Below are 43,871 nucleotides of genomic sequence, written 5' to 3' on the forward strand. Positions count from 1 at the left end.
CGCGAGGCCCTCGCCCGCGACTGGCCGATCCTTTCCTTCGATCACCCGGTGCGGCTCAAGCAGCGGGTGCCCCTGTCCATGCCCTCACGCCCGGCGCTGGTCGCGGCCGCCGCGGTCGGCGCCGCCGCCGCGACCGCCGGCCTGGTCTGGTTCGCCAGCCGACGCCGTGAGCCGGCCGCCCGCATTGCCCGCTTTTGAAGCCAAACGCAAAGAACTGCGGCTCAGCCTTCCACTTCGACTGACACAGGAGTAGAAAGGAATCAACGGCCCGCGAGACCAGGGACATCCGGGAGGATGCCCATCACGCACCAAGGCCCACGGACCGCGCATGAACGCCGGGCACCCACGCGACGCCGACCCGTCGATTACGGGCCAGCCGCACCAGGGACGGGCGAAGTCCCCGGCCTGATGGGCAAACATCGTGCACGCATGGTAACCCGGCGAACATGCCAGCGGCGGTACCGGAATTGACCGGTACCGCCGCAACCCTGTGGGGGCCCTCTTCGTCCGCGGGCCGGGCCCAGCCCGGCCCGAAGCGAGCGGCGTCAGGCGGCTCCGCGCTGGAGCGCCTCGCACACGGCGGTGCTCTCGCGCACCCCCAGCTCCACCGCGCGGGCGCAGTGCGCGATCCACGCCGCGACCCCTTCCGGCGTTCCGGACGTGTATCCCTCCAGCGCCGCCGCGTAGGCCACCCGGCCGAGCTCGGCATGGCCGACCTCGGCGGGACAGATCGACTTCGGGTCGAGCCCGCTGCCGATCAGGACGATTCGCTCGGCGGCCCGGGCGACCAGGCCGTTGCACGAGCCGAAGGGACGCAGCGCGAGCAGCTCGCCGTGCACGACGGCCGCCGTCACCAGCGCCGGCGCCTCGCTGCCCGCGATGAGGAGATCGGCCAGCCCTTCGAGCCGCCCGGCCACCTCCGCCGCGCCGGGCAACGGCAGCTCGATCAGCGGCTCGTCCACGGGCTCGCCCGCCAGCCGCGGCCGCCCCACCGTCTCGTCCGGGCGGATCCCGCTCGCGGCGACCAGATGCAGTCTGGCCAGCACCCGCAGCGGCGACTGCCGCCACACGCTCAGCAGCTGCCCCGCCTCGGCGGTCAGCCGCAGCGCAGCTCCGACCGTCTGCGGCTCGCCGCCGACGGTGAAGTCGGTGCGGCGGCGCACCTCTTCGAGCGCCCAGTCGGCGCCGGACAGCGCCGCCGAGCCGCGTGCGCCACGCAGCGCGGCCTCGGAGGTGATCTCGTTGCTCCGGCGGCGCATCACCCGGTGGCCGTAGACCCGGTCCACCGCCTTGCGCACGGAGTCCACGGAGTCGGCGACGCCGGGCAGGGAGCCCAGGGCGGCGAGCGGATCGGCTGTCGTACTCATGGGTAAGACAGTACGCACTTCGGGTTCACACCCCTCGAAGGAGTGGTCTTCCTCACGCCGAGCTCTCGCTTTCCGCAGTCGCCACCCTACGCTTGGTGAACATGAAGATCGCTTTCGTAGGCAAAGGCGGCAGCGGTAAGACGACGCTGTCCTCCCTGTTCATCCGCCATCTCGCCGCGGACCGCGTCCCCGTCGTCGCCGTGGACGCCGATATCAATCAGCACCTCGGCGCGGCGCTGGGGCTGGACGACGAGGAGGCCGCCGCGCTGCCCGCGATGGGAGCGCAGCTCCCCTTGATCAAGGACTACCTGCGCGGCTCCAACCCCCGCATCGCCTCCTCGGCGACCATGATCAAGACAACGCCACCGGGCGAGGGTTCCCAGCTGCTGCGGGTCGATGAGGACAACCCGGTCTACGCGGCGTGCGCCCGGACCGTCCCACTGGACGACGGCGACACGGTCCGCCTCATGGCGACCGGGCCTTTCACCGATTCCGATCTCGGGGTCGCCTGCTACCACTCCAAGGTCGGCGCGGTCGAGCTGTGCCTCAATCACCTTGTCGACGGGCCGGGCGAGTATGTGGTGGTCGACATGACGGCGGGCAGCGACTCCTTCGCGTCCGGGATGTTCACCCGCTTCGACATGACGTTCCTGGTCGCCGAGCCCACACGCAAGGGCGTCTCCGTCTACCGCCAGTACAAGGAGTACGCACGGGACTTCGGCGTCAGCCTGAAGGTCGTCGGCAACAAGGTGCAGGGTCCGGACGACCTGGACTTCCTGCGGGACGAGGTCGGGGACGACCTGCTGGTGACGGTCGGCCACTCCGACTGGGTGCGGGCCATGGAGAAGGGGCGGCCGCCGCGCTTCGGGCTGCTGGAGGAGTCCAACCGCGCGGCGCTGCGCACACTGCGGCAGGCGGCGGACCGCGCGTACGAGCGACGGGACTGGCAGCGCTACACCCGCCAGATGGTGCACTTCCACCTCAAGAACGCGGAGAGCTGGGGCAACGCCAAGACGGGCGCCGACCTCGCCGCCCAGGTGGACCCGGCCTTCGTCCTGGGCGAGGGGCTCGTCTCCGCGCCGCAGCCGGCCTGATCACGTGGGCGGTGGGGAAACGTTCCCTGCCGCCCTCGGCTTTCGTACCTTGCGGCCACGTCCGTACGGACTTCACCCACTTCGGAGGCCCTCCCGGGAAAGGGTGAAACCCGAGACGATAAGAATACGAATTCACCCATTCGAAGGAACCGCGCTTCCATTCGACCAGGCACCCTCCCATGGCCCTTTACTCTCCATTACGATTCATTTACCGAGAGTTGAGAAACCCGCCATCGCAGCCGCTCCCGCCGCTGCACGCCGTGACCCCGGCCGCCCCCTCCGCGGCCGCGCCGCCCCGACGAAGACGGGAACGACCATGCAGCCTCAGCCGTCGCCGACGCGTCCCTTCGCACAGCCGCCCCCGACCTTGCGCCGGGATCTTTCCGCATCCCTCGTCATCTTCCTGATCGCCATCCCGCTCTCGCTGGGCATCGCCCTGGCCACCGGCGCACCGCTCCAGGCCGGTCTCGTGGCGGCGGCGGTGGGAGGCATCGTCGCGGGCCTGCTGGGCGGTGCGCCTCTCCAGGTCAGCGGTGCCGCGACAGGGCTCGTCGTCGTGACGGCCGAGCTGGTCCAGCGCTACGGCTGGCGGGCCACGTGCGCGATCACGGCGTTCGCCGGACTGGTGCAAGTCGCGCTCGGCGCGGCACGCGTGGCCCGTGTCGCGCTCGCCGTCAGCCCGGCCATCGTGCACGGGATGCTCGCCGGCATCGGCGCCACGATCGCGCTGGGGCAGTTGCATGTCGTCCTGGGCGACAGCCCCAACAGGTCCGCATTGGCGAACCTCGCCGCTCTTCCCTCGGAGCTGGTGGACCTCCACCCGCCGGCCCTGCTGGTGGGCGCCGTCACGGTGGCCGTCCTGGCGGCCTGGCCGCGGCTGCCCGGACGCCCGGGGCGCTGGGCGCGGGCGGTGCCTGCGCCGCTGGCGGCCGTGGGCACCGCCACCGCGGCGAGCAGCGGATTGGCCGTGCCCCGTGTCTCCTTGCCCCACTGGGAGTTGCAGGCACTGCCGGCCCTTCCGGACGGACCGGTGCTCGGGGTGTGCGCGGCGGTCCTGACGGTCACGCTCGTGGCGAGCATGGAGTCGCTGTTGTCCGCCGTCGCGGTGGACCGGCTGCGGGCCGAGCGGCCGGACGGCCGGGGCGGCCCGGCCGAGCTGGACCGCGAGCTCGCCGGGCAGGGCGCGGCCAACCTGCTCTCCGGGCTGCTCGGCGGACTGCCGATCGCCGGCGGGGCGATCCGCGGCGCGGCGAACGTCGCGGCGGGCGCCGCCACCCGCACATCCACTGTCCTGCACGGCGTATGGGTGCTGATCTGCGCGGGGCTCCTCGCGGGGGTCCTGGAGCTGATCCCGCTGGCCGCGCTGGCCGCCCTGGTCATGGTGGCCGGGGTGAAGATGGTCAGTTTCGCGCATATCAAGCATGTGCAGCGGCATCGCGAGTTCCCGATGTACGCGGCCACCCTGGGTGCCGTGGTGCTCTTCGGTGTGCTGGAAGGGCTGGCCGTCGGCATCGTGGTCACCGCCTTCCTCTCCTTGAGGCGGCTCACCCGCACCCGCATCACCACCGAGGCGCGGCAGGACTCCCATCTGGTCCGCGTCAGCGGCCAGTTGACGTTCCTGGCGGTGCCCCGGCTGAGCCGGGCGCTCACGCAGGTCCCCGAGGCGGCGACCGTCGTGGTCGAGCTGGGAGGGTCGTTCATGGACCACGCCGCGTACGACGCCCTGCAGTCGTGGACCGACGCGCATCGGGCGCGGGGTGGCTGGGTGACGGTCAGGGGGCGTGCCGGGCAGCCGATCGCCGAGCCGGCCAGCACGCACGCCTGCCGACCCTGGACGCCTTGGCGCAATCATCACTGCACCCGGCACACCGCGGCCGACGGCAGCCCGGGCGGCGAACAGCTCCTCGGTGGCGTCAGCGCGTTCCAGCGCAACACCGCCCCGCTCGTGCGGGAGGAGCTGGCTCGGCTCGCCCAGGAGGGCCAGCGCCCCACCCAGCTCTTCCTGACCTGCGCGGACTCCCGGCTGGTCACCAGCATGATCACCTCCAGCGGCCCGGGCGATCTGTTCACTGTGCGCAATGTCGGCAATCTGATGCCGCCGCCCGACAGCGACGCATCCTGTGACTCGGTCGCCGCCGCTGTGGAATACGCGGTGGAGGTGCTCAAGGTCGGCAGCATCACCGTGTGCGGCCATTCCGGGTGCGGGGCGATGCAGGCCCTGCTGAGCTCCCTGGACCAGGCGCCCGGCGCCCAGCAGACGCCGCTCACCCGCTGGCTGCGGCACGGCCGCCCGAGCCTGGCCCGCATGCACCGGATCGGCCGGCTCGGCCGCGGCGAGGTCGCGCTCACCGACCGGCCCGTCGCGGACGACATCGAACGGCTCGCCCTCGTCAATGTGATGCAGCAGCTCGACCACCTCATGGCACACCCCTGTGTGGCGCGCCGGGTGGCCGAGGGAACGCTTCAGCTCCAGGGGATGTACTTCCACGTGGCCGAGGCCCAGGCGTATGTGCTCGACAGACGTGCGCGTACCTTCACGGCCGTGCGCCCGGAAGTCCTCGACGCCGTCTGACCGGCTCGCCACCGGCACCCCGTCCCACCTCGCACAACGCTTCCCGTTACAGGTCTAAACCAATTTTTTCCGATAACCCTTGTCAGGGTGTGCCCCGGGCTGATGAGCTATGGCCCGGGACACAACGGGCACCCTGGGAAAGGGAGATGTCGTGAGCAACGAAAGCCTGGCCAACCTCTTGAAGGAGGAGCGCCGCTTCGCACCGCCTGCCGACCTGGCCGCGAACGCCAATGTCACGGCGGAGGCGTACGAGCAGGCGAAGGCTGATCGGCTGGGCTTCTGGGCCGCGCAGGCCCGCCGCCTGAGCTGGGAGACCGAGCCGACCGAAACGCTCGACTGGTCGAATCCGCCGTTCGCCAAATGGTTCGCCGACGGCCGGCTCAACGTGGCGTACAACTGCGTGGACCGGCATGTGGAGAACGGCCTGGGCGACCGGGTGGCCCTCCACTTCGAGGGCGAGCCCGGCGACACCCGGTCGATCACCTACGCCGAGCTCCAGCGCGAGGTGTCCAAGGCCGCCAACGCCCTGACCGAGCTGGGTGTCCAGGCGGGCGACCGGGTCGCGATCTACCTGCCGATGATCCCCGAGGCCGTCGTCTCGATGCTGGCCTGCGCCCGGATCGGCGCCCCGCACTCGCTCGTCTTCGGCGGCTTCTCCGCGGACGCGCTCGCCACCCGCATCAACGACGCCGACGCCCGCGTCGTCATCACCTCCGACGGCGGCTTCCGGCGCGGCAAGCCCTCCGCGCTCAAGCCGGCCGTCGACGAGGCCCTGACCCGCCCCGGCACCGAGAACGTCCGCAGCGTCCTCGTCGTGCGCCGCACGGGCCAGGAGGACATCGCCTGGACCGAGGGCCGCGACGTGTGGTGGCACGACCTGGTGGAGAGCCAGTCCGACCAGCACACGCCCCAGGCGTTCGACGCCGAGCACCCGCTGTTCATCCTCTACACCTCGGGCACCACCGGTAAGCCGAAGGGCATCCTGCACACCACCGGTGGCTACCTCACCCAGGTCTCGTACACCCACCACGCCGTCTTCGACCTCAAGCCGGAGTCGGACGTCTTCTGGTGCACGGCCGACGTCGGCTGGGTGACCGGCCACTCGTACATCGTCTACGGCCCGCTGAGCAACGGCGCCACCGAGGTGCTCTACGAGGGCACCCCCGACAGCCCGCACCAGGGTCGCTGGTGGGAGATCGTCCAGAAGTACGGCGTCACCATCCTCTACACCGCACCGACCGCGATCCGTGCCGCGATGAAGTGGGGCGACGACATCCCGGCCAAGTTCGATCTGAGCAGCCTGCGCGTCCTGGGATCGGTCGGCGAACCGATCAACCCCGAGGCGTGGATCTGGTACCGCAAGCACATCGGCGGCGACCGGACGCCCGTCGTTGACACGTGGTGGCAGACCGAGACCGGCGGCATCATGATCAGCCCGCTGCCCGGGGTGACGGAGGCCAAACCCGGTTCGGCCCAGGTGCCGCTGCCCGGCATCGCCGCGACGGTCGTCGACGACGACGCCCGCGAGGTGCCCGACGGCTCCGGCGGCTATCTCGTGCTCACCGAGCCGTGGCCGTCCATGCTCCGCACGATCTGGGGCGACGACCAGCGCTACCTCGACACCTACTGGTCGCGCTTCGAGAACAAGTACTTCGCGGGCGACGGTGCCAAGAAGGACGAGGACGGCGACATCTGGCTGCTCGGCCGGGTGGACGACGTCATGCTCGTCTCCGGACACAACATCTCCACCACCGAGGTCGAGTCCGCCCTCGTCTCCCACCCGAAGGTCGCCGAGGCGGCCGTCGTCGGCGCGAACGACCCGCAGACGACCCAGGCGATCTGCGCCTTCGTCATCCTGCGCGGCAATGCCGACGCCCAGGAGGAAGGTCTGGTCGAGGAGCTGCGCGCCCACGTGGGCAAGCAGCTCGGCCCGATCGCCAAGCCCAAGCGGATCCTGCCGGTGGCCGAGCTGCCCAAGACCCGCTCGGGGAAGATCATGCGCCGGCTGCTGCGCGACGTGGCCGAGAACCGCACCCTCGGCGATGTGACCACGCTGACCGACTCCTCGGTCATGGACCTCATCCAGTCCCAGCTCCCGGCCGCGCCCAGCGAGGACTGACCCGCCAATAGCCCAGCTCGCAGCCTGTACGAACGAGAGGCACCCGGCGCCACGCCGGGTGCCTCTCACTCTTTCCGGCTAAGGTAAGTACTTGTCGCGTAAAGATCGCGACAAGAATCAAAGGCGCGCCGGGAAGTCTGGTCGGCACACACCACACGTGTATCCAGTCGACCCCAGGAGGTCCTCCGCCGTGGCCGCGCCCAAGAACCGCCGCTCCGTCTTCCTCGGCCGGTTGCCGCTGCCCGAGCGGAACTACCTCGCCGACGCCCTGCGGACCGAGACCGTGGGCGGCGTGCTGCTGCTCGTAGCCGCCGTCGCCGCGGTGATCTGGGCGAACACCCCGATCCGCGAGAGCTACGAATCGGTCCGTTCCTTCCACTTCGGTCCCGGCGCGCTCGGCCTGGACCTGTCCGTCCAGCACTGGGCGGCCGACGGCCTGCTCGCCGTCTTCTTCTTCGTCGCCGGCATCGAGCTCAAACGCGAGCTGGTCGCGGGCGAGCTGCGCGACCCCAAGGCCGCCGTGCTGCCCGTCGTCGCCGCCGTCTGCGGCATGGCCGCGCCCGCCCTCGTCTACTTCACGGTCGTCACCGCGGGGAACGGTTCGACGGCCGGCTGGGCGGTCCCCACCGCCACCGACATCGCCTTCGCGCTCGCCGTCCTGGCGGTCATCGGCACGTCCCTGCCCTCGGCCCTGCGGGCGTTCCTGCTGACGCTCGCCGTCGTCGACGACCTCTTCGCGATCCTGATCATTGCGATCTTCTTCACCCAGAAGCTCGACTTCACCGCTCTCGGCTTCGCCGTCGCGGGCCTGGCCGTCTTCTGGCTGCTGCTCCGCAAGGGCGTGCGCGGCTGGTACGTCTACGTACCGCTGGGCATCGTCAACTGGGCGCTGATGTACAACAGCGGCGTTCACGCCACCATCGCCGGCGTGGCCATGGGCCTGATGCTGCGCTGCACCCGCCACGAGGGCGAGCGGCACTCCCCCGGCGAGCACATCGAACACCTCGTGCGCCCTCTTTCGGCGGGCCTGGCCGTGCCGTTGTTCGCGCTCTTCTCGGCGGGTGTCGCGATCTCCGGCGGTGCCCTGTCGGACGTGTTCCGCAGGCCCGAGACGCTGGGTGTCGTACTCGGCCTGGTCATCGGCAAGGCGATCGGCGTGTTCGGCGGGACCTGGCTGGCGGCGCGGTTCACCAGGGCGGAGCTCAACCCCGACCTGAAGTGGCCGGACGTGCTGGCCGTCGCCTCGCTCGCGGGCATCGGCTTCACCGTGTCGCTGCTGATCGGTGAACTCGCCTTCGACGGGGACCCGCTGCTCACCGACGAGATCAAGGCCGCCGTGCTGGTCGGCTCGCTGATAGCGGCCGTGCTCGCGAGCGTGCTGCTCAAGCTGCGCGACAACAAGTACAAGCAGCTGTGGGCGGACGAGGAGCGCGACGATGACCAGGACGGCATCCCGGACATCTACGAGCAGGACAATCCGGAATACCACCTTCGGATGGCGGCAATCCTTGAGGCCAAGGCCGCCGAGCACCGCCGCTTGGCGGAAGTCGCCGCCGGACGACCCACCGGCGACGATGGTCCGGCATGATCTGAGAGTCTTTACATCCGCTGAAAACCCGCGGACGACGAAGCTGACGAGGATGAGGGAGCAGCGATGAGCGCAGCCGACGACGGTGCGGCGAACGGTGCGGCGGCCGGTGCGAGTGGCTCGGAGCGCAGCCTCGGCCAGCTGATGGCGACGGCCACCACCGAGCTGTCCGCGCTGGTGCACGACGAGATCGCGCTGGCCAAGGCGGAGCTGCGGCAGGACGCGAAGCGGGTCGGCATCGGTGGTGGCGCGATCGCCGCGGCCGGCACGCTGGCGCTGTTCTCGCTGCCGGTGCTGAGCTTCGCGGCGGCGTACGGGATCCACAACCTCGGCCTGGGCCTGGCTTGGTCGTTCCTGATCGTCGGTGGCGCGTTCCTGGTGGTCGCGGCGCTGCTGGGGCTCCTGGCGGTGGGCCGGTTCAAGAAGGTCAGCAAGCCCGAGAAGAGCATTGCCTCCGCGAAGCAGACCGCTGCGGTGCTGGGCACCGTCAAGCCGCACCCCCGGCCGTTGACGGGCACGGGCCGTGGCGACGCATCTGTGACACGCTCGACCGTATGACGGTGCCCGATACTCCCGCAGCGCCCGCGTCCGAGCCCGACCCCACCACTCCGCCCGGCCGGGAGGGCCCTCCGGTGACGGCCGGACCGCCGTCGCACACGCCGCCGTCGGCACCATCCGGCACGTCGGTCGTGCGCGCCGAGGGTCCCTGGACACACCGGGACGTCGCGGCGAACGGCGCGCGGTTCCACATCGCCGAGATGGGCGAGGGGCCTCTGGTGCTGCTGTTGCACGGCTTCCCGCAGTTCTGGTGGACGTGGCGGCACCAGCTCCCGGCGCTCGCGGAGGCCGGTTTCCGGGCTGTGGCGATGGATCTGCGCGGAGTGGGCGGCAGCGACCGTACGCCGCGCGGCTACGACCCGGCGAACCTCGCCCTCGACATCACCGGCGTGATCCGCTCCCTCGGCGAGCCGGACGCCGCCCTGGTCGGTCACGACCTGGGCGGCTATCTGGCGTGGACGGCGGCCGTGATGCGGCCGAAGCTGGTGCGCAGGCTCGCGGTCTCCTCGATGCCGCACCCGCGCCGCTGGCGCTCGGCGATGCTGGCCGACGTCAAGCAGAGCGCGGCGGGTTCGTACGTCTGGGGTTTCCAGCGGCCGTGGCTGCCGGAGCGCCGGCTGGTCGCGGATGACGCGGCACTGGTGGGGCGTCTGGTGCGGGAGTGGTCTGGGCCGCGGCTGCCGGAGGACGAGGCGGTCGAGGCGTACCGCCGGGCCATGTCGATCCCGTCGACGGCCCACTGTTCGATCGAGCCGTACCGCTGGATGGTGCGGTCCATGGCGCGGCCGGACGGCATCCAGTTCAACCGCCGGATGAAGCGCCCGGTGCGGGTGCCCACGCTGCACCTGCACGGTTCCCTCGATCCGGTGATGCGTACGCGCAGCGCGGCGGGGTCCGGGGAGTACGTGGAGGCGCCGTACCGCTGGCGGCTGTTCGACGGGCTCGGGCACTTCCCCCACGAAGAGGATCCGGTGGCGTTCTCCACCGAGCTGATCAGCTGGCTCAAGGACCCCGAGCCCGACCGCTGACCCCTGACGGGCCCGTCTCCGGACGGGCCGGAACGTCCGTTCCTCGAACGGCCAATTGCCCGGCGCATAGGCCAATTGGGCGACCCCTGGGCGATTACCGACCTCCGGGGCCGGGCACAGACCTCGGTATGGGCTGGACGCACGACTACCGTGACGTGACTCAGGAGCGGCGCGCCGAGGGCGACGCCGCACTGGCTGTGAGCGAGGTTCCCGAGCGGGGTGAGCATCGGCCGGCGGCCGGGCACGACCCCCTCATCGGCATCCCTCGGATCATCAGCCGCCGCGCGCGATGGGTGTCCGCGCGGCTGCGCCACCACCCGCGCGCCCGCTGAGCGGCCCGGGGCGCCCGTGGGCGCCCCGTCCGGACCTCAGAGGGCGCAGCCCTGGGTGTTCACCCGCTGGTCGGCCGTACGGCCGTTGAGGGCGTCCTCGCGCACCTCGTCGGCGGTGAGGGCGTAGCCCGTGTCGGCGTCGTCGAGGGACTTCGCGAAGACCACGCCGTAGACCCTGCCGTCCGGGGTGAGCAGCGGGCCTCCGGAGTTGCCCTGACGGACGGTGGCGTAGAGGGAGTAGACATCGCGGCGGACGTTGCCGCGGTGGTAGATGTCCGGGCCGTTGGCCTGGACGCGGCTGCGGACGCGGGCCGCGCGCACGTCGTACGAGCCGTTCTCGGGGAAGCCGGCGACGATGGCGCTCCTGCCGGTCTCCGCGTCCGCCTCGGCGAAGCGCAGGACGGGCGCCCGGAGCTGGGGCACGTCGAGGACGGCGATGTCGCGCTTCCAGTCGTAGAGGACGACCTTCGCGTCGTACTGCCGGCCCTGGCCGCCGATCTGCACGGTCGGCTCGTCCACCCCGCCGACGACGTGGGCGTTGGTCATCACCCGCTGGGGCGCGAAGACGAAGCCGGTGCCTTCCAGGACCTTGCCGCAGCTGGGAGCGGTGCCGACGACCTTGACGATGCTGGCCTGGGCGGCCGTGGCGACGGGGCCCCCGGCGAGCCGCGGGTCGGGCGGCGGCACGTTGGTGATCGGCTCGGTGGAGAAGGGCGCGAAGACCTGCGGGAAGCCGTTCTGCGCGAGGGCGGTGCTGAAGTCGGCGAACCAGGTGTTGGCCTGCGCCGGTACGACCCGTGCGACGCCGAGCAGCACCTTGGAGTTGCGGACCTCCTTGCCGAGGGTCGGCAGGGACGTACCGGCCAGGGCGGAGCCGATCAGCCAGGCGACCAGCAGCATCGCGAGGACGTTGACGAGCGCGCCGCCCGTGGCGTCCAGGGCGCGGGCCGGTGACCAGGTGATGTGGCGGCGGAGTTTGTTGCCCAGGTGGGTGGTGGCGGCCTGGCCGATGGAGGCGCAGACGATGATGATGACGACGGCCGCGACGGCGGCCGCCGTGCCGGGGTTGGCCTCGCCGGTGGCGCTGTCCCAGATCAACGGGAGCAGATACACCGCGACCAGTCCGCCGCCGACGAAGCCGATGACGGACAGGATCCCGACGACGAAGCCTTGGCGGTAGCCGACGACGGCGAACCACACGGCGGCGACCAGCAGCACGATGTCCAGCACGTTCACCGGGAAATGCCTCGCAATGATGTTGTCGGCGGTGTCGTCGCCCCGGCGTGCGGTGGGGTCGGGATCACCGTCTCATGCCCTTCAGGCCCGCCAGTCCAGGGGGACCCGCCGATCCCGGTCCCACGGACGCTCCCAGCCGGCGTAGTGCAGGATCCGGTCGATCACGCCTGCGGTGAACCCCCATACGAGCGCGCCGCCGACCCGGAAGGCCGGGCCGGTGTGACCGCTGGGGTGTACCGCCATGGCCCGGTTCTCCGGGTCGGTCAGCTCGGTCACCGGCACGGCGAAGACGCGGGCGGTCTCGGCCTGGTCGACCGGCGCGACCGGCCCGGGCTCGCGCCACCAGCCGAGCACGGGCGTGACGACGAAACCGCTGACGGGGATGTAGAGCTGCGGCAGGACCCCGAAGATCTGGACGCTCGCGGGGTCCACCCCGGTCTCCTCCTGGGCCTCGCGCAGCGCTGCCCGCACCAGCCCGCCGCCGGCCGGGTCGCCGTCCTCGGGATCGAGGGCGCCGCCGGGGAACGACGGCTGCCCCGCGTGCGAGCGCAGCGTGCCGGCCCGCTCCAGGAGGAGCAGCTCCGGGCCGTGGGGGCCGTCACCGAAGAGGATGAGCACGGCGGACTGGCGGCCGCCCTGGTCGGGGGGCAGGAAACGGCTGAGCTGATGCGGCTCGATCGTCTCCGACGCACGCGCGACGGGCTCCAGCCACGTGGGCAGCCCCTCGGCGGTGATGGCGGCCCCTCGGCCGTACGTGCTCGTCATGCGGGTCCCCTAGGCGTTGGTGCGGTCACTGGGCGGGCGAGCGTCCGGCGGGCGGACGAGCGGTCATTCCGCTCCTATGGGGCTCGCCGGCAGGCCCGGGTAGTCCGGCGGGGGCTTGAGCCGCTGGCCGGGCAGCCCGCCCTTCTCGTACTTCAGGAGCTTCCCGGCCTTCTCCGGGTCCGTCTCGCCCTCGCCGTACGACGGGCAGAGCGGGGCGATCGGACAGGCGCCGCAGGCGGGCTTGCGGGAGTGGCAGATGCGCCGGCCGTGGAAGACGACGCGGTGCGAGAGCATCGTCCACTCGCTCTTCGGGAAGAGGTCGCAGATCACGGCCTCCACCCTCTCCGGGTCCGTCTCCTCCGTCCACTTCCAGCGCCGCACGAGCCGGCCGAAATGGGTGTCCACGGTGATTCCGGGGACACCGAAGGCGTTGCCCAGCACGACGTTGGCCGTCTTGCGGCCGACGCCGGGCAGCGACACCAGGTCCTCCAGCCGGCCGGGCACCTCGCCGCCGAACCGGTCGCGCAGCGCGGTGGAGAGCCCTATGAGCGACTTGGCCTTGGCCCGGAAGAAGCCGGTCGGCCGGATCAGCTGCTCCAGCGCCTCGGGGTCGGCGGTGGCCATGTCCTCGGGCGTGGGGTAGGCGGCGAAGAGGGCCGGGGTGGTCTGGTTGACCCGCAGGTCCGTGGTCTGAGCGGAGAGGACCGTGGCGACCAGGAGCTCGAAGGGGTTCTCGAAGTCGAGCTCGGGGTGCGCGTAGGGGTAGACCTCGGCGAGCTCGCGGTTGATGCGGCGCGCGCGGCGGACGAGGGCGGTCCGCGACTCGGGCTTCGGCTCCCCCCGGGGCGCGCGTTTCGCCCTCGGAACCGATGCGCCCCCCGTGACCTCGCTTTTAGCGGAAGATTCGGCTCCGCCCGCCCGTTCGGCCGCGCCTTCGACCGGCACTTTGTCCTCGGTCGTGGCTTTCTTCTTCTTCGCGGGCGTGCGTTCGCCCACAGCGGAATCACGAACCCGGGTCACCCTCCCGGCCCCCTTGCCCTGTGCTCTCACCGGCGTATTGGACACCCGGCCAGACTAAAGCCCGCCGCTGACATCCGGCCCGTGCGCAGGAAAACCACAGCCCAATCGGACCCCTGCCGTAGGGCTCCGGGCGACGATGCGCGACACTTGTGTTTGATCACACAGTTTTACCGACGGGCATCATGGGGACCACGGTCCTCTGTGCATGTCGACAAGGAGAGAACTCGTGGACGACGTTCTGCGGCGCGCCCCGCTTTTCGCGGCGCTCGATGACGAGCAGGCCGCTGAGCTGCGCGCCTCCATGGGCGAGGCCACCCTCGCGAGGGGCGACGCCCTGTTCCACGAAGGGGACCCAGGTGACCGCCTCTACGTGGTGACCGAGGGCAAGGTGAAGCTTCACCGCACCTCCCCGGACGGCCGCGAGAACATGCTGGCCGTCCTCGGCCCGGGTGAGCTCATCGGAGAGCTGTCGCTCTTCGACCCCGGACCGCGCACGGCCACGGCCACCGCCCTCACCGAGGTCAAGCTGCTCGGCCTCGGCCACGGCGACCTCCAGCCCTGGCTCAACGCCCGGCCCGAGGTGGCCACGGCTCTGCTGCGCGCCGTCGCCCGGCGACTGCGCCGCACCAACGACTCGATGTCGGACCTCGTCTTCTCGGACGTACCCGGCCGTGTCGCCAAGGCCCTCCTGGACCTGTCCCGCCGCTTCGGTGTGCAGTCCGAAGAGGGCATCCACGTGGTGCACGACCTCACGCAGGAGGAGCTGGCCCAGCTGGTCGGCGCCTCCCGCGAGACGGTCAACAAGGCCCTCGCGGACTTCGCCGGACGCGGCTGGCTCCGCCTGGAGGCCCGCGCGGTGATCCTGCTGGACGTGGAGCGTCTCGCCAAGCGCTCCCGCTGAGCGGACGAGCCGCGGCCACCGGCCCGTGAACACACGAAAGGCCCCCGCCACGGATGGCGGGGGCCTTTCGCATGGGCCCGGACGGGACGATCGCTTCGCGAAGGTGCCGTGGAGGGCCGTGAGCAGGGCCGACAGGCCCGTGCGCGCGGCCGGGGAGGACAGGGGCCGAGGGAAGCGCTCAACGCGCCCCAGCCGGCTCTCCGGCCCGCGAGCCGACGGCCGCGGTGCCCGAGGGGAACGGACGGGGATTTTCGCCCGGTTCAGCCACCTACGCCGTGGTTCGCCGTGGCAGCACGGAAGTTACCCGCCATCAGGCGTGATGGGCCGCGCGCGAGACGTCACGGCCCGAAAGACCGCGCCGGCTCCGTACGCGACGCGGGCGGCGCCCTCAGATCAGGCCGTGCTCCTCCAGGTAGTCCAGCTGAGCCCGTACCGACAGCTCCGCCGCCGGCCACAGTGAGCGGTCGACGTCCGCGTAGACATGGGCGACCACCTCCGGCGGTGTGCGATAGCCGCTCTCCACCGCCGTCTCGACCTGTGCGAGCCGCTTCGCCCGGTGGATGAGGTAGAAGTCGATCGCCCCCTGGGCGTCGTCGAGGACGGGACCATGCCCGGGCAGCACCGTGTTCACGCCTTCCTCGGTCGTGAGCGAGCGCAGCCGGCGCAGTGAGTCCAGGTAGTCGCCGAGCCGGCCGTCGGGGTGCGCGACGACCGTGGTGCCCCGGCCCAGGACCGTGTCACCGGTGAGCACCGCCCCGTCGGCGGGCAGGTGGAAGCACAGGGAGTCCGCCGTGTGGCCGGGGGTGGACAGGACGTGCATCTCCAGGCCACCGGTGGTGATGACGTCGCCCACGCCGAGACCCTCACCACCCAGACGGAGCGCGGGGTCCAGCGCGCGCACGCGCGTACCGGTCAGCTCGGCGAAGCGTGCCGCGCCGCCGGAGTGGTCGGGGTGGCCGTGGGTGAGGAGGGTCAGGGCGGCGCGTTTGCCCGCGGCCTCCGTCGTGGCGATGACCGCCCGGAGGTGGCTCTCGTCCAGCGGGCCGGGGTCGACGACCACGGCGAGGTCGGAGTCCGGCTCGGAGACGATCCAGGTGTTCGTGCCGTCCAGCGTCATCGCGGAGGGGTTGGGGGCGAGCACGCACACCGCGCGGTCGGTCGCGGGGCCGCCGGGGGCGCCGGCGCGCGGGCGGCCGGGGAGATCGGTCGCGGATGTCATGAGTCGGCCTCCGAGGGTCCCGCAGGGGTGGAGTGGGCGGAGAGGTGCTTGGTGAATTCGTCGTGCCCCGGCCAGCTCAGCACGATCTCGCCCGCGACGAGGCGCGCCTGGGCGAGTACGGGCGTGAGATCCCGCTCACCCGCGGCGGCCAGGACCTCGGCCACGTTCGCGTACGGGAGCAGCGCCCGCAGCGTGGAGATGGTGGGCGGCATCATCAGCAGCTCGCCCCGGTCGTAGCCGGCCGCCGCCGCGGCCGGGCCGATCCACTCGGTACGGTCCGCCTCCGTGGAGGCGTTGCGGGTGCGCTGGCCCTCGGGCAGGGCGGCGACGAAGAACCAGGTGTCGTAGCGGCGCGGTTCGAACTCCGGCGTGATCCAGCGGGCCCAGCCGCCCAGGAGGTCGCTGCGCAGGACCAGGCCGCGCCGGTCGAGGAGGTCGGCGAAGGACAGCTCGCGGGTGACCAGGGCGGCGCGGTCGGCCTCCCAGGAGGCACCGGTGGTGTCCGCGACGACGGTGTCGGGCGTCGGGCCGGCCAGCAGCACGCCCGCTTCCTCGAAGGTCTCCCGGACGGCCGCGCAGACGATGGCCTGGGCCGTGGCGGCGTCGACGCCGAGGCGGTCGGCCCAGGCCGTACGCGAGGGGCCCGCCCAGGGCACGTCGCGGGCGTCGCGCGGGTCGACGGAGCCGCCCGGATACGCGTACGCGCCTCCGGCGAAGGCCATGGAGGCGCGTCTGCGCAGCATGTGGACGGCGGGGCCGTCGGACCCGTCGCGCAGCAGCAGCACGGTCGCGGCGCGGCGGGGCGCCACGGGTTCGAGCGCACCGTTCGTGAGCGCTCTGATCCGGTCCGGCCACTCCGGCGGATACCACTGGCCGTTCGAAGTCGACATGGCCGGATGCTATGCGCTCACGCGCGGATGTTCGAGGGGACATTCAAGGGGCGGCGACCGGGCGGCGCCGCCCGGCGGTCAGTCCCTGACCTCGACCATGATCTCGACCTCGACCGGTGCGTCCAGCGGCAGCACGGCCACACCCACGGCGGAGCGCGCGTGGACGCCCTTATCGCCCAGCACCTCTCCCAGCAGCTCGCTGGCGCCGTTGAGGACACCCGGCTGAGCGGTGAAGTCAGAGGCGGAGGCGACGAAGCCCACGACCTTGACCACGCGGACGATCTTGTCGAGGTCGCCGATGACCGACTTCACGGCGGCCAGGGCGTTCAGCGCGCAGATCGCCGCGAGCTCCTTGGCCTGCTCGGCACTGACCTCGGCGCCGACCTTGCCGGTCGCGGGCACGGCGCCCTTGACCATCGGCAGCTGGCCGGCGGTGTACACGTACGCGCCGCTGCGGACGGCCGGCTGGTACGCGGCCAGCGGCGGGACGACGTCGGGCAGGGTCAGGCCGAGCTCGGTGAGCCTTGCCTCGACCGCGCTCACGCCTTCTCCCGCTTGAGGTAGGCCACGAGCTGCTCGGGGTTGTTGGGACCCGGGACGACCTGGACGAGCTCCCAGCCGTCCTCGCCCCAGGTGTCCAGAATCTGCTTGGTCGCGTGCACGAGGAGCGGCACCGTCGCGTATTCCCACTTGGTCATGGGCCCGACTGTAATGCCTGATACCGACAGCCTCGTGCGTAGCCCGCCCGGGGACTGGTTAGGCTCCAAATCATGAGCAGGCTCCATGTCGTCAGCGGCAAGGGCGGAACCGGCAAGACCACGGTCGCCGCGGCACTCGCGCTCGCCCTCGCCGCCGAGGGCAGACGCACCCTTCTGGTCGAGGTGGAAGGGCGACAGGGCATCGCGCAGCTCTTCGAGACCGAAGCGCTGCCCTACGAGGAGCGGAAGATCGCCGTCGCTCCCGGCGGGGGCGGCGAGGTCTACGCGCTGGCCATCGACGCCGAGCGGGCGCTCCTCGACTACCTCCAGATGTTCTACAAGCTCGGCAGCGCGGGCCGCGCGCTGAAGAAGCTCGGCGCGATCGACTTCGCGACGACCATCGCACCGGGGCTGCGGGACGTCCTGCTGACCGGCAAGGCGTGCGAGGCCGTGCGCCGTAAGGACCGTGCCGGCAGGTTCGTCTACGACCACGTGATCATGGACGCCCCGCCCACCGGCCGGATCACCCGCTTCCTCAACGTCAACGACGAGGTCGCCGGGCTGGCCCGGATCGGCCCGATCCACAACCAGGCACAGGCCGTGATGCGGGTGCTCAAGTCGCCCGAGACGGCTGTGCACATGGTGACGCTCCTGGAGGAGATGCCGGTCCAGGAGACCGTGGACGGAATCGCGGAACTGCGCGCGGCCCAGCTGCCGGTGGGCGGCGTCGTGATCAATATGGTGCGCCCCGAGATACTGGACGAGGCGGCCGTGGAGGTCGCCGCGAACGGTGGCCGCGCCGCGGTCGCCCGTACCCTCTCGCACGCCCTGGAGCGCACCGGCTTCGGCGGCGCGCGCCACGCGGGCCTCGCCGAGCGGCTGGTGGACCCCCTGGTGGCGCAGGCCCGCGAGCACACCGAGCGGCTCGCCCTGGAGCGCCGCGGCCGCGGGGAGATATCGGGGCTCGGCCTCCCCACGTACGAACTGGAACTGCTCGGCGACGGCGTGGACCTGGCGGGTTTGTACCGCATGGCGCGCAAACTGCGGACGCAAGGAGTGGCGCGTTGACAGGTCAGACGAACGGTCTGGACACCGCCGAGGTCCTCGACATCGATTCCGTCCTGGACAATCCCCGCACCCGCATCGTGGTGTGCTGCGGCTCGGGCGGCGTCGGCAAGACCACGACCGCGGCCGCGCTGGGTGTACGAGCGGCCGAGCGCGGGCGGAAGGTCGTCGTCCTCACCATCGACCCGGCCCGCAGGCTCGCGCAGTCCATGGGCATCGACGAGCTCGACAACGTGCCGCGCCAGGTGCCCGGAATCGACTCCTCCGCCGGTGGCGAGCTGCACGCCATGATGCTCGACATGAAGCGGACCTTCGACGAGATAGTCGAGGCGCACGCCGACAAGGAGCGCGCCCGCGCGATCCTGGAGAACCCCTTCTACCAGTCCCTGTCGGCCGGCTTCGCGGGCACGCAGGAGTACATGGCCATGGAGAAGCTCGGCCAGCTCCGCGCCCGCGACGAGTGGGACCTCATCGTCGTCGACACCCCGCCGAGCCGCTCCGCGCTGGACTTCCTGGACGCCCCGAACCGCCTGGGGTCGTTCCTGGACGGGAAATTCATCAAGGTGCTGATGGCGCCGGCCAAGATCGGCGGCCGCGCCGGGATGAAGTTCCTGGGCGTCGGCATGTCGGTGATGAGCGGCCCCCTCAACAAGCTGATGGGCGCACAGCTCCTGCGTGACGTCCAGACCTTCGTGGCCGCCATGGACACCATGTTCGGCGGCTTCCGCACCCGCGCGGACGCCACGTACCGGCTGCTCCAGGCGCCGGGGACGGCCTTCCTGGTCGTCGCGGCACCGGAGCGGGACGCGCTGCGCGAGGCCGCGTACTTCGTGGAGCGGCTGGCCGCGGAGCGCATGCCGCTGGCCGGTCTCGTCCTCAATCGCGTGCACGGCAGCGGGGCCGCGCGGCTGTCTGCGGAGCGGGCGCTGGCCGCGGCGGAGGCCCTGCTGGACGGCTCCGGCGGAGCGGCGATGGAACCATCAGAAAATCTTGACGGAACCGGCATTGTGGATCGTGACAGCGGGCAAGCTGGCTCACGTACCGTTGACGCCCCGGGTACCGGCACTCCCACGGTCCCGTCCCCTCCCGAGAGCGGCGGCCTCCCCCAGCCCACCTCTTCAGGAGAATCCACCGCGCGGCTGACTGCCGGTCTGCTGCGGCTGCATGCCGAGCGGATGCAGGTGCTCACCCGCGAACGCCGCACACGCGATCGCTTCACCGCACTGCACCCCGAGGTCGCGGTGGCCGAGGTCACCGCCCTGCCGGGTGATGTGCACGACCTGGCGGGACTGCGGGCCGTCGGCGAACACCTCGCCGTTCAGCCCGCTGTCATCACTGTCACCACATCGGGAACCCCGGAGACCTCGGAACCCTCTGACACATCAGAACCATCGGAAACGTCATCGGAAACGTCATCGGAAACGTCATCGGAAACCGGAGACGCCAAGGAAGCCACTCAGGACAGGGACAGCGCGGAAAGCGCGTAAGGACTCAAAGGGGCGAGGGCACCCGCCATCGACCCCTGACGTGCCGACAGAGGCGCGGGACGGCATGACGGCACGGCATGACAGCGGGGAGAGCGCCGCTGAAGGCCACTGACGACTCCGTGGGCATGCCTGTCAGTGACACCGGCCGAGCACGCCGAAGGCGCGGGCCTGCCCGTACGCGCGGATGACGGCACCGTGGCACCTCACCGCAGGCGGTCCCGGCTAGCCGACCGCCGCGTACGTGTCGAAGTCCTCGTCGCCCAGCGGCAGGATCCCCGCGCCGCGCTCGTATTCCGTACGGGCGGTCTCCAGGAGCCTGCGCCACGACGTGACCGTCGGCCGGCGCCTGAGCAGCGCCCGCCGCTCGCGCTCCGTCATCCCGCCCCACACACCGAACTCGACGCGGTTGTCCAGCGCGTCGGCCAGGCACTCCGTACGCACCGGGCACCCGGTGCAGACCGCCTTGGCCCTGTTCTGCGCTGCGCCCTGAACGAATAGTTCATCCGGATCGGTAGTGCGGCAGGCTGCCTGCGCACTCCAGTCGGTTACCCAGCCCATGCTGGCGCCGTCCTCTCCCGAATTGAGGCTCCCCCACGGCGGCAGCGGCATATTCACCGTTGCCAGTTGAGGACGTTACGGAAGGCGGGCAGGGGGCAACACCCCCTTCGGGCCCAATCTTGGATGGCCCGAACGGACTATGCGTACGCGGCAGATCACCCAACGGAGTGACCTGGCGACATTAGCGACCTACCCCTGCATATGGGGGCAGTTCACCCTGGTTATGGCGGTCACAGGGTGACACGAGCGGCAATACGGACACGTCTCATCACTCACAAGAGTGATGCTGACGATGGTGCTGAACCGCACCGCAGTGACTGGCGTGAAACAGCGTAGGCGAACACACGGGCGTCTGTCCGCCGAATGAGAACGTAGGCTTCCCCCCATGGGTAAGAAGCGCTCCGGCGAGGGTCCCAACGTGACCCGGCAGGCCGCGAAGTTCCTCGGTGTCAGCGTGCTCTCCGGAGCGGTTCTGGCGGGCCTCGCCCTGCCGGCCGTCGGCGCCTTCGGTCTCGCGGCGAAGGGATCGGTCGAGGGGTTCGACGAGATCCCCGCCAGTCTCAAGACCCCACCGCTCAGTCAGCGCACCACCATCCTCGACGCCCAGGGCGGCGAGATCGCCAAGGTGTACTCCCGCGACCGCACGGTCATACCGCTCAACGACATCTCGCCGTACATGCAGCAGGCGATCGTCGCGATCGAGGACGCGCGCTTCTACGAGCACGGTGCGGTCGACCTCAAGGGCGTGCTCCGCGCCGTCAACAAGAACGCCCAGTCCGGCGGGGTCTCCGAGGGTGCGTCCACCCTCACCCAGCAGTACGTCAAGAACATCTTCGTGGAGGAGGCCGGTGACGACCCCGACAAGGTCGCCGTCGCCACGCAGCAGACCCTCGGCCGCAAGGTCAAGGAGCTGAAGTACGCCATCCAGGTCGAGAAGGAGCTGGGCAAGAAGCGGATCCTGAACAACTACCTGAACATCACGTTCTTCGGTCAGCAGTCCTACGGCGTCGAGGCCGCCGCCCAGCGGTACTTCAGCAAGCACGCCAAGGACCTCACCCTGGACGAGTCCGCGCTGCTGGCCGGCATCGTCCAGTCGCCGAGCCGCTTCGACCCGGTCAACGCCCCCAAGGAGGCCACCAAGCGGCGCAACACCGTGCTGCAGCGGATGGCCGACCTCAAGAACATCACGCCGGCCGAGGCCACCGCCGCCCAGGCCAAGCCGCTCAAGCTCAAGATCACCCGGCCCAAGAGCGGCTGCATCACCGCCGTCGACGGCGCCGGCTTCTTCTGCGACTACGTCCGCGAGACCTTCCTCCAGGACCCCGCCTTCGGCAAGACGAAGGAAGCGCGGGCCAAGCGCTGGAACGAGGGCGGCATGACGATCCGGACGACCCTGGACCCGCAGACCCAGAAGTCCGTGCAGAAGTCGATCAGCGATCACGTCTATCAGAACGATTCAGTGGCCACCGCGGTATCGATCGTCGAGCCCGGCACCGGCAAGGTGCTCGGCATGGGGCAGTCACGGCCGTACGGCTTCGGTGAGAACCAGACGCAGATCAACTTCTCCGCCGACCACGCGCAGGGCGGGTCGAACTACGGGTTCCAGACCGGTTCGACCTTCAAGCCGATCCTCGCGGCGGCCGCCCTGGAGGAGGGCATCTCGCCGAACAGGACCTACTCCTCGCCGTTCCAGATGGCCTACCCGGACGAGGTCGAGACGTGCAACGGCACGTGGCGCAACGGCGGCGGCGAGATGGTCAGCAACGAGAACAAGAGCGAGGTCGGCCCGTACGGGATGCGGGAGGCGACCGCCAAGTCGGTCAACACCTACTTCATCCAGATGATCGGTGAAGTCGGCGTCTGCCCGGTGACGAAGATGGCCTCGAAGCTGGGCCTCAAGCCGGCCTCCGGCCAGAAGATGGACCAGGTGCCGTCGATCGCCCTCGGCACCCAGGGCATGTCGCCGCTGAGGATGGCGGCCGCCTACGCCACCTTCGCCAACCGTGGCAAGTACTGCACCCCCGTGCTCATCAACTCGGCCACCGGTCCGAACGGCAAGAGCATCACCGTTCCCAAGACGCAGTGCTCGCGCGCGATGTCCGAGGAGACCGCCGACACCGTCAACACCCTCCTGCGGGGCGTGGTCGAGGACGGCACCGGCAAGGAGGCCGGGCTCGACGGCCGGGACAGCGCGGGCAAGACCGGTACGACGGACGAGCGCAAGGCCGCCTGGTTCGTCGGCTACACCCCGAACATGGCGGGCGCTGTCTGGGTCGGCGGCCCGGGCAAGAACGTCGAGATGGAAGGCATCAGCATCGGCGGTGTCTACCACGACAAGGTCTACGGCGGTGACACCCCGGGCCCCATCTGGCGCGACGCCATGGCGGGGGCGCTGGAGGGCAAGCCGGCTCCGACGTTCGACACCGTCCCGGTCGCCGAGACGGGCCGGGACGCGAAGCCCGGGAAGCAGGGCACGGGCAACGGCCGGGGCAAGCCCGGCAAGGGCGGCGACAAGCCGGGCAAGCGGAACCCTCCGGGCCCGGGGATCGTCGGCGGGCGCTGACCCCCGTACGAGCAGGGGCGCCCGGACCGTCACGGTCCGGGCGCCCCTGTCGTGTGTGCTCCGGGTGATCAGCCCGCGAGGAGCTTCTTCACCTCGGCGGAGACCCGCCCGCCGTCGGCCCGGCCGGCGACCTTCGGCTTCACGATCTTCATGACGGCGCCCATGGCCCGCGGTCCTTCCGCGCCGTCGGCCCTGGCCTCCGCCACGGCCTCGGCGACGATCGCGGACAGCTCCTCGTCGGACAGCTGCGTCGGCAGGTAGGCGGCGAGCACCTCGCCCTCCGCGCGCTCCCGCTCGGCCGAGTCGGCGCGGCCGCCCTTGGCGAACGCGTCCGCGGCCTCGCGGCGCTTCTTCACCTCACGCGTGATGACCTTCAGCACGTCGTCGTCGGACAGCTCCCGGGAGGTCTTGCCCGCGGTCTCCTCGTACGCGATGGCGGAGAGGGTGAGGCGGAGCGTGGAGGAGCGCAGCTCGTCACGCGCCTTGATGGCGGTCGTGAGGTCGTCGCGAAGCGTGGACTTGAGCGTGGTCATGCCGCAATCTTCGCACTCCGATGTCGCCCGTGCCCCGTATTAACGGCCGGTGCGGCGGGGCACACGCCCTCCGAGGCCCGCAACTCCCCCACGGGCGGGGGTTATCCACAGGAACGGGCCGACGTCACCGAGCACCCAGGAGGTCTGCGACCATGGACAGCATGCGCGCGCGATACGGAGTACCTCTGGGAATCACGGCGGTCGGCGCGGCGGGTATCGCCTACGCCGCCGGCTTCGAAGTCCGCTCCTTCCGGCTGCGGCGGGTCAGCGTGCCCGTGCTGCCGCGGGGGATGCGGCCGCTGCGGGTGCTCCAGGTCTCGGACATCCACATGGTCGGCGGGCAGCGCAAGAAGCAGCGCTGGCTCCAGTCGCTGGCCGGGCTCCGACCGGACTTCGTGATCAACACCGGCGACAACCTCTCCGACCCCGAGGGCGTGCCGGAGACCCTGGACGCGCTCGGCCCGCTGATGGAGTTCCCCGGCGCGTACGTCTTCGGCTCGAACGACTACTACGGCCCGAAGCTGCGCAACCCCGCCCGCTACCTCCTGGAGAAGGCCAGCGGCCGGCACGGCCTCAACGGCAACGCCCCGGCCGTCGGCGTGATCCACAACCCCTGGGAGGAGCTGCGCGACGGCTTCGACTCGGCGGGCTGGGTCAACCTCACGAACACCCGCGGCAACCTCAAGGTCGAGGGCTACGACATCGCCCTGACCGGCCTCGACGACCCGCACATCAAGCGTGACCGGTACGCGCAGGTCACCGGCGGCCCGCAAGAGGACGCCGACTTCTCGCTGGCGATCGTCCACGCCCCCTACCTGCGGGTGCTCGACGCCTTCACGGCCGACCGCTATCCCTTGATCCTCGCCGGACACACCCACGGCGGCCAGCTGTGCATCCCCTTCTACGGCGCGCTGGTCACCAACTGCGACATCGACACCAAGCGGGTCAAGGGCCTCTCCACCCACCGGGCCGGCGGCCACCGCTCCTACCTCCACGTCTCGGCGGGCTGCGGCACCAACCGCTACACCCCGGTCCGCTTCGCCTGTCCCCCCGAGGCCACCCTCCTCACCCTCACCGCCCGCGACCGCGACTGATCCGGGAGGGTTTCCGGAGGCCACCCGTACGGTGGGGGGATGATCGACCCGAATTCCTCCACCACCCGGCTCGGCCCGCCCCGCGCGGCGGGCGTCCCCGCCTCGGCGGTCGTCCCCACGGGCCGCCGACCCGTCGCGGCGGCCTTGCGCGCGCTCGTGGCCCTCGCCGCGCTCACCGGCATCGTGCTGGACACGATCGACTCCGACGACCTGGGTCGGCTGTTCAGCTATTTCACGATCCAGTCCAACATTCTGGTGGCCATCACCTTCGCCTGGGCCGCCCACCGCGCCTGGACCGCGCGCCCCGCGCTCTCCCCACGGATCACCGGCGCAGCACTGCTGTACATCTCCATCACCGGTCTCGTATTTCACTTTGTACTGTCCAATGACTCCAGCGGCTTCTCCATGACCAGTGAGCGCACGCCCCTCGAATCGGCCGCCAACCAGCTCCTCCACACCGCGACCCCGCTCGCGGCCGCCTTCGACTGGCTCGTGCTCACCGTGCCCGGCGGCTTCCTCCTGCGCCACGCCTGGCAGTGGCTGGCCTACCCCCTCCTCTACTTCCCCTTCGCCCTGATCCGCGGCGCCTTCCTCGACCCCGGCACCGAGGGCCGCTACCCGTACCCCTTCCTGGACGCCGATCTCCAGGGCTACGCCGGCGTCCTCGGCAACGCCGTCGTCTTCGGCCTGGCCTTCTACGCGCTGGCCCTCACCCTCGTCCTCCTCGACCGCGTACGCCCCCACCTGCGCGGCCCCCGGAATCGGATTTCGCCTCTGGGCCCCGGTCCGCTAAAGTAGAGCTCGTTGCGCCGGAGACCTGCGAAATCGGGTCGCGAGGCAACATCGGGGTGTAGCGCAGCTTGGCAGCGCGCTTCGTTCGGGACGAAGAGGTCGTGGGTTCAAATCCCGCCACCCCGACAGCTGGCCAGAGGCCCATTCGCGTGATCGTGAATGGGCCTTCTGCATGTCCTGGGCGTCAGCGGAGGGGCCGAGCGGACCGGTCAAGCCTCGCGGGCGTCCGGCTCGCGGGCATCGGCGTGCGGCGTCGCCGGCCGGAGGTCTCGTCCATGGTTTCCGTCCCCTCGGCGATCACAGCCTCTCCGCCCTCACCACACCACCGGCAGTGCCACCGGATAGCGCCAGATCGATGACGTGTTCCAGCGCACTTCCTCGCTGGGCACGGCCAGCATCAGTTGCGGGAAGCGCTTCAGCAGGCTCCCCAGGGCGACCTGGAGTTCCATGGCCGCCAGCGGGGCGCCGAGGCAGTGGTGCGAGCCCCAGCCGAAGGCCATGTGGGGCGGTGACTTCCGGTTCAGGTCGAGCTCGTCGGACCGCTCGAACTTGCGCTCGTCACGGTTGGCGGTCAGGTACGAGACGTGCACCATGTCGCCGGCCTTGATCGTGACGCCGCTCAGCTGCACGTCCTCCATGGCGACGCGCGGAATGCCGACGCCCTTGCGGAACGGGATGTACCGCAGCAGTTCCTCGATCGCCTGCGGCAGCGCCTCGGGCCGGGCCCGCAACTCGGCCGCCACGTCGGGCCGGGTGAGCAGCGTGTAGGAGATGTTGCCGATCTCGTAGGAGGTCGTGTCCTGGCCCGTGATGAGCAGGACCATGGCCATGACCGCCAGCTCCTGATCATTGAGGACCTCGTCGCCGTCGCGGGCGAGGGCCAGCGTGCTGATCAGGTCGTCGCCGGGGTTCCGGCGCCGCTCCGCCGTCAGCGTGGTGAAGTAGGCGCGGAGCTCGGTCTTGGCCCGGACCGCCGCCTCCCGGCCGCTCGCTCCGACGTCCATCATCGTCCAGGCGTTGGCGCGGAGTTGGGAGCGGTCCGCCTCGGGGATGTCGAGGACTTCGCAGATCGTCGTCATGGGCAGCGGCGAGGCCACGTGCCCGACCAGGTCGGCGGGGGCGCCGTGCTCCGCCATCCGGTCCAGCAGCTCGTCCACGACGCGCTGGGTGCGGACCCGCATCCGGGCCACATGATGCGGCGCGAAGCCTTTGGCGATCAGGCTGCGCAGCCTGCTGCTGGCCGGCGGATCCATCACGTTGATGGCCTCGGCCTGGATGATCGGTTCGGGCGTCATCCGCGGATAGTCGCGGCCGACGACGGCACCGCGGCTGAAGCGCCGGTCGGTGGTGACGGTTCGTACGTCCTCGTAGCGGGTGACAAGCCACGCCTCGCCCTCGCCATAGGGCATGCGGATACGGGCGACGGGTTCTTCCGCCAGCAAGCGCTTGAGCATGGGGTCGAATTCGAGGGCCTGGGCGAAGTCGAACGGGCATGTCCAAACGTCGGATTCCATTGCCGGTACTCCAGACGGGGGGTCTTGCGCCAGGGATCCGGCTCATGAACGGGCCGGTGGCTCGTACATGCCCACACCCTTGGGAGGCATGTACCGCGGTACCCCATTTAGCCCGTACAGGTGACCTGTGCTGGTACATGTACTCATGAGGGTATATATACAGATAGTGTGATCTATGGGGCGGGCCGGTAGAACCGGTCCGCCCGACTGCGCATCCTTCCGACCCGCTCGGGATTCCGTCTGCTCTGCGGAGGCGATCGTCCATGAGGAAAGACCGGCAGCGGGTCCACGCGGCACGGGCGTTCATGTCGAGGCGGCGACTGCTGGCCGTGGGTGCCGCACTGACGTGGAGCGGCACGGCCGCGGCCCGCGCGGAGGCCATTCCCGGCGGGGGCCGCACGGCGGTCGATGCCGTGCCCACCAAAAGAGCGGACTGGAGGAGGGTCGCGACCGTGCTGGGCCGCGAAGGCAACGTGGCCCGCGGGATGATCTACCACACGGACTTCCCGCGCCGCGATCTGCACGTGGTCTCCTATGGCGTCACCGTCTCCTCAGGGCTCGCCCTGGGATCGCACGTGGCGTTCGTCCGCTATGCCGACGGCACCACGATGATGATGGGCGATCTCGTCGTCACCGAGGACGAACTGCAGGTCGTGACCGGGACCCTGCAACGGCACGGGATCGAGCAGAGCGCCCTCCACAAGCACCTGCTCTCGCACTCCCCCGACGTCTGGTGGACGCATGTGCACGCCCATGGGCGCGACGCCGTATCCATGGCCGACGGCGTGCGCGAGGCTCTGGACCGCACCGGCACCCCGCCCGCGCGGCCCCGCGACCCGACGAAGGTCGACCTGGACACCGAGGGCATCGACGCCGCCATGGGCACCAAGGGGTCCCATTACGACGGGGTCTACAAATGCACCTTCGCCCGCCGCGAGACCATCGTCGACGGCGGCTATGTGCTCCCCCCGGGACTCGGATCGACCTCCGCCTTCAGCTTCCAGGCCCTGGGCAGCGGCCGGGCCGCCGTGAACGGCGACTTCGTCGTGGTGGGCCAGGAGGTCCAGAAGGTGCTCAAGGCGCTGAGGCGCGGCGGAATCAAGATCGTCGAACTCCACAACCACGGCTTGCGGGAAGAGCCCCGGCTGTTCTTCATCCACTTCTGGGGCGTGGACGACGCCGTCCGCCTCGCGAAGGTCCTGCGCTCCGCACTGGACGTCACCAACGTGACGTCTTACGGCGGGGAGGCCCATGAGCGGCCGACAGTCTCGGGCGCGAGCAGCGCTCCGGGCCGTCAGCTGCCCCCGTCGGCGCACAGGGCGTGATCGACGAGCTTACGGGTGGCGGTGTTGAAGTTCCTGAGGTCGGGCGTGCTGCCCGCGCTGGTGACGGAGACGGCCACGGAGCGGCGGCCGCCCGGGGTGACGCCTGTGCGGGTGTACGAGCCGAAGCCGTCGCCCTCGTGGTGCCAGTAGCCGCTGCCGCAGGACAGGGGCACCCAGCGGATCCCGAGGCCGTATCCGCCGTCGGGCCACTCGGTGAGGTCGTCGGCGTCGCCGGCCCGGGGCACCGTGCGCTGCATCTCGGCCAGCTGTGCCTTGGGGAGCAGCTTGCCGGTGACCAGGGCGCGGAAGAAGGTGTTCAGGTCGGCGGTGGTGCTCACGACGGCCGAGTCGGCGGTGTGCTGGAGGCTCTGGTCGGTGACGTCCAGCCGGCCGCCGTCGGGGGTGCGCAGCTGCACGCGCGCGTGCGGGCCGGAAAGGTACGGGTCGGCGCCGGTGACGAGGGTGCCGCGGAGGGCGAGCGGTGCGATGACGCGGTGTTCGACGGCCTCCCGCCAGGGGAGTCCGCCCGCCTTCTCGATGATCATGCCGGCGAGCAGGTAGTTGGTGTTGGAGTAGGCCCAGCGGGGGCTGCGGGCGTCGGGCGTGAAGAGGGGGCGGTGGCGCATCGCGACCGCCACCCAGTCCTGGGCGGGGGTGGCGTCGAAGCGGTGCTTCTCGAAGTCCCGCAGGAGGGCCTGGGACAGCTCGGGGTCGTCGACGTGGTCGAACAGTCCGCTGGTCTGCCGCAGCAGATCGCGGACGGTGATCTTCGAGCCGTCGTTGCCGTTGCCCGCCACGACGCCGGGCAGCCATTTCTCGACCGTATCGTCCAGGGACAGCTTGCCTTCGGCGGCCAGTTGCAGGGCGACGGTGGCCGTGAACGTCTTGGTCGTGCTCGCCGCGCGGAACCGGGCGTCCCACGGGACCTGTGCCCCGGTGGCCGACCTGGCCCGTACGGAACCGTGGCCGGTGGCGACCTCGGCGAGGACGGTGACGTCTCCGCCGGCCGCCTTCACCGCGCGTACGTCCGCCTCCAGGACGTTCCGGCCGTAGCGTCCGTGCTCGCCCGCGTCCGCCGCTCCCGCGTACGGAGCCGCCGCGATGCCGCTCGCGAGGGCGGCCGTGGCCAGGGCCACCACCGCTCCCGCCCGGCCCGCTCTCGCCCAACGGCCGGTCCGTCCGTACGCGCGCATCGTCCATCCCCATGTCCAGGCCCCTGTGCGGGCCGACCGCTGACCAGCCAATCAGCGCGGGGGGCGGTGGACCATGGCCCTGGGTCCCTGGTGCGAGGTAGGGAAAACCCCACCGTCGGACCCTGCTGATGTCAGCTGGTGGCGGGATGCTGTGCCGACAGGGGTCGGACACGGTGTGGGCCACCGAGGACACCGACGTGGGCGAACGTCCCCACCGCTCATGCCACCCCGGTCGAGGGCTCGTGTCCCTGCTGGACGCTGCCCAGCCAGAGGGTGTCGCGAGCCCGCGTCATCGCCACGAAGAGCTGGCTACGGGCGAGTTCCCCGCGCTCCCGCGCGGTCTCGGGAGCCTCGGAATGGTTGCGCAGCGCGGAGTCGTGCCGTGGCAGGTATACGTGCTTGAACTCAAGTCCCTTGGCCCGTAGGTAGCTTCCCAGCTTTACCGCCTCGACCGGGATGCCGTCGTAACGCTCCAGTCGGCATACAGGGATTTTCGCCCGCGTGAGGAGACGGTAGTAGTGCTCGATGCCGTGCTTCGAGGAGCACAGGACCGCGGCATCGGACTGTGCCTGGGGAGACAGGCCGCGAAGGGCATCCAGAAGCGCTTGGTCGTGTTCGGGGACGGTCGGCTTCACGACGCGGTCCACCCGGCCGTCGTGATATGTCAGGTCGACTTCTCGCCGCCCCGGTGTCCGGAGACCGTCGATGTCCTCGAAGGCGTCCTCGGCGACAACGGCCAGCGCCGTGTCCAGGATTTCCTTCCTGTTACGGTAGTTGACGCGCAATACCTGACTGCGGTCACCACGGACGTCGATTCCCGCGTCCGAGAGGCGGAACCCGCCTGGATAGACCGACTGCTGGCCGTCGCCGACCAGGAGCAGCCCGTTGGGTGAGTCGCCGGTCAGAGCGTGAAGCAGCCGTACGCCGACGAGGGTCAGGTCCTGCACCTCGTCGACGATCACGGCGCTGTAGGGCGGAGGCCCCGCGGGACCACTCGCCTCGGCCAGGGCCAGCGAGAGGACATCGTTGAAGTCGTGGACTTCGGACTCGGTCCGGCGGGATTCGTACGCCTCGTGGAGCGCCCAGACCGCCTGCCGGTGCGAGCGGCCCAGGCGGGCCCGCCGACGACGCCGCGGGACAGCGGCGTACTCCTCGAACGAGGTGATTCCTCGTCCCTTGATGACGTAATCGATCTCCTCCCGCCAATAGCCATGGAGCGGGTCGACTTCAGCGAGGCAACTGTTACGTCCTACGTCCTTCCAGGCGAAGCTGAACGCCGTCTCCGCTTTGCTCTCGCTCAGGTGCACGGGTATGTCCCGGCTGCGGAGAAATTCCTTGGCCCAGGAGTGCAGGCTGGAGAAGCCGACCCGGCCGGCCACGTCCGGAGCCATTGCCCTGAGGAAGGTGCCCTGCACACGAGGCAGGTTGTTGGCGAAGGTGACATACAGGATCCGGCCGCTTGTGCGCTTGGCGAGGTGCGCCGCGCGGTGCAGGCCGACGACGGTCTTTCCCGTGCCGGCCGGGCCACTGATCCGGGCGGGGCCTGCCCAATTCCGTCGGACCAGAGCGACTTGATCGGGGTGCAGGAAGGTCATCCACTGCTCGATGGGAGCCTTCCTGGCCTCGTCGACGATGGCCTCCCGCAGGCCGTCGACATCGAATAACCCGGCGGGCTCAGGCGTTCGGTTCCGTTCCCGCGTCGGCGGTATTTCCGCGACGGCGGAACCCTCGTACTCGGGGAAGACCCGCTCCAAATGGTCGGCGAGGGCGCGAACCGACTCCGGGCGGAGCCTTCGGGGCTCCGACAGCAGCACGGGGCCGACCTCGCGCTCACCCAGCAACCGAATCCTGCCCAGCACCTTGTCGGTGCGCTGTCCGGCGAAGACCATGAGCGGTTGCACAGCGACCGGGGACAGTCCCAAGGACGCCACCGCGCTCTCGGCCGTTCTCGTCACGGCCAGCAACTTGCGCGCGTGGTCGTCCCTCGGCTGCCCGCCGGCCCGTAAGCCCCCGCCGACGACTTCGGGGGAACTGCGCCAATTCTTGACATCGATCACGAAGACGCCGCCGGGACCGACCAGCAACATGTCCACGTTGGCCGTGCGCGTACCCGGCCACCTGCGGTCCACCAGAAGACGCCAACCCCGTTCGGTCAGTACGAGCAGCTGGGCCGCGACCTGGCGCTCGCCCTCGCCGGCCGCTTCCCACCTGCGGGCCTGCTCTGCGGCGGCGCGCCACTGTTCGCGCAGTATCCGCTCCTGCCGGCGCGCCTCCTGCGCCCGCCGTGACGCCGAATCGCCTACCGCCATCCCCAGCCCCCTTTTTCCCGCATCACGATCCTATGGTCACCGGTTGCTCCATACGGGCTACTTCGACGTCGCGGTTGTCCGGAGAATCAGCCCAAACCAAGCGCGTTACTGTTCGATTTTGTGTGGGCACTCTGGGGGCCATGAATGATGTGTGGGCGCGGACGCCGGTGACGGCCGAAGGGCGGCTGGGGCCCGCCGCTTCGCATCCGGGGCGGTGCGACAGCCGGTACCGGGCGCGGCGGGATGCCCTTGTGCGGGGAGCTCGTGGGCATCGGGTGGGGGATCCGTCGCCGGTGGTGGAGTACAGCGAGGCCGAGCACGCGACGTGGCGCGCGGTGCACGCGGCGCTGGCCGGGGCACATCGGGAGTTCGCGTGCCGCGCCGTGCTGGAGGCCGGGGAGGCGGCACCGATTCCCGCGGATCATGTGCCGCAGCACGCGGAGGTCGGTGCCGCGCTGCGGCGGCTGACGGGGTTCGATCTGACGCTCGCCGGCGGGTTCGTGGAGAACCGGCGCTTTCTGGGATCGATGGAGGACGGGTATTTCCACGCGGTGCAGTTCGTCCGTCATCCCGCGATACCGCTGTACACCCCTGAACCTGACGTGATCCACGATGTGTTCGGGCACGGCATCCACCTGTCGTCGAACCGGTTCGCCGACCTCTACCGGCTGTTCGGGCGGACCGCGGCGCGGCTGGGCACCGGTGAGGCGCTGGACCTGCTCAGCCGCGTGTACTGGTTCACGCTCGAATTCGGTGTAATGGCCGAGGACGGCGCGGTGAAGGCGTACGGTGCGGCGCTGCTCTCCTCGTACGGCGAGCTCGGCCGGCTGGACCGGTGCGAGATCCGCGAGCTGGACGTGCGGGAGATGATCCGCACGCATTACCGGGTGTCGGGGTATCAGCCGGTGCTGTTCGACGCACGTTCGATGGAGTACCTCACGGACACATTGGCGGACTTCCTGGAGGGATTCGACGACGAGGAGGCCGCGCGTCTCGCGGCCATCGCGAGCGCCGGCGACCGGTCGTAGGGCTCCGCGACGGGCCGCGGGACGCGACGATCGGCCCTGGTGCTCGCAGGGTTCGGGCATGGGCACGCCGAGAGTTATCCACAGGCTGTGGCGCTCCACGACGGGATGTCGGTCCCACGGCGCAGAATGGGGCCATGACTGAGAGCAACGGGGCCAAGCCGAACGACGGGGCCGTACCGGAGTCCGCGTCGGACAAGACGACAGTGCCACAGGCGGCGGATGCGACGGCCGCGCCGGGCGCGGCGATGCCGGCCTGGGAGAAGCGCTTCCGGGCGCCGCGGATGGGGCTGCCCCGGTGGGCGGAGGACGCTCCGGAGCGCTCGCTGTTCGTCTCCAATGTGACGGGCACCTTCGAGCTCTACACCTGGGACCGCACGACGGGCGAGCAGCGCCGGGCGACCGACCGGCCGAACGGTACGACGGGCGGGCTCCTCTCGCCCGACGGCGAATGGATCTGGTGGTTCTCCGATACCGATGGCGACGAGTTCGGCGTGTGGATGCGCCAGCCCTTCCACGGCGGTCCGGACGAGCCGGCGGCGCCCGGGCTCGACCCCTCCTACCCCGGCGGCCTGGCGCTGGGCCGCGACGGCACGGCGGTCGTGGGCCGGTCCACGGACAAGGGCGGCTCGACAGTCCATGTCGCGCGCCCCGGGGCCGAGCCCGTGGAGATCTACCGCCATGAGGAGTCCGCGGGCGTGGGCGACCTCTCCCACGACGGCACCCTGATCGCGATCGAGCACACCGAGCACGGTGACGCGATGCACTCGGCGATCCGGATCGTCCGGACGGACGGCACCACCCTCGCCGAGCTCGACGACACCCGGGGCGGGACCGAGGAACTGGGCCTGGCCACCATGGGCTTCGCACCTGTCCGCGGGGATTCCCGGCTGCTGGTCGGGCACCAGCGGCGCGGCCGCTGGGAGCCGATGCTGTGGGACGCGGCGACGGGCGAGGAGACGACGCTCGCGATAGACCTCCCCGGCGACCTGGACGCGGACTGGTATCCGGACGGATCCGCGCTGCTGATCGAGCACAGCTACCAGGCGCGCAGCGAGCTGTGGCGGTACGAGCTGGCCGACGCGACCCTGACCCGCGTCGACACCCCCGAGGGCACGGTCTCCGGTGCCTCGGCGCGCCCGGACGGGACGGTGGAGTTCCTGTGGTCCTCGGCCGCCGAGCCGCCGGTCGTACGGTCCACGAGCGGCCGGGTCGTGCTGGACCCGCCGAAGCTGCCGGGCATCGGCCGGGCCCCCGAGTCGGTGCCGGTCACCGACGCGTGGGTGGAGGGCCCGGGCGGCAAGGTGCACGCGCTGGTGCAGAAGCCCGCGGGTAAGGGCCCTTTCCCGACCGTCTTCGAGGTCCACGGCGGCCCGACCGCGCACGACAGCGACGCCTTCGCCGCCGGTCCGGCAGCCTGGATCGACCACGGCTACGCCGTCGTGCGGGTCAACTACCGGGGCTCGACCGGCTACGGCCGGGCGTGGACGGACGCCCTCAAGCACCGGGTGGGGCTGATCGAGCTGGAGGACATCGCGGCGGTCCGCGACTGGGCGGTGACCTCGGGGCTCGCGGACCCGGAGCAACTGGTCCTCTCGGGCGGCTCCTGGGGCGGCTATCTGACGCTGCTCGGGCTCGGCACCCAGCCGGACGCCTGGGCGGTGGGCCTGGCCGCGGTGCCGGTGGCGGATTACGTCACGGCCTACCACGACGAGATGGAGGCACTGAAGGCCCTGGACCGCACGCTCCTGGGCGGCACCCCGGAGGAGGTCCCGGACCGCTACGCCGCCTCGTCACCGCTGACGTACGTCGACGATGTGCGCGCCCCGGTCTACATCTCGGCCGGCATGAACGACCCACGCTGCCCGATCCAGCAGGTGGAGAACTACGTCGAGCGGCTGGAGCGGCGCGGCCATCCGCTGGAGGTCTACCGCTACGACGCCGGGCACGGCTCGCTCGTGGTGGAGGAGCGGGTCAAGCAGCTCCAGCTGGAGATCGCGTTTGCGGAGCGTCATCTGGGCCGTCGGGATCTTCCGGTCGACCTTCCGGACCGGGCGGGCCCGGCTGTGCATGCTGATCCGACCGCTCCGGTCGATCCGAGCGCTCCGGCCGGCCTGGCGGATCCTGCGGGCCCGGCCGGCCCGGCTGGTCCCGCTGGTCCGGTCGGCCCGGCTGGTCGGGGGTGATGCCCAGGGCCAGGTCCTTGGCGGCCTCGACCTCCCGGCGGAAGAGCCGGAACCACATGAAGAGGACGAAGCCCGCGAAGACGAACCACTCGCCGGTGTAGCCGAGGTTCTGGAACGCCTTGAGGTCCAGGCCGCTGTTGGGGGCGGCGGCCGGGGGCACGGGGGTCAGGGCGCCCTCCGCCTTGGGGGTGGTCAGCCACGCGTCGTGCACCTCGTACGGCACGAGGTTGACCAGTGAGGCGGCGCTGATGACGCCGAGCTGCCCCTGGGGCAGGCCGCCGCCGGCGTGCACGCCCTTGGAGCCGGCGCTCTCCGATGCCTGGAGAGCGCCGGTGACGGAGACGTGACCGGCGGGCGGGGCGGGGACCTTGGCGGTGTCGTCCTTGGAGTTCGCGTCGCCGGGCAGCCAGCCCCGGACGACGGGGACGGCCTTGCCGCCGTCGGTGCGCAGCAGGGTCAGGACGTAGAAGCCCTGGCGGTCCTCCAGGCTTCGCTGGGGTACGAGCAGCTGGTGCCTGGTGTCGTAGCGTCCGGTGGCCGTGGCCCGGCGGCCGACGGTCTCGGTGCTCACCGGCAGCAGCTCGCTCAGGGGTTCGGCGGCGGCCGCCTTGGCGTCATCGGCCTGCGTCTGCTGCTCGCGGTGCGAGTCGACGCGCGTTTCGAAACGGCTGAGCTGCCAGCTGCCCATGAACAGGCACACGGGGATGGACAGCACAGCGAAGACGTTGATCGCCCACCAGCGGGAGGTCAGCAGGAACCGATACACACCACCACGGTACGGGCACGGCTCACCGGGACCGGCACCGGGCTGCGGGGTGACGGACGCCGGGGTGCGGGGTGGCAGAACGCCGGGGTGCGGGGTGACGCCTGCCGAGCTGCGGGGGTCGGTGCCGCGCTGCCGGGGCCCGCGCCGCGCTGCGGGGAGTGCCCGCCGGGCTCGGCGGGGGGCAGCGCCGCGCCGCTTGGCGATGCCTGCCGGGCTCGAAGGTTGTGACCGCCTACGGCGAGCCCGTCACGCCTACAGCGTCGTGTCACGCCTACAGCGGGCCCCCGCCCCTACGGCGTGGTCGTCGTCGCCATCGGGCCGGTGCGGTAGACCGTTCCCGCGCACGCCTCGTCGATCTTGGCGTCCGCTATGGCGGGCTCGCCGACGTCCGGGGTGTGGCTGAGCACGACGCTCGGCGGCGGCTTCGGGGGCGGGGTGTCCTCGACCGCGCTGGGCATGCGTTCGGAGGACGAGGTGACCGTGGCCGGGGAGGAGCTGGGCGCCGGCGAGGGGCTCGCCGGGCTGGTGTTCCTGGCGCAGCCGCTGCGGCCGCCGTCGGATGCCGGGATCCAGGCGAACTGCACCTCGTACGCCTGGCCCGGCTGGAGGATGACCTCGCTGGGCTCGGCGGTCGGGTTGGGCAGGCCGGTCGCGGCGTCGCCCTGCGTGTGGTCGACGACGTTGACGCGCGTCGACTCGGCGCTGCCGCGCGCGCTGACGGCGACGCTGCCCGGCCCCGCGACCGTGCATACGGAGCCCGAGACGTTGACGACCCGGAAGGCACCGTAGACGCGGCCGTCCTTGTCGGCCGTGCCGACCGTGCCGACGCCCTTGCCGAGCTGGTCGCGGTCGCAGGTCGGCGATATCGCGGCGAAGGTGTTGGTGGGGTCGGGCACGCTGCCCGAGGGCGAGCCGGAGGGCTTGGGTTCGTTGCCCTTCCGGTCCTCGGCCTTGCGGTCCTCGCCCGGCTTGTCCTGGCTGTCCGAGGATCTCTCCTCGGACAACCCGCCGTTGAGGCCATCGCCCCGGCCGGTGCCGGACTCGTCCTCGCTGCGCTGGCTGCTGGCGGCGTTGGTGTGCCGTTCGTCGGTGGCGTCCTCGGTGTTCGCCGCGACATGAACGAGCGCGGGCAGGGCCGTACCGCCCAGGAGCAGGGCGGCCGCGACGCCGATCACGACCTGCCGGCGGCGCGTCTTCCGGGCCGGGACCGCGCGGCGGAGGTGGTCCAGCGCGTCGGGAGAGGGTTCGAGCTCGTTGACAGCTCCCTGCAGCAGCCGCCTCAGCGCCTGCTCGTCGATGCCACCGGGTCCACCCGCGGATCCGCCACCGGCACCGCCACCACCGATACCGCTGATGCCATCGACGCCGTCCACGCCACCGGCAAGGTCGTCGAAGCCCGCCGAGCCCGATCCCGAACCCGAACCTGAGCCCGAGCCCGGACCCGGCCCGCCGGCCGGCCCGCGCCCCGGGAAGTCGCCGTGAGCCGAGCTCCCGCCGTCGGGACAGGAGTCCTCCGGCCGCTCCGGGTACTCCGGATGCCGCTGGTTCATGCCGGGGCCTCCATGGCAACGCGGAGGGCCGCGATGCCCCTGGAGCCGTATGCCTTGACCGAGCCGAGCGAGAGGCCCAGGGTCTCGGCGACCTGGGCCTCGGTCATGTCGGCGAAGTAGCGGAGGACGAGGACCTCACGCTGGCGGCGTTGCAGTCCGCGCATCGCGGTGATCAATTGGTCGCGCTCCAGCTGTTCGTACGCACCCTCTTCCGCGCTCGCCATATCGGGCATCGGCTTGGAGAGCAGCTTCAGCCCGAGAATGCGGCGGCGCAGCGCGGAGCGGGACAGATTGACGACAGTCTGCCTCAAATAGGCCAGAGTCTTCTCCGGGTCCCGGACGCGGTTGCGTGCGGAATGCACCCGTATGAACGCTTCCTGCACCACGTCCTCGCACGACGCCGTGTCGTCCAGGAGCAGCGCGGCGAGGCCGAGCAAAGAGCGGTAGTGAGCGCGGTAGGTCTCGGTGAGGTGGTCGACCGTGGTGCCGGCTGCCATCGCCTCGTCAGCGCCCCCCTGCTGGGGAGCGTCCCCCCGCTGGGGCGGGAGCTGCGCGGCGGGGCGGGTCGTCGGCCAGGGGGCGATCACCGGCATGCCGCCCGACGCACGGGCACGCGGACGCACTGCGCTGCTGCCGCGCCGCGGGACGGTTGCGATGCTGATGACCTCTGCCACGCCTGTTGGACACGCTTCCCCCCGTCAGGGTTGTACGCGCCAGGCACCCCGTTTGACGATGCGCCGCGTGACGATGCGTCATATGCCCTCATGCGTACCAGCTCTTCCTCAATGCCCCGGTTTTGGCACCGCCTGGAGAGACGGCAGCAAAGACGCCCCCCGTCCGGCCGACGGTTGCGGTGGGCCGCGAGTGAAATGGTCGATCAAACCATCTACCCAGCTCAAGAGGTCTGGACCAACGACTTGATCACAGGACCTTCACGGGTCCTTCAGATTAGAGAGTGGACCGCTCCGCCGCCACGAATTCCGCGATCTGGGCGGTGTTGAGTGCCGCTCCCTTGCGCAGGTTGTCACCGCACACGAAGAGTTCGAGCGCCTTCGGGTCGTCCAGCGCGCGGCGCACCCGGCCCACCCAGGTCGGATCCGTACCCACCGCGTCGGCGGGCGTAGGGAATTCGCCGACGGCGGGGTTGTCGACGAGCACGACCCCCGGGGCGTTGGCCAGGATTTCGTGCGCCTGCTCCACCGACACCTCGTTCTCGAACCGCGCGTGCACGGCCAGCGAGTGCGTCGTGATCACCGGTACGCGCACACAGGTGGCGCTGACCCGCAGGTCCGGCAGTCCGAGGATCTTGCGGGACTCGTCGCGGATCTTCAGTTCCTCGGAGGACCAGCCGTCCTCCATCAGGGAACCCACCCAGGGCACGACGTTCAGCGCGAGGGGCGCGGCGAAGGGGCCTATGGCGTCCCCGACGGCCCGCCGCACGTCCCCCGGCTGTGTCCCCAGCGGAGCCCCGGTACGCCCTCCCGCCACCGTGGCCAGCTGCGCCCGCAGCGTGTCGACGCCGGCCTTGCCCGCGCCGGAGGCCGCCTGGTAGGAGGAGACGATCAGTTCGCTCAGCCCGAACTCGGCGTGCAGCGCACCCACCGCGACGATCATCGACAGCGTGGTGCAGTTGGGGTTGGAGATGATTCCGCGCGGCCGCACCCGCGCCGCGTGCGCGTTGACCTCGGGCACCACCAGGGGCACGTCCGGATCCATCCGGAAGGCAGCGGAGTTGTCCACGACCACCACGCCCTTGGCGGCGGCCACCGGCGCCCACCGCGCCGCGACGTCGTCGGGCACGTCGAACATCGCGACGTCCACCCCGTCGAAGGCCGCCTCGTCCAGCGCGACGACCTCGACCTCCTCGCCCCGTACGGTCAGCCGCCGGCCGGCCGAGCGGGTCGACGCGACGAGGCGGATCTCGCCCCACACGTCCTTGTGCTGGGAGATGATCTCCAGCAGAACCGTTCCGACGGCGCCCGTGGCGCCGACGACGGCAAGAGTCGGCCTACGGCCCGTATCCGCTTCCGAGACGGCGAAGGCGGCAGCGGAGGCGGTACGGGCCGCAGAGCCGTCGGTCATCGACCAGTGCCGCCGTAAACGACCGCTTCGTCGCTCTCGCTGTCCAGGCCGAAGGCGGTGTGCACCGCGCGCACGGCCTCGTTGACGTCGTCCGCGCGCGTGACCACCGAGATGCGGATCTCGGACGTCGAGATCAGCTCGATGTTCACCCCGGCGTTCGACAGCGCCTCGAAGAACGTCGCCGTGACCCCCGGGTTCGTCTTCATCCCCGCGCCGACCAGCGAGATCTTCGCGATCTGGTCGTCGTAGCGGAGCGAGTCGAAGCCCACGCGGCCCTTGGTCTTCTCCAGCGCCTCGATGGCCTTGCGGCCCTCGGTCTTGGGCAGCGTGAAGGAGATGTCCGTCAGGCCCGTCGAGGCCGCCGAGACGTTCTGCACGATCATGTCGATGTTGATCTGTGCGTCCGAGATGGCACGGAAGATCGTCGCCGCCTCGCCCGGCTTGTCCGGCACCCCGACGACCGTGACCTTGGCCTCGGACGTGTCGTGGGCAACACCCGAAATGATCGCCTGCTCCATCGGCTGGTCCCCTCGCGGTTCGTTGCTGACCCAGGTGCCCTGGAGCCCCGAGAAGGACGAGCGCACGTGGATCGGGATGTTGTAACGGCGTGCGTATTCGACACAGCGGTGCAGCAGCACCTTGGATCCGGAGCTCGCCAGCTCCAGCATGTCCTCGAACGAGATCCAGTCGATCTTGCGGGCCTTCTTCACGACCCGCGGATCGGCGGTGAAGACCCCGTCGACGTCGGTGTAGATCTCGCACACCTCGGCGTTCAGCGCGGCCGCCAGCGCGACGGCGGTCGTGTCGCTGCCGCCCCGCCCCAGGGTGGTGATGTCCTTCTTGTCCTGGGACACACCCTGGAAGCCGGCGACGATCGCGATGTTGCCCGCGTCGACGGACTGCTGGATCCGGCCCGGCGTGACATCGATGATGCGCGCTTTGTTGTGGACCGAGTCGGTGATGACTCCTGCCTGGCTGCCCGTGAACGACTGCGCCTCGTGACCGAGGTTTTTGATCGCCATGGCCAGCAGCGCCATGGAGATCCGCTCTCCGGCGGTCAGCAGCATGTCGAACTCGCGCCCGGCAGGAATCGGCGAAACCTGCCCGGCGAGGTCGATCAACTCGTCCGTCGTGTCACCCATCGCGGAAACCACGACGACCACACGGTGGCCGTTCTTCTTGGCTTCCACGATTCGCTTGGCAACCCGCTTGATGCCTTCGGCATCGGCAACGGAGGAGCCTCCGTACTTCTGCACGACAAGGCCCACGTGCGCTCCTCGCAACTATGTGTAATGCGGTCGGCTCAGTCTAACGAGCGGCCGGAATCAGCCATGCCGATATCGCATGGTGAGACGTTCCGCCGCCCGTTTTCATGATCGGTGTCCGGTACGACGCCTCATCGCGCCGCACCGCGACGACCCCTGCCCGGTTCCGGGCCGGACACGCGCGAAGGTGGGCCAGGTCACAGGGCGCGTACGCGCGGAGCGGGGGCTTCTCGGGCGCCCGGGGCGCCCCGGGCGCCGCCGTCGGCCGGCCGCACCACGCCGAGGGAGCGCGTCACACGCTGCGCAGACCCAGCGGGCCCGCGATCTCCGCCGCCATGACCTTGCCGGCCTCCTCCGCGAGCTGCTCGTCCGTCGCCTCGGCGTCCGTGTCGAGGCCGTCGAGCTCGTCGAGCGGCTGGTCGAGGCGTACGTGCGCGACCAGGGACTGGAGGGCGCGCATGGCGGCCGAGGCGGTGGGGCCCCAGTTGGAGAGGTAGGAGAACTGCCACCACCACAGGGCCTCGCTGACGCGGCCGTCGCGGTAGTGGGCCATGCCGTGGCGCAGATCGGTGATGATGTCGGCGAGGTCGTCGGAGATCCGGCAGGCGACGGGGGCACTGCGGGCGTACGGGTCGAAGACCTCGGAGTAGACGTCCACCGGGTCCAGCAGGCGCGCGAACCGCTCGCGCAGCTCGTCGACGTCCGGTTCCGGACCGACGTCGGGCTCGTAACGCTCGTCAGGGAGGAAGTCCTCGTGCGCGCCGAGACGGCCGCCGGTCAGCAGGAGCTGGGAGAGCTCCAGCAGCAGGAAGGGCACGGCGCTGTCGGGCTCGTCGCCGCGGGACACCTCGGCGACGGCGACGATGAAGCTCTCGATCGAGTCCGCCATCTGTACCGCGAAGTCGTCAGGATCGCGTTTGGCGTCATGAAGCGTTGCGTCAGACATCGAGAAGTCGTCTCCCTTCGAAGGCACGCCCGAGCGTGACCTCGTCGGCATATTCAAGATCTCCACCCACAGGTAGACCACTGGCCAGCCGCGTGACCTTCAAACCCATGGGCTTCACCATGCGCGCGAGGTACGTGGCGGTGGCCTCTCCCTCCAGGTTGGGGTCTGTGGCGAGGATCAGCTCGGTGACGGTGCCGTCCGCGAGCCGCGCGAGCAGCTCGCGGATGCGCAGATCGTCCGGGCCGACGCCTTCGATGGGGCTGATCGCCCCGCCGAGTACGTGGTAGCGGCCGCGGAATTCGCGGGTCCGCTCGACGGCGACGACGTCCTTGGACTCCTCCACGACGCAGATGACCGCGGGGTCGCGGCGCGGGTCGAGGCAGACGCGGCAGCGCTCGTCCTGGGCGACGTTGCCGCAGATCGCGCAGAACCGGACCTTGGCCTTGACCTCGGTCAACGCGTGGGCGAGCCGGCGGACGTCGGCCGGCTCGGCCTGCAGGATGTGGAAGGCGATCCGCTGCGCGCTCTTGGGACCGACGCCGGGCAGCCTGCCCAGTTCGTCGATGAGGTCCTGGACCACGCCTTCATACACGGATCGAATGCTCCTTCTGCGGTTTCCGCGGTGGGTTCTGTTCGGTTGTGGCCGCTACGCGTGTGGTGGCGGCTGTGCGCGTGGCGGCTGCGCCGGAACTAGAACGGGAGGCCGGGGATGCCGCCGCCGAGGCCCTGGGCCAGCGGGCCGAGCTTCTGCTCCTGGAGCTGCTGCGCGGCGGCGTTGGCGTCACGGACGGCGGCGACGATCAGGTCCGCGAGCGTCTCGGTGTCCTCGGGGTCCACGGCCTTGGGGTCGATCACCAGATTCTGGAGCTCGCCGGCACCGGTGACCGTGGCCTTCACCAGGCCGCCGCCCGACGTGCCGTCGACCGGCGTGCGCGCGAGCTCTTCCTGGGCCGCGGCGAGGTCCTGCTGCATCTTCTGGGCCTGCTGGAGCAGCTGCTGCATGTTGGGCTGGCCACCACCGGGAATCACGGTTTTCGCTCCTGGCTGTCGACGACTATGTCTCGGTAGCCCGAGCCTACGTGCTCCCAGGGCGGTGCGCCCCATGCCGTGGGAAGAAGTCCGGAGGGCGCCGGGGGCGTACGCGGCGCATCCGGGACGTAGCCGGACGACTGCGCGGGAGGTGCGGTCGGAGCGCGGTCGTACGAGCGGAGGGAGCGGGGGCCTACGAGCCGTCGGAGCGCGGTCTTACGGGCCGTTGGAGCGGGGCCTTACGAGCCGTCGTAGCGCGGTCGGAAGCACGGTCGTACGAGCGCTCGGCGCGCGGCCCGGGCCCTGTCCCCGGCGGTCGGATTGCGGCCCTTGGCGCTGTCTCCGGCGGTGGGAAGGCGGCCCGGGCGCCGTCTCCGTCGGTGGGGTCGCGGCGTTTCCGGAGGTGGGAGGGCGGCCCGGGCGCCGCCTCCGTCGGTGAGATCGCGGCGTCTCCGGAGGTGGATCGCGGCGGGTTTCCCCGCGCTACTCGTTGGCGATCTCCTCGATGACCGTGGCGCCGAGCTCGCGGACGATGAGGTCGTGGCCGGTGAGGGCGGAGTCGACGAGGTCCGGGTCGTCCTCGGCGGGCATGTCGTCCTCGGGGGCGACCGGCGGGGGCTCGGGCTCGCGGTACGCCTGGGAGGCCTGCTGCGGGGGCCCGGGCGGGGCCTGACCGGCCTGCGGCGACGGGGCGGACGCCTGGGACGGACGAGACGCCTGGGGGGCGCTGGAGGCCGCGGGGGCGCCGCCATAGCCGCCGGGGGGGCTCGCGGCTCCGCCGTAACCGCCCTGGGCGGCCTGGCCGCCGTAGCCGCCGCCGGGACCGCCCGTACCGCCGAAGCCTCCGGCGGCCGGGGCGCCGCCTCCGCCGCCGGGGCTGACGACCAGCTCGACCTTCCACTGGACGTTCAGGGCATCGCTGATCGCCTGGCGGAGGACGTCCTCGCTGCCGCTGTTGGCGAAGCTGTCGCGGGCGCCGACGTTGGCGAAGCCGATCTGGAGGGTGGTGCCGTCGAAGCCGACGATGTCGGCGTTCTGGCTGAGGACGATCCACGTGAAACGGCGGCGGTTCTTGACCGCGTCCAGGATGGTGGGCCACATCTGGCGGACCTGTGAGGGGTCGCCGACGGGGGCCGCGCCCGCCGGGGCGGGCCGGGCGGCCTGCGCGGGGGCCGGGGCGGGTGCGGCGGGGGCCTGACCGG

Annotated in this window: 37 protein-coding genes, 1 tRNA gene and 2 pseudogenes (1 of these 40 cut by a window edge); 18 read left to right on the forward strand and 22 right to left on the reverse strand. The window is 70.9% G+C overall.

The window, feature by feature from the left end:
* A protein-coding gene (locus tag J7E86_RS05410; protein WP_215080298.1) for an HAD family phosphatase crosses the window boundary here: on the forward strand, positions 1 to 198 show its end. The gene continues 645 nt to the left of window position 1, outside the view; 198 of the gene's 843 nt are visible here — the last part of the coding sequence; the start codon falls outside the window, past its left edge; its stop codon occupies positions 196 to 198.
* Positions 199 to 545: 347 nt separating this feature from the next.
* On the opposite strand, the gene J7E86_RS05415 is transcribed toward J7E86_RS05410, so the two are convergent.
* Positions 546 to 1,367: an oxidoreductase gene (locus tag J7E86_RS05415; protein ID WP_215080300.1), complete on the reverse strand. Its 822-nt coding sequence runs from the start codon at positions 1,365 to 1,367 to the stop codon at positions 546 to 548.
* Between the two features lie 101 nt (positions 1,368 to 1,468).
* On the opposite strand from J7E86_RS05415, the gene J7E86_RS05420 reads away from it, so the two are divergent.
* From J7E86_RS05420 to J7E86_RS05450, 7 genes are all read left to right on the forward strand, one after another.
* Complete coding sequence (locus J7E86_RS05420) at positions 1,469 to 2,461, forward strand: ATP-binding protein (protein ID WP_215080302.1); 993 nt, start codon at positions 1,469 to 1,471, stop codon at positions 2,459 to 2,461.
* 316 nt (positions 2,462 to 2,777) lie between these two features.
* On the forward strand, positions 2,778 to 5,033 hold the full coding sequence (locus J7E86_RS05425) for a SulP family inorganic anion transporter (RefSeq protein WP_215080303.1): 2,256 nt from the start codon (positions 2,778 to 2,780) through the stop codon (positions 5,031 to 5,033).
* A 151-nt stretch (positions 5,034 to 5,184) separates the two neighbouring features.
* Complete coding sequence (gene acs, locus J7E86_RS05430) at positions 5,185 to 7,152, forward strand: acetate--CoA ligase (protein ID WP_215080305.1); 1,968 nt, start codon at positions 5,185 to 5,187, stop codon at positions 7,150 to 7,152.
* A gap of 190 nt (positions 7,153 to 7,342) precedes the next feature.
* Positions 7,343 to 8,740: a Na+/H+ antiporter NhaA gene (gene nhaA, locus J7E86_RS05435; protein WP_215080308.1), complete on the forward strand. Its 1,398-nt coding sequence runs from the start codon at positions 7,343 to 7,345 to the stop codon at positions 8,738 to 8,740.
* Positions 8,741 to 8,806: 66 nt separating this feature from the next.
* Positions 8,807 to 9,298 carry a phage holin family protein gene (locus tag J7E86_RS05440; protein ID WP_215080310.1) on the forward strand — a complete coding sequence of 164 codons (492 nt, stop codon included), beginning with the start codon at positions 8,807 to 8,809 and terminating at the stop codon, positions 9,296 to 9,298.
* Complete coding sequence (locus tag J7E86_RS05445; RefSeq protein WP_251018694.1) at positions 9,295 to 10,326, forward strand: alpha/beta fold hydrolase; 1,032 nt, start codon at positions 9,295 to 9,297, stop codon at positions 10,324 to 10,326. Before J7E86_RS05440 ends, J7E86_RS05445 begins: the two co-directional genes overlap by 4 nt.
* A 128-nt stretch (positions 10,327 to 10,454) precedes the next feature.
* Complete coding sequence (locus J7E86_RS05450) at positions 10,455 to 10,658, forward strand: hypothetical protein (protein WP_215080312.1); 204 nt, start codon at positions 10,455 to 10,457, stop codon at positions 10,656 to 10,658.
* Between the two features lie 36 nt (positions 10,659 to 10,694).
* Here the strand turns inward: J7E86_RS05450 and J7E86_RS05455 are convergent, their stop codons facing one another.
* The 3 genes from J7E86_RS05455 to nth all read right to left on the reverse strand — a co-directional run bounded on the left by J7E86_RS05455 (position 10,695) and on the right by nth (position 13,655).
* The gene (locus tag J7E86_RS05455; RefSeq protein ID WP_215080314.1) at positions 10,695 to 11,894 is read right to left on the reverse strand and encodes a MarP family serine protease; all 1,200 of its coding nucleotides are present in this window, start codon (positions 11,892 to 11,894) and stop codon (positions 10,695 to 10,697) included.
* An 81-nt stretch (positions 11,895 to 11,975) separates the two neighbouring features.
* Complete coding sequence (locus tag J7E86_RS05460; protein ID WP_215080316.1) at positions 11,976 to 12,659, reverse strand: CoA pyrophosphatase; 684 nt, start codon at positions 12,657 to 12,659, stop codon at positions 11,976 to 11,978.
* Between the two features lie 63 nt (positions 12,660 to 12,722).
* Positions 12,723 to 13,655 carry an endonuclease III gene (nth, locus tag J7E86_RS05465; RefSeq protein WP_374223768.1) on the reverse strand — a complete coding sequence of 311 codons (933 nt, stop codon included), beginning with the start codon at positions 13,653 to 13,655 and terminating at the stop codon, positions 12,723 to 12,725.
* Between the two features lie 250 nt (positions 13,656 to 13,905).
* Here nth and J7E86_RS05470 point away from each other — a divergent pair, with 250 nt between their 5' ends.
* On the forward strand, positions 13,906 to 14,580 hold the full coding sequence (locus J7E86_RS05470) for a Crp/Fnr family transcriptional regulator (RefSeq protein WP_030367278.1): 675 nt from the start codon (positions 13,906 to 13,908) through the stop codon (positions 14,578 to 14,580).
* 388 nt (positions 14,581 to 14,968) lie between these two features.
* Here J7E86_RS05470 and J7E86_RS05475 read toward each other — a convergent pair whose 3' ends face one another.
* The 4 genes from J7E86_RS05475 to J7E86_RS05490 all read right to left on the reverse strand — a co-directional run bounded on the left by J7E86_RS05475 (position 14,969) and on the right by J7E86_RS05490 (position 17,387).
* Positions 14,969 to 15,799: an MBL fold metallo-hydrolase gene (locus J7E86_RS05475; RefSeq protein WP_215080320.1), complete on the reverse strand. Its 831-nt coding sequence runs from the start codon at positions 15,797 to 15,799 to the stop codon at positions 14,969 to 14,971.
* Positions 15,796 to 16,689, reverse strand: a complete 894-nt coding sequence (locus J7E86_RS05480; protein WP_215080322.1) for an NUDIX domain-containing protein — start codon at positions 16,687 to 16,689, stop codon at positions 15,796 to 15,798. Before J7E86_RS05480 ends, J7E86_RS05475 begins: the two co-directional genes overlap by 4 nt.
* Positions 16,690 to 16,767: 78 nt before the next feature.
* Positions 16,768 to 17,232: a RidA family protein gene (locus tag J7E86_RS05485; protein WP_215080324.1), complete on the reverse strand. Its 465-nt coding sequence runs from the start codon at positions 17,230 to 17,232 to the stop codon at positions 16,768 to 16,770.
* Entirely contained in the window at positions 17,229 to 17,387 is a 159-nt protein-coding gene (locus tag J7E86_RS05490; protein ID WP_003967454.1) for a DUF4177 domain-containing protein, read from the reverse strand. Before J7E86_RS05490 ends, J7E86_RS05485 begins: the two co-directional genes overlap by 4 nt.
* A 72-nt stretch (positions 17,388 to 17,459) precedes the next feature.
* On the opposite strand from J7E86_RS05490, the gene J7E86_RS05495 reads away from it, so the two are divergent.
* Both J7E86_RS05495 and J7E86_RS05500 read left to right on the forward strand, forming a co-directional pair.
* On the forward strand, positions 17,460 to 18,455 hold the full coding sequence (locus J7E86_RS05495) for an ArsA-related P-loop ATPase (RefSeq protein WP_215080326.1): 996 nt from the start codon (positions 17,460 to 17,462) through the stop codon (positions 18,453 to 18,455).
* Positions 18,452 to 19,939, forward strand: a complete 1,488-nt coding sequence (locus J7E86_RS05500; protein ID WP_215080327.1) for an ArsA family ATPase — start codon at positions 18,452 to 18,454, stop codon at positions 19,937 to 19,939. The genes J7E86_RS05495 and J7E86_RS05500 overlap by 4 nt, the downstream gene beginning before the upstream one ends.
* 222 nt (positions 19,940 to 20,161) lie before the next feature.
* On the opposite strand, the gene J7E86_RS05505 is transcribed toward J7E86_RS05500, so the two are convergent.
* Positions 20,162 to 20,497 (reverse strand): WhiB family transcriptional regulator, encoded by a 336-nt coding sequence (locus J7E86_RS05505; protein WP_215080329.1) that lies wholly within the window; start codon positions 20,495 to 20,497, stop codon positions 20,162 to 20,164.
* A gap of 385 nt (positions 20,498 to 20,882) precedes the next feature.
* Between J7E86_RS05505 and J7E86_RS05510 the strand changes: the two genes are divergently transcribed.
* Positions 20,883 to 23,060, forward strand: coding sequence for a transglycosylase domain-containing protein (locus J7E86_RS05510; protein ID WP_215080331.1), 2,178 nt, complete (start codon positions 20,883 to 20,885; stop codon positions 23,058 to 23,060).
* A 68-nt stretch (positions 23,061 to 23,128) separates the two neighbouring features.
* On the opposite strand, the gene J7E86_RS05515 is transcribed toward J7E86_RS05510, so the two are convergent.
* Positions 23,129 to 23,593: a GatB/YqeY domain-containing protein gene (locus tag J7E86_RS05515; protein WP_215080333.1), complete on the reverse strand. Its 465-nt coding sequence runs from the start codon at positions 23,591 to 23,593 to the stop codon at positions 23,129 to 23,131.
* A gap of 161 nt (positions 23,594 to 23,754) precedes the next feature.
* Here J7E86_RS05515 and J7E86_RS05520 point away from each other — a divergent pair, with 161 nt between their 5' ends.
* The 3 genes from J7E86_RS05520 to J7E86_RS05530 all read left to right on the forward strand — a co-directional run bounded on the left by J7E86_RS05520 (position 23,755) and on the right by J7E86_RS05530 (position 25,605).
* Positions 23,755 to 24,687 carry a metallophosphoesterase gene (locus J7E86_RS05520; RefSeq protein WP_215080335.1) on the forward strand — a complete coding sequence of 311 codons (933 nt, stop codon included), beginning with the start codon at positions 23,755 to 23,757 and terminating at the stop codon, positions 24,685 to 24,687.
* A gap of 39 nt (positions 24,688 to 24,726) precedes the next feature.
* Positions 24,727 to 25,485 carry a Pr6Pr family membrane protein gene (locus J7E86_RS05525; RefSeq protein ID WP_215080337.1) on the forward strand — a complete coding sequence of 253 codons (759 nt, stop codon included), beginning with the start codon at positions 24,727 to 24,729 and terminating at the stop codon, positions 25,483 to 25,485.
* Between the two features lie 46 nt (positions 25,486 to 25,531).
* Positions 25,532 to 25,605, forward strand: a tRNA-Pro gene (locus J7E86_RS05530).
* A gap of 188 nt (positions 25,606 to 25,793) precedes the next feature.
* On the opposite strand, the gene J7E86_RS05535 is transcribed toward J7E86_RS05530, so the two are convergent.
* Positions 25,794 to 26,993 (reverse strand): cytochrome P450, encoded by a 1,200-nt coding sequence (locus J7E86_RS05535; RefSeq protein WP_215080339.1) that lies wholly within the window; start codon positions 26,991 to 26,993, stop codon positions 25,794 to 25,796.
* Positions 26,994 to 27,256: 263 nt separating this feature from the next.
* On the opposite strand from J7E86_RS05535, the gene J7E86_RS05540 reads away from it, so the two are divergent.
* Positions 27,257 to 28,318, forward strand: coding sequence for a DUF1259 domain-containing protein (locus J7E86_RS05540; RefSeq protein ID WP_215080341.1), 1,062 nt, complete (start codon positions 27,257 to 27,259; stop codon positions 28,316 to 28,318).
* Here J7E86_RS05540 and J7E86_RS05545 read toward each other — a convergent pair.
* Together J7E86_RS05545 and J7E86_RS05550 are read right to left on the reverse strand one after the other, a co-directional pair.
* Entirely contained in the window at positions 28,288 to 29,511 is a 1,224-nt protein-coding gene (locus J7E86_RS05545; RefSeq protein ID WP_215080343.1) for a serine hydrolase, read from the reverse strand. The two genes, J7E86_RS05540 and J7E86_RS05545, sit on opposite strands and share 31 nt — an antisense overlap.
* A 218-nt stretch (positions 29,512 to 29,729) precedes the next feature.
* Complete coding sequence (locus J7E86_RS05550) at positions 29,730 to 31,820, reverse strand: nuclease-related domain-containing DEAD/DEAH box helicase (RefSeq protein WP_215080345.1); 2,091 nt, start codon at positions 31,818 to 31,820, stop codon at positions 29,730 to 29,732.
* 140 nt (positions 31,821 to 31,960) lie between these two features.
* Here J7E86_RS05550 and J7E86_RS05555 point away from each other — a divergent pair, with 140 nt between their 5' ends.
* A complete protein-coding gene (locus J7E86_RS05555; protein WP_215080347.1) occupies positions 31,961 to 32,848 on the forward strand; it encodes a phenylalanine 4-monooxygenase in 888 nt (295 codons plus the stop codon).
* Positions 32,849 to 33,093: 245 nt separating this feature from the next.
* Positions 33,094 to 35,031, forward strand: coding sequence for a prolyl oligopeptidase family serine peptidase (locus tag J7E86_RS05560; protein ID WP_215080361.1), 1,938 nt, complete (start codon positions 33,094 to 33,096; stop codon positions 35,029 to 35,031).
* A gap of 133 nt (positions 35,032 to 35,164) precedes the next feature.
* Here the strand turns inward: J7E86_RS05560 and J7E86_RS05565 are convergent.
* The 9 genes and pseudogenes from J7E86_RS05565 to J7E86_RS05605 form a co-directional block, all read right to left on the reverse strand.
* Positions 35,165 to 35,719: pseudogene (locus J7E86_RS05565) on the reverse strand (SURF1 family protein); the annotation flags it as partial.
* A 368-nt stretch (positions 35,720 to 36,087) separates the two neighbouring features.
* A complete protein-coding gene (locus J7E86_RS05570; protein ID WP_215080348.1) occupies positions 36,088 to 37,347 on the reverse strand; it encodes a hypothetical protein in 1,260 nt (419 codons plus the stop codon).
* The gene (locus J7E86_RS05575; RefSeq protein ID WP_215080349.1) at positions 37,344 to 37,940 is read right to left on the reverse strand and encodes a SigE family RNA polymerase sigma factor; all 597 of its coding nucleotides are present in this window, start codon (positions 37,938 to 37,940) and stop codon (positions 37,344 to 37,346) included. Before J7E86_RS05575 ends, J7E86_RS05570 begins: the two co-directional genes overlap by 4 nt.
* Positions 37,941 to 38,295: 355 nt before the next feature.
* The gene (locus J7E86_RS05580; protein WP_215080350.1) at positions 38,296 to 39,429 is read right to left on the reverse strand and encodes an aspartate-semialdehyde dehydrogenase; all 1,134 of its coding nucleotides are present in this window, start codon (positions 39,427 to 39,429) and stop codon (positions 38,296 to 38,298) included.
* Entirely contained in the window at positions 39,426 to 40,697 is a 1,272-nt protein-coding gene (locus J7E86_RS05585; RefSeq protein WP_215080351.1) for an aspartate kinase, read from the reverse strand. The genes J7E86_RS05580 and J7E86_RS05585 overlap by 4 nt, the downstream gene beginning before the upstream one ends.
* Before the next feature lie 289 nt (positions 40,698 to 40,986).
* The gene (locus J7E86_RS05590) at positions 40,987 to 41,640 is read right to left on the reverse strand and encodes a DUF5063 domain-containing protein (protein ID WP_215080352.1); all 654 of its coding nucleotides are present in this window, start codon (positions 41,638 to 41,640) and stop codon (positions 40,987 to 40,989) included.
* On the reverse strand, positions 41,633 to 42,232 hold the full coding sequence (gene recR, locus J7E86_RS05595) for a recombination mediator RecR (RefSeq protein WP_215080353.1): 600 nt from the start codon (positions 42,230 to 42,232) through the stop codon (positions 41,633 to 41,635). The genes J7E86_RS05590 and recR overlap by 8 nt, the downstream gene beginning before the upstream one ends.
* 98 nt (positions 42,233 to 42,330) lie before the next feature.
* On the reverse strand, positions 42,331 to 42,669 hold the full coding sequence (locus tag J7E86_RS05600; protein WP_215080354.1) for a YbaB/EbfC family nucleoid-associated protein: 339 nt from the start codon (positions 42,667 to 42,669) through the stop codon (positions 42,331 to 42,333).
* Positions 42,670 to 43,152: 483 nt separating this feature from the next.
* Positions 43,153 to 43,871, reverse strand: a pseudogene (locus J7E86_RS05605) (DNA polymerase III subunit gamma and tau); the annotation flags it as partial.

It is taken from the genome of Streptomyces sp. ISL-11 (genome assembly GCF_018614525.1).
Taxonomy (GTDB): domain Bacteria; phylum Actinomycetota; class Actinomycetes; order Streptomycetales; family Streptomycetaceae; genus Streptomyces.

Coding starts and splice junctions, on each gene's coding strand:
- J7E86_RS05545 (WP_215080343.1), bottom strand. CDS start 29,511: ATGCGCGCGTACGGACGGACCGGCCGTTGGGCGAGAGCGGGCCGGGCG.
- J7E86_RS05580 (WP_215080350.1), bottom strand. CDS start 39,429: ATGACCGACGGCTCTGCGGCCCGTACCGCCTCCGCTGCCGCCTTCGCC.
- J7E86_RS05490 (WP_003967454.1), bottom strand. CDS start 17,387: ATGACCAAGTGGGAATACGCGACGGTGCCGCTCCTCGTGCACGCGACC.
- J7E86_RS05425 (WP_215080303.1), top strand. CDS start 2,778: ATGCAGCCTCAGCCGTCGCCGACGCGTCCCTTCGCACAGCCGCCCCCG.
- J7E86_RS05510 (WP_215080331.1), top strand. CDS start 20,883: ATGGGTAAGAAGCGCTCCGGCGAGGGTCCCAACGTGACCCGGCAGGCC.
- J7E86_RS05515 (WP_215080333.1), bottom strand. CDS start 23,593: ATGACCACGCTCAAGTCCACGCTTCGCGACGACCTCACGACCGCCATC.
- J7E86_RS05495 (WP_215080326.1), top strand. CDS start 17,460: ATGAGCAGGCTCCATGTCGTCAGCGGCAAGGGCGGAACCGGCAAGACC.
- J7E86_RS05480 (WP_215080322.1), bottom strand. CDS start 16,689: ATGTCGACTTCGAACGGCCAGTGGTATCCGCCGGAGTGGCCGGACCGG.
- J7E86_RS05535 (WP_215080339.1), bottom strand. CDS start 26,993: ATGGAATCCGACGTTTGGACATGCCCGTTCGACTTCGCCCAGGCCCTC.
- J7E86_RS05445 (WP_251018694.1), top strand. CDS start 9,295: ATGACGGTGCCCGATACTCCCGCAGCGCCCGCGTCCGAGCCCGACCCC.
- J7E86_RS05570 (WP_215080348.1), bottom strand. CDS start 37,347: ATGAACCAGCGGCATCCGGAGTACCCGGAGCGGCCGGAGGACTCCTGT.
- J7E86_RS05575 (WP_215080349.1), bottom strand. CDS start 37,940: ATGCCGGTGATCGCCCCCTGGCCGACGACCCGCCCCGCCGCGCAGCTC.
- J7E86_RS05540 (WP_215080341.1), top strand. CDS start 27,257: ATGAGGAAAGACCGGCAGCGGGTCCACGCGGCACGGGCGTTCATGTCG.
- J7E86_RS05550 (WP_215080345.1), bottom strand. CDS start 31,820: ATGGCGGTAGGCGATTCGGCGTCACGGCGGGCGCAGGAGGCGCGCCGG.
- J7E86_RS05415 (WP_215080300.1), bottom strand. CDS start 1,367: ATGAGTACGACAGCCGATCCGCTCGCCGCCCTGGGCTCCCTGCCCGGC.
- J7E86_RS05590 (WP_215080352.1), bottom strand. CDS start 41,640: ATGTCTGACGCAACGCTTCATGACGCCAAACGCGATCCTGACGACTTC.
- J7E86_RS05450 (WP_215080312.1), top strand. CDS start 10,455: ATGGGCTGGACGCACGACTACCGTGACGTGACTCAGGAGCGGCGCGCC.
- J7E86_RS05520 (WP_215080335.1), top strand. CDS start 23,755: ATGCGCGCGCGATACGGAGTACCTCTGGGAATCACGGCGGTCGGCGCG.
- J7E86_RS05420 (WP_215080302.1), top strand. CDS start 1,469: ATGAAGATCGCTTTCGTAGGCAAAGGCGGCAGCGGTAAGACGACGCTG.
- J7E86_RS05555 (WP_215080347.1), top strand. CDS start 31,961: ATGAATGATGTGTGGGCGCGGACGCCGGTGACGGCCGAAGGGCGGCTG.
- J7E86_RS05560 (WP_215080361.1), top strand. CDS start 33,094: ATGCCGGCCTGGGAGAAGCGCTTCCGGGCGCCGCGGATGGGGCTGCCC.
- J7E86_RS05475 (WP_215080320.1), bottom strand. CDS start 15,799: ATGACATCCGCGACCGATCTCCCCGGCCGCCCGCGCGCCGGCGCCCCC.
- J7E86_RS05440 (WP_215080310.1), top strand. CDS start 8,807: ATGAGCGCAGCCGACGACGGTGCGGCGAACGGTGCGGCGGCCGGTGCG.
- J7E86_RS05505 (WP_215080329.1), bottom strand. CDS start 20,497: ATGGGCTGGGTAACCGACTGGAGTGCGCAGGCAGCCTGCCGCACTACC.
- J7E86_RS05460 (WP_215080316.1), bottom strand. CDS start 12,659: ATGACGAGCACGTACGGCCGAGGGGCCGCCATCACCGCCGAGGGGCTG.
- J7E86_RS05525 (WP_215080337.1), top strand. CDS start 24,727: ATGATCGACCCGAATTCCTCCACCACCCGGCTCGGCCCGCCCCGCGCG.